Below are 57,671 nucleotides of genomic sequence, written 5' to 3'. Positions count from 1 at the left end.
CAACATGGTAAAAAAATAAAAACTCTACGTCCTCGTTATATTCAATTAGCCACGGAAATAGCCAACTTTGCAAAAGATAGTGCAAAACTGTTAGTTGAAAACGGATGGATGGAGCAGCCGCCAATAGCACCTAACTATGAAAACATAGCGAAATAAGGTTTGATTATGGATGTTAATTTACAAAAGAAAAGTAAAAAATTAGAGGCTGTTCTGTGGAGCATTGCACTTCCGGGGTTTTACCAACTATTACGTAAGCAATTTTTAAAAGGATTTTTGTTAGTTCTTTTAGAGTTTTTAATCAATGTAATGGGAAACTTTAATCGGATTATCATTCTTAGTTTTAATTTCCGAATTGAAGAAGCAATTCAAGCAACAAACTATCAATGGCTCTTATTTTATCCTTGTTTGTATTTTTTTGGAATATGGGATGCATATAAAGATGCTAGTGGTGAAGAAGGGAAGCCTTTTGCTTATCTTCCATTAGTGTTTTCAGCTTATTTTGTTACAGTAGGCGTCATCTTTTCTACTCGGATTACCATTTTCGGTCACCTGATTGGGCCGATGTGGTCGGGGTTTTTATTCCTACCAATTGGTTTAGGGATTGGGGCAATCATTAGATGGATTTTAATTAAAATATATACCAAAAACCGCTCTCTAGGTTCCTGACTTTCCCTGGATTGTCTGCAACCTGAGAGCAAACAGTTTGTGGTAACCTCCCGTTTAGATTAGAGAGAATTTCATTTTTTTGCTTCAAAACTTTGTGAGAGGATTAATCACACATTAGGACTCTCTTACAAAGTTCTATTTAAATTAATTGCATTGTTGTAATACAAGTATTATCGCCCTCGAAAGTAGAAATTTCCGATTCAGATGTTTTTCCTTCGTGTTCTATTTTTACTTGAAATGTTTCATCTCTTGGTAACCAAATATCAATAAACCCATTATCTAGGGATGTCATCGTTTTATCCACTACGACTTTACCCTCTTCATCTTCAATATATACATCAAATTCCTTGTTCACTAACTCTCCCTGACATCCCGTTAAACTGTGGATTTCACATGGATGTGTTGTCTCAACAAATGGTGCAATCGAAACAAAGAATTCATCCTTAGGAAGTGGGTAGGAAGTTTCTTTTTCTTGATTGTCCGTTACAATTAATTCATGTGATGTAATCGAGGCCGATACATCTTCAAAATCTCCCGTACTATACTCATGAACCAATTCCTTTGTTTCCTGTGAATCCATTTCTTCTTCTGCACTATCATTACAGCCAACTAATGCAAGAACGAATACCATACAAGCAATAGAAAATAACTTCTTCATCTAAATTCATCTCCTATTTTTCATTACTTTCGAGAATATTTTGCTACAGATAATCCCTGAAACCAATTGACATTCCAGGGATTAGTGAAATTACCTCTAGTAGTGATTCGGAATGTTAATTAAAATGTTAGAAGGATTAAGACGAAATAAGCTACCATAGCAATCAAACCAACAGGAAACGCAAATCGCGCATATTGTAAACTAGTAATTTTTAGTTTTCCTGCAGCGATGATATTTGGTATGTTTCCTGGAATGAGCATCCCACCACTAACAAGAAGTCCAAGTAATAATGCCTTAATTGTTGGATCACTCATTGCTGGACTTACTTCAGCCGCAGCTAGAGTAGCATTGTCAAGTACTGCAGAAATCATGTTAATCCAATAAAGTACAAGCGGATTCAGATCAAGCAGGAACCTTTCAATGAAAGGCTGGAATCCCGCGCCTAAAAACGTCAAGGCCATTACGAAAATGTAAATTTTTAAACTACGAATAATAATTTCCGCATAGGACTCTTTTTCACTTAGAGCATCATCTTCAGTATCCGTTTGTATTTCAGTATTATTTTTAGCTGGCTTGATTATGAGCGCGGCAAGTATTCCGAAAACAATAACACCTGGAATTACATAAATACCAAGTAAATTCAATAAATAGAGAAAGCCTTCATTTAAACTCGCCACGACAATTGTTGACAATGGTTCACCAATTGGAGTTAATGCAGCCCCCATTCCAATCGCATAACATGCTAATATAACAAGCCGAATTTCAGATTTGCGATCTAGTTTTAGAATACTAATGACCGATACGAGAATAACCGCGGCAACAATTGCTGTAATCAGACTTGAAAGTAATCCAAGAACAATGACAAGGAGTGCAATAAATAAACGATATGGCATAGCATTACTAATACCTACAATTCCCTTTTCGATTGGGGTTTTAAACCAACGGAATAGGAGCCCCGCGACTAGTACCGCTAGCGTGATATTTATTGGATGGACCAATGCCTCTTTAATCAGAGCCCAATCCATTACTTGGCTGACTAGTACAGATAATACCCCCATAATAAACAAGAATACTTCCAGGTTACGTTCTACCAACTTCGTAAAAGGAAGTAATAGAACTAACACCAAAATGATCGTTAATCCAATAATCATAAATATTTCTCCCCTCTCTTTTTGGCAGGTAGGAAGGCGCTTTCCTACCTGCGAATAATAATTAAAAATTTCTTAATTATTAGTGCATTATATTCCCACGTATCATTCTACTATTGTTAAAATAACCCTTGTAGAATACCATTCCTCCTTCATCGGAAAAACACAAAAGGAGCCTATCTACCAAAGGGCATAATTACCCCTTGGTGACAGACTCCTCCTAAAAAATTTTCATAATATTTAATTTTGATAATAGGCCTATTCATTTTTAGAATAACACACCATGAATTTCATGACAACAATTTTTTTTTAAAAAAATGACCCTTCTTAGAGAATTTATACCAGCTTCTGTCCACAATTCGAACAGAAGTTAGCTCCATTTGTCTTCTCTCCACAGTTTGGACAGAAGTTCGGAGCTTTCCCCGTTCCACTAGAAGGTGATTGTGGTGTTTGTTCTTGATTTGGCTGCTGATTTTGAGAAGGGGTTTGATTCATATTTTTCATCATTTCGTTAGCCATGTTCATCCCCATCATCATACCAGCCATATCACTTGCAGTACCGGATCCTTGAAGTTTTCCAGAAGCATGTGCATCTGTAACGGAAATTTGCTGATATTTCGAGACATCTCCCACCATTCCGTGGGAAGCATTTTTGTCGATCATATCCTGAACTTGTTTTGGGTAATTAAAGCTCCTTACACTAAAGTTGGTGATTGTCATTCCCATATCATGAATTTCCATATCCAAATCTTCTTTAATTCCTCTAGAAATTTCGATACTATTCATTTGTAGATTAAAGATATTCTTCCCTTCTTGGGTAATCCATTTCATCAGCAATTGATCTAATATCGATGTGATACGAATCTTCACATCATCGACAAGATACCGTTCTTTCACACCAGCGATATTATCAACTAGTGCCATATAGTCATCTACTTTAAATTCAAACGTTCCATTTGCTCTAATTGGTAGCCCGCCTGGAAGGGAAGGTGTTGGGATATTAATCGAATTTCTCGTACCCCATTTCACATTAAAAATCTTTGTGTTAACAAAAATCACCTCTACCCTTAGTCCACTATTAAAACCAAATTTAAATCCCTTTAACGTGGAGAGAAAAGGAATAATTTCCGATTCAATATGATAATCTCCTTCATCCTTAAAGACGCCCTCAACCTTTCCGTTATATAGAAAAATAGCATCTTGACCTGGTCGGATTATTAGTCTACTTCCTTTTTTAATTTCTTTATTACTCCACTTCCAAAAAATCATATCGTCGCGGAACTCATCCCATTCGATAACATCAGCAAATTGATTTCTAAAAAAAGACATGGCAAACTTCCTCTCATTCTATTATTTTTTACTAGTGCACGTTCAAAAAGGAGGATGAAAAGGACCGAGGTCGGCTAAAGTCGCAACGTCCTGGGACTCCGATTACTCGTCCCACCGTAAAGATTTGTTGCAACGCCGACACTAGCACGTCCTGTGCTTCGCAGTTCGAGGCGGCGTAGCTTTGAGGAACGGAACGTATGCAATTAATACGTGAGTAGCGGTGAGTCTTGCCAACGAAGAAATGCGAAGTGTCATTTTCACCGGACTTTTTGAACTTCCCTCACTAGAACTTCCCTCTACTACCACTATGCGAGTGCCCACCTCTAGTGACACCACCTCCGCCACTGCCTCTATTACTATTATTATTCTTAGGCTTTCTGCGTTTGGTGACGTTTTGGGTTAAATAAATATCTTTACGTTGTAGTACTTTAAAATCTCCTGTATATGTCCGCTCATTGACAGTTACTTTTCCACCAGAATTATACGCCATCGTTCCTACAATTAACGCTGCTAATCCTAATGCGACTATCATGTGAAACCAGGTTTGGAGTAGGAAACTCTCTGGATTAACACCAGGAATGTATTGCATATAGCGAGAACCCGTCTCAATGAATGTGGTAAATGCTTCTTCGTAATTTCCACTAGACAAGTCAGGCGTCATTTTTTCTCTAATTAAGTCCACTCGTTTATTATCTAAATATTTTTCACCTTTATAAAACCCGGCTATATAAACATCTCTTTTACTCATATCTAAAGCCAAAATTGCTGCATTACCATTTGGCTTGTCAAAACCAAAAGCCATTTCGTCATAAAAATCTTCTACAAATGAAAAAATATCCTTATTATCCGCATCTTTAGTTGTTACAATGATAAAATCTATTTCATGTTTTTTCCCATGTTGATTGGCTAAATTCTCTAACCTATCTATTTCATCATCCGTTAGTAGATCAGCATAGTCATAGACTCTCTGTTTGGATTCATCGGCGAATACAGGGGAAATAAAACTAAAAATAAGAAAAAGAGAAAGAATACTAGTTAGTAATAAGATCCGCTTATTCACCAAATCTCACCCCCAATAATAAAGGTGATGATCTTGGCCATCATAAAAGTAGCACCTGCAATACTACCAAACCATGCTGCTACCTTCCCCATACTTAATGGAGGTTTTCCAACAACCTTTCCATTCACACCATTCATGGCAAAAGTGTGTTCCTGTTTATCATAATCATAATAAACCATCCATACAGGAAGAAGGACATAAGATGCCTTTCTCTCTCGAGTGTCCACATGCTTTTCCCTATACTGTACGGAAGAGTAGCCACTTATCGTAGAACCGATATGTTTATCAATATATTCACTTACCTTTGACTTCACCCTTGGAAATAAATCTTTATTATCATAATTATACTTTTCAGCTAAATATCCTGCTAAATAGGGTGTTTTAAAGTCCTTTAAACTTCCATAATCATACGGTTCTAACTTATCCATTAAGTCGTCATTCATTTTCTCTGACGCATCAACTGGTACCTTATTAAAAGTTAAATCAATCTTGCGCCTAACATCATAGTACTTTGTTTCGGTATAAATATAGTCACCTCGTGTATAGGTTCTTACCTTCGTTGCCTTTGCTTTCACATCGGCAATACTATGTAAATCATAAAGCCAAAATGGGACATAAATTCCTGTTATTCCTTTAATTCGGTCAGCGCTCATAAAGCCTTTAGGAGTCAGTCTACCATTCTTACACCATTTCTTAAATGCATTCCTCGCTTCTTCCTTACTAATTTGGAATGGGATCACTTTATCCGGTGCAAGATTTCCAGAAACACGATCTGCTAAAACAACCCCAGCCCCACAAAAACTACATGTTGTTGCGGAAGTATCGGCATCGGTAATGACGGCCGCTCCGCAGTTATTACAGACATACTCTTTCGCTTCCTCATCAGAAAATCTTGTTGTAATAAATTCTTCGGAAAAATCCTCTATCAAATCCGTTCGTCCACAACTCCCACAAGTTAGTTTTCCAGACTCACTATCAAAAGCCATATCATCGCCACAATCGGGACATTTATAATGAATTAACACGACTCTCCCCCCCTTTAAATTACTTTACTTTCTTTTTTAACTCTTCCATTTCTTTATCTATATCCATACCTTTATCATATTGTGACACAAGCCTATCCATGTCAGCATCTAGTCCATTTCTTAACTCTTCTAGTGCTTCCGCCTCGGCTAAAGCCCTATTCGCCTTTTCCTCCAGTTGATCAAACGTAGTTAAACGAACGTTTGATGGAGATAGACCAGTCTCATTCCTTTGTTTTTTACTCTTTGCCATTGCTAGCTTCCCAACAATCGCATCACGTTGATTGGAAAGTTCCGCTACATCCTCGGAAAGTTTATCCTGCGCCAGCTTCATTTGTTCTACTTTAATGGAAGCTAGTTCATATTGCTTTTCATATTCATGGTATTTTGGCTTTAAGCTCAGCTTTTCTTCTAAAAATTGACGTGCTTTGTCTTCATCCCCGGCTTTTAATGATTTAGCTGCAAAACGTTCCATTTTGTTCATTTCCGTTTGACATTCGTGAAGATTCCTTTTTGCCCGATTCATCAAAACAACTGCAGCATCAGTCTGTCCTTTGATTTCTCTTTCATCACGTTCCATTTCTCTTATATATGCATTTATTTCCTTTTCCGGATCTTTGAGATTTTCCATTTTTACATTTATATGACTTGCTAAAATCGTACGTATTCGTTTTAAGATGCTCATGATTGTTTCCACCTTTCACTGATTTAATAGTACCTATTTATACGGGAGATTGGAAGAAAAGTTTCAAATGAGAAAACTGTGTTTCTCAGAAGACTTGGGGTGGAAATAACAAAAAACGCTTCAGAGCAAAGTACATACTTTGTTCCAAAACGCTTTTTTGAAAAAGGAATTTGTTCATTAGTTAGATAAACTTTCCCGCAAATTAGTTTGAACGTGCCGATTTGATTTTTTCTTTTGTAACATCCTTATAAATATATTATTGGACACGAGGGAAACGATGATAAAGACCGTACCAAGAATATCGAACATCGTTATTTGATTACCTTGAAATGCCGAAATGATGAGTGTTGTAACGGGAACAAAGTTAATGAACAACAACGAATTTAATGGTGATAGTATACTCACACCAATGTTCCAGCCAACTAGCGCAATGACACCAGGGTATATAATCATAAACAATAAATGTGGGCTTGCTGATATCACAGCTTCCCCCGATGGAAAGGATATATACCCAGATAACGTCGCCATTACGACAATAAGAGTCGCTGTGACCGTTCCAAGTAAACAGCTTAACGTGGAGTATCGTAAAGCAGACCAACCGCTAAATTCCTTTCCACCCATCGTGTAAACGACCCAACCAATTACTGCAATGAAAATAATTATGGATGGGACAAAATCACTTGTTACACCAAGAAAGGATCGAATATCCCCTTTCGTAATTACTAATACTGCACCAATAAATGACAGTAGCACACATAATAAAGTGAATCGATGGGGACTCTTTCTAGAGAGCATCCAAACAATCACAATGGATATCATCGGCATCAATGATTCCATAATGGATGCTACCATTATACCTGATTCACCTAATAAATCCTCCCCCCAAAAGATAAAAAGATTATAAACCGTAAACGCCATTGTGCCAAAAAACCATAATGGAAGACCTTTTCCTTCCAATCGAAAAGCCTTTTTTCCTTCTTTCCACCATAGTATTGGTACCAAAATAATCGTAACAGATACATAACGAATGATTGTAAAATAGAAAGGATCCATATATTGGAAAGCTCCATGTGCTACAGGAAACATTGCACCCCATGAAACTGCAGAAATAAAACACAAAAAAGCCCCTAACAACACACTATTTTTCAATTCCCCTTTGCTCCCTTCAACTAAATGATCTACTCTCATATTCTATGATTTTTGTTATCTTGTAAAATGAATAATAATAATGATTTCCATCATTAATCGTGATATCATACAATTAAAATACGAAAATAGGAAAGGGGCAAAATAGTGGAGTTTAAGGACTTAGAGATTTTTCAGAAAGTAGCCGAAAAAGGAACGATTACAGCGGCAGCCAAAGAGTTCAGCTATGTGCAATCGAATATTACGTCGAGGATTCATAAACTTGAAACGGAATTGAATACCCCTTTATTTAACCGACATCGGCGTGGGATGAGTCTAACACCAGAAGGAAAAAAGTTATTGAATTATTGTAACCAAATTTTATTGTTAACGAATGAAATGAAGAAAGCCGTTCAAAGTAAAAAGGAGCCGTCTGGAAAATTAGAAATCGGTACCGTCGAAACCGTCATTCATTTACCACAAATTTTATCAAACTATATAAAGAAATATAAAAATGTTGATTTATCGGTAGTTACCGGAGTTACAGAAACATTAGAAGAAAAAGTGTTAAATCATAAATTGGACGGAGCTTTCGTGACAGAATCCGAATTTCACCCCGATCTTATATCACATGAAGTATTTCAAGAGGAGCTTGTTTTAATTTCAGATAATCGTACATCTACGTTAGAAGATTTAAAAGCAGAACCGTTCTTATGCTTTAGTGAAGGCTGTGGATACCGAGCACGCTTAGAAGCCTGGTATAGAGACCAAAACATTACTCCAAAAAAGGTAATGGAATTCGGTACATTAGAAACCATCCTTCGTAGCGTTGTCGTAGGACTTGGCGTTACATTTGTTCCAAGGTCAGCAACCACCCATTATGAAAAAAATGGGCTCATCCGATGTCATACCCTCCCAGATCAATATAGTAAGATTAAAACAGTCTTTATAAGAAGGGCTGATACCTTCTTAACTTCAACAATCAAAACATTTATCGAAACGATTGAAACAAATAAACAAGCACCAATAACACCTATATAGAAGACCTCCATCAGTGGGGTTTTCCTTCAGGCCCCACAGTTAGTCGCAACTTATAAATATCCCAAACTAACCACAAATAAGTATTGGATTAGGTGCACTTTTAAAAAAAACATTGACTTATCTACTATATATACTTACAATTATACCAAGTAAACATATCAGGATTCTTATCAAGAGAGGCGGAGGGACTGACCCTATGAAGTCTCAGCAACCAGCAAATTTTTGTATGGTGCTAATTTCAGAAGAATACTTAGTATTCTAGAGATGAGTAAATATAGGTCGCCCGGAATGATGTCCATTTCTGCCCTCCTCTCATCTTCTTGAGACGAGGGCTTTTCCTATTCAGCAGTAAACCATTTCATTATGAATCTTAAACACGGGATATCAGTACTCGTGTTTAGGATATCGGTAAACACCACGGAGATATCAGTACTCGTGTGTAAGATATCAGTAAACACCATGGAGATGTCAGCACTCGTGAGCAAAATATCAGGATACTTCACGCAGTATCAGCGCCCGCGTGCAAGATTTCAGGATACAATATATCGGAGGGAATATAATTGAAACTTACAGAACTTTATTCATTTGAAAAGAGAAAGAATCTTCTGCAACAAACAGTGGAGCCTTTTAAAGAACGTGCAAGCAAACATGACAATGAAGCAAGTTTTCCATTCGAAAATATAGAGGATTTAAAGAAAATTGCTTATCACACACTTACGATTCCAAAAGAATACGAGGGACCCGGAATCACTTTAACGGAAATGTTAAAATACCAAGAAACAATCGCTAAAGCTGATGGTTCAACAGCACTGGCTATTGGCTGGCATATGGGACTTACGAAACATAATGGGGAAAATAATAGCTGGGAGAAAGAAAAATATACAGATTTTGCGGAGGATGTTATTACTAATGGCGCACTAATTAACCATGCGATTACGGAACCTGCAACTGGAAGTCCTCAACGTGGAGGCAAACCAGAAACAATTGCCGTAAAAAATGCTTCTGGATGGAAGATTAATGGCAGAAAGACATTTACAACCTTAGCACCTGCACTACATTATTTTGTAGTTGCTGCTTCCATTGAAGGTTCAGATAAAATTGGCCATTTTCTCATCAAACGTGACATTACAGGAGTAACCATCGACGAAACATGGGATTCCATCGCCATGCGTGGAACTGGTAGTCATGATCTTATTTTAGAAAATGTTCAAGTGAATGATGATGACTTAGTAGAATACCGTGAAGACTCCAATAATCAACCTGCATCGTGGATATTACATATACCGGCATGTTATTTGGGGATTGCTAAAGCAGCACAGGAAGAAGCGGTGAAATTCGCCACTACCTACTCTCCGAACAGTATTAAAGGAACTATTTCAGAATTACCGAACGTGAAGCAAAAATTAGGCGAAATAGAGCTTTATCTGTTAGAAGCAGAGAATTTTCTATACAGTATATCAAGAAAATGGGACGAAAGTGGTCAAGCAGTTCGCCAAAAGATGGCAATAGATATTAACGCAGCCAAAGTATCTGTTGTGGATAAGGCAATAAAAATAGTTGATTTAGCCATGAGGGTAGTTGGTGCACGAGGTTTATCTAAGAAAAGCCCTCTACAACGTTATTATCGCGATGTTCGAGCCGGTCTACATAATCCCCCGATGGATGATATGATCATGATGCAGCTTGCAAAGAAATCTATCACGGACTTTCAATTGTTTAAGAACAAAGTTACCACATATATATAATTTTGATGAGGTGGTATTAGGATGACGCTATACCACCTTTTAATAACGATACACATTTCCACACCTTAAAATATACCAGCCTTTAGACGTTTTACCGATTTCCATATTTATTCTTCAACCTTCCTGACATAAATCAGAAATTCCCTTTGTAACTAGGACTGGACCTATCACCTCAGTACCATCAAAATCATCTTCTAGCCATAACTTCCCTCTCTCTATCTCATTTACTAAAAAGGAACTATTGATGATATCTTCGTATTGTAAATCTGAAAAATTTGTTGATGGATTAGCTGAGCATGCTTTCCAACTTTTGATAAATCTATTACTTCTTCAAAATAATCTTGATAATCATCCTTGCTGTAATTTTTTTCATTCATCCATTTTGAAATTTTTTTCATGACACGGACCGCTTTTTTATTAGTCATTCCGGTTCCATTACTTTACGAATCAAAAAATAGTTCCGGGGCTGAGGAAAGTCCCCGTTTATAGAAGTCGATGGTTAGTGGCACTTATACAAATCTTTACAGCGTGCGATTAACCAGATCCCCATAATTGGGAATATTTTATTCTCACACTTTCCAAAAAATGGTTTTTCACTTGTGAAATAGTGAGTAAATTGGTATAATAGAGTTGTAGAAAGATAGTAATCCTTTTTAACATGCACTTAGATTATTTAGGGGGTTTTAAAATGAAAGCAGCAGTTTGGTATGGAAAAAAAGATATTCGTGTAGAAAATGTGGAACCGAAAGCACTCCAATCAGATGAAATTCAGGTTAGAGTTGCATGGGCAGGTATTTGCGGTAGCGATTTACATGAATATGAAGAAGGACCTGTATTCATCCCAACTGAAGAAAATGATCCTTTGACTGGTGAAAAAGCGCCATTAACAATGGGACATGAATTTGCTGGTGTTGTGGAAGCTGTAGGATCAGATGTTACCAATTATAAAAAAGGGGACCGTGTAGTGATCAATCCTACCTTAACCTTTGGCAACAAACCGGAAGATTTAGACCCGTATGATGGATTTAGCTTTATTGGATTGCATGGTGATGGGGGATTTGCTTCCTATGTAAATGTTCCAGAAAGTGCTGTCTATACCCTACCTAAAACCCTAACATTGCAAGATGGAGCACTTGTTGAACCGACAGCTGTTGCAGTGCAAGCGATTAAAGAAGGAGACATGCGGTTTGGTGACACGGTAGCCGTTTTTGGTGCTGGTCCAATCGGGTTGCTAACCATTATTGCCGCAAAAGCAGCTGGTGCAAGTAAGATTATTGCTTTAGACTTATCAGAAACTCGTTTGCAAAAAGCAAAAGAATTAGGGGCAACTCACATTATCAATTCTGGAGAAACAGATCCTGTACAAGCCATTAAAGCAATAGTGCCTGATGGCGTTGATGTTAGCTTTGAGGCTGCTGGGGTCGCACCAACTTTCAAACAAGCTATTGATGCAACCAAAGCACGTGGTACCATGGTCATCGTATCCATTTTTGCCCGTTCTATTGATTGGAATCCAATGCATTTAACCAATACAGGTGTGAAAGTAACATCATCTATCGCTTACACACCAACAAGTTTCCAACAAACAGTAGATTTAATGGGAACTGGACAATTGAAACCACAAGGAATTATTACAGATCAAATTCAATTAGATGACATTGTTGAAAAGGGATTTGAAGCATTAACAAATGATAAATCACAAGCTAAAATTCTAGTAGAATTAAGCGGTGAAAAATAAAGTATCCTAAAACAATTGGACTCATAACGTATAAACAACAAGATTCATCGTGTCGGCTGATACGATGAATCTTGTTGTTTTTTTAAATAAATTGTTAGAGAAAAATTTTATATTTTCCTGTGGACAGGCAACCTCGAAATGCGATTTGAGTTAGCGTTTTGATTTATACCTCTTTCCCAGTTTCCTTAAGTCGAATCTAATTCCCTGTATCTTTGTTAACCGATTATATATGCCTATTCCATTTCGGGGCACTTATCATAATCTGATATAGGAGACTAGAAAGGAGATAGTAAAATGAGTCCTAAGCTTACCAAATTTGTTGATTCACTTCCTATCCCTGAAACATTACAGCCTGTTAACAAGGATAAAAGCGGTGCTTATTATGAAGTAACCATGGAAGAGTTCAGTCAAAAACTACATCGAGACTTACCACCGACTCGTTTGTGGGGGTATAATGGCCAGTTTCCAGGACCTACATTCGAGGTTCAGCGAAATGATCCTATTCAAGTCAAATGGATCAACAATCTCCCACAAAAACATCTACTTCCCATTGATCAATCTATCTTTCATGAACTTGGAGGCAATTTACCGGAAGTCCGAACCGTAACTCATTTGCATGGTAGTGAAACCACTTCTGATAGTGATGGTTACCCGGAAGCGTGGTTCACAAATGGATTTGAAGAGGTGGGGCCTTTTTTTAAAAGGAAAGTCTATGAATACCCAAATCACCAACGGGCAGCTGCATTATGGTATCACGACCATGCGATGGGTATTACAAGACTAAATGTTTATGCAGGACTAGCGGGTATGTATATTATTCGAGACAGGAAAGAGCAATCCTTCTCATTACCCGCAGGAAAATACGAAATCCCACTCATCATTCAAGATCGTTCTTTTCAGAATGATGGTTCACTCTTTTACCCTATTCAACCCAATAACCCACCAGAAAATTTACCATCCCCCTCGATTACACCATTCTTTCTTGGTGATAAAATTGTTGTAAATGGAAAAGTATGGCCATATTTGGAGGTTGAGCCAAGAAAATATCGGCTACGTATCTTAAATGCTTCAAATACCCGTGCCTATCAATTGTACCTCGACTCTGAACAGCCTTTTTATCAAATCGGTACAGATGGAGGATTACTCTCAAAAACGATAGAAATTGAAAAGATATCCATAGAGCCTGCAGAACGTATTGATGTTATTATTGACTTTTCAAAATATAGGGGAGAAACAATCACTTTAAAGAATGATTTAGGTCCAAATGCTGATCCGGAAGACGAAACAGATGACATCATGCAATTTAGGGTACGTTTGCCTCTTTCAGAAGATGATCGACATCGTATTCCAAAGCATCTAGCATCTATCCCCTCCTTAAAAGGCAATAAAATTACGGCAATTAGAACATTAAAATTAAACGGAACAACAGATGAATGGGGAAGACCATTACTTCTCCTTAACAATAAAAGGTGGATAGACCCTGTGACAGAATTGCCACTATTAGGAACGACAGAAATTTGGTCTCTTATGAACATTACTAATTTCACCCATCCCATTCATATCCATTTAATTCAATTTCAAATTTTAGACCGCCGTCCTTTCGATCTCAATCTTTATCAGTCGAATGGGCAAATTGTTTATACAGGGGAAGCAAAACCACCAGAGCCAAATGAACGAGGTTGGAAAGATACCGTAGCAGCACATTCAGCAGAAATAACCCGTGTTATTATAAGATTCGCTCCATATACAGGGGATTATGTATGGCATTGTCACATTTTAGAGCACGAAGATTATGAGATGATGCGTCCATTTACGGTTATTGAATCAGATAAAAGTGATGAGAGGGACTAAACTTAGGTGACCTTGTTTAATAGTGGAAGTGGATTTAATGGTTGGTGATAAGTTGTCTGTATGAATGCTGATATTCCTTAAGTGAGTGCTGATATCTTGAGATGATTGCTGATATCTCGTAAGTGTGTGCTGATATCTTGAGATGATTACTGATATCCCGTAAGTGTGTGCTGATATCTTGAGATGATTACTGATATCTCGTAAGCGGGCTGCTGATATCTTGAGATGATTACTGATATCTCGTAAGCGGGTGCTGATATCTTGAGATGATTACTGATACCTCGTAAGCGGGTGCTGATATCTTGAGATGATTACTGATATCTCGTAAGCGGGTGCTGATATCTTGAGATGATTACTGATATACCGTATGCGAGCTGCTGATATCTCATAAGTGAATGCCGATAACTATGTACAGAAGGAACGATCATGAATCCAAACAAGATTCCCCGCATTAGTTGATGAAGCGGGGAATCTATTAAATACGAGGTATTTTAGTAGTTTCAATCCCAAAATATCATTAAAGCTTGGGGCTAGCTAAAAGTAAAAAGTTTTCCATAAATTGATTTAACTTATGAAATATTTACAATTAATTTTTCATTTCCTCTTTTAGCCATTCAATATCAAATTCCTTAGACCAATAACTTTTCACTTTCCAGTTCGCTCAGTTGGCAAACACCTTATAATTTAAGTTATAGTGAATGTACAATACTAAATAAATGAGGTCACAACAATGAAACTAATTGCGTCAGATTTAGATGGAACACTTTTAAACGAAAAAGGGGAAATTAGTGAAGATAATTTACAAGCAATTAAAAAGATTGAGGGAAAGGGGATTCAGTTTGTTGTAGCAACGGGAAGATCCTATGATGCGGCTAACAAACCATTTCAATCTACAGGACTATCATGCCCATTTATTTGTTTAAATGGAGCTAATACTTTTGATGTTAATGGGCAGTTAATACATGAAGTAACCATGGAATTTCCTGTTTGTCAGAAAATCATATCCGTTTGCCAAAAGGCTGATATGTATATTGAAGTATTTACAAATTATGGTATCTATTCGCTTAGTCGTGAGAATTTCATGGAAGTCATCACCCATGTTCTACAAACAGCTCATGCTGATTCCAAAAAAGAGGATATTCAACAACTCATTGAACAACGTTTTCAAGATGAAAATGTTCAATTTATTAATCATTTTGAGGAGTTACTTTCCAGCCAGGATATAAAGGTGTACAAAATTCTAAGCTTTGCTAATCAACAAGGAGAATTAAATGAAGCTTATGAGAAACTAAAAGATGAACCAGGAACGGTTATTACTTCTTCAGGCCCATTGAATCTTGAATTCAATCATCCAAAAGCGCAAAAAGGTACAGCTCTGAAGGATCTAGCAAATAAGTTGGGTATACAAATGAAGGACGTTATGGCTTTGGGAGATAATCTGAATGATAAAAGTATGCTTCTCCAAGCTGGACGTGGTGTAGCAATGGGAAATGCAGCTGAGGAAATCAAGGAACTATGTACATATACAACCAAAACAAATAATGATAATGGGTTTGCATTTGCGATTAACGAAATGCTTAAGGAGTATAACCTTTAAATTTTAAAAAGGATCTCTAGGCATTAAGTTCTTTTGAAAGACCACTTAGCCAATATCTTATGCTCTCCTTATACAAAAAGCATTGCCTCATATGAAGCAATGCTTTTTAAAATTTATGGATGATAATACAATGGTCCACCTGGTCCAAGTGGGATACCTAATAGCATCCAAATAATTAGCAAAATTGTCCAGCCTATTAGGAAAATCATAGAATATGGAATCATCGTAGAAATTAAGGTACCAATACCCATCTTCTTATCATATTTCTGTGCGAAAGCGATAATAATCGCAAAGTAAGTCATTAATGGTGAAATAATATTTGTAGAAGAGTCTGCAATGCGATACGCCATTTGTGTCAATTCTGGAGAATATCCAAGCTGCATCATAATTGGTACAAAGACCGGTGCCATCATAGCCCATTTTGCAGAAGCACTTCCAATAAACAAGTTAATAACTGCTGTAATTAGGATAAACAGTAATATTAACGGAATTCCAGTTAAATTAACACTACCTAGTAGTTCAGCACCATATACTCCCAATACTAATCCCATATTCGTTTCGTTAAAAAATGCTACAAACTGTCCAGCAGTAAATGCCAAAACAATAAACGTTCCCATAGATGCCATCGTGTCTGACATTTGGCTTGCAACATCTTTATCACTGCGAATAGATTTCGTAACAATTCCATATGTAAGACCAGGGATAAAGAATAAAATAGCGATAATCGGAACTAATGAACTCATAAATGGCGATTGAATAATTTGATCCATTGCATTGCCTTCTGTACCGCGCATCGGTGCGTTGGATGGTATTACAAGCAATGATGCAAGCACAATGCCGATAACTACCGCTATACTAGCCCAGACAAGACCTTTCTTCTCAATTGGTTGAAGGGCTTCCAATTCTTCTTTTTGATCGCCTTTATACGTACCAAGACGAGGTTCTACAATCCGTTCTGTTACCCAAGCACCAAGAAATGTTAATACAAATACCGAAACGGCAATAAACAGCCAGTTCATCGCTATGTTCATTGTTTCTGCATATCCAGGATCAATGATTGCAGCAGCCGCAATAGTCATTTCTCCTAGCATAGCATCCGTACCAGATAATAATAAGTTAGCACTAAATCCTCCAGACACCCCAGCAAACGCCGCTGCTAGTCCTGCGAGTGGGTGCCTGCCAAGTGCCGCAAAAATAAGCGCACCCAGTGGCGGTAATACGACATACCCTGCATCAGATGCCACACTAGACATAATACCAGCAAAAACTAATCCTAACGTAATGAATCTATTAGGTACAGACAACACAAAGCCTCGCAATAGTGCACTAATGAGTCCAGTACGCTCGGCCACTCCTATCCCCAACATCGTTAACAGTACAACGCCCAAAGGAGCAAATCCGATAAAGTTATCCGTCATACTTGAAAATATATATTCAATTCCTTCCGCGCTCAATAGATTTTTGATTTCAACTATTGTTCCTTCTTCACCAGGATGTTCAACACTAATTCCCAATGGTTGTAAAGCTGCTGATAGTAGAATAACGAAAAGTGCCAAAATTGCAAACAATGTTGCCGGATGTGGCAATTTATTTCCAACTAATTCAATTCTGTCTAAAGATCGTACAAATATTCCTTTTTTCCCTTTTGCCATAAAAATTAAATCCTCCAATATAATCTACAAAAATACTATTTTAATTTAAATTAAGATTACTAGCTATACTATAATAGTTATGCATATTCACTAGAAGTCCCTAAAAGTCTACCACAATATTAACTTACTCTAAGAGTATTATATTATAGAAAGAGAATGATATTACAGAAAATTCAAAATAAATAAATTCGCATGATTTCCCCTGCTTTTCATACAAAGGAAAGGATACCAGTTTATTTCCAATATTTCAAGCTCAAATTGTAGTAAGGAGATCATATATACTAATTTAAACTTGTTCTTCAAACTCATTAAGTCATTTGCACCCTTTAATAATTCGCTAATTTTTGATATAATTGTATTCATGAAAAGGCCTCTTTCAAATGTATTTGCCGGTCAGCATACATTTATGATAGAGCGCCTTTTCTTTTTTTTCTAGAATTTTGTTTCAAATCCCCGAGAACTATTTTACACATAGTACAATTATAACTATCAGTCTGGAAAATGTTAACGAACTCAAGACTCGTTTCATGAACATCTGTCCTCCAATTCATTAGTGTCTTGACTTCTCAATTGTACAATCACAAAAATTGACTCTAATAAAATATCTTTTATAGCATTTTCAAGGAAGAAAATATTTTATAAGCCTTCCCTGCTTGAACTAATTATTTTTCTTAGCAAATTAGTAAAAAACTGTTATAATAGATTAGTTGATTAAGAGGCCATTTATGTTTATACATAAAATGGCTTTTCTGTTTTACCAAAAGAAAGAGGGATTTTGATGAAAAAGGGAACTAGCATTCAGTGGCTTTTCTTTTTTGTAGGTCTTATGGTTATGGGAATTGGAGTTGCATTGGCGGTCAAAGGGCAACGTTTTGGTGTAGGTTCATGGGATGTGTTGCACATTGGTTTGTTCAAAAACTTCGGACTATCCATTGGACTTTGGTCTATTATTATGGGAGTTATCATTATTACTATTTCTTCCATTGGTTTACACGAGTTCCCGAAAATCGGAACCTTTATGAACATGATCTTTGTTGGTTTATTTATCGACTTTTTCAACTGGGTCATACCAAACCCACATACCTTTTCCATGCAGTTTGTTGATTTTATTCTTGGAATTGTGTTGTTAGCTATTGGTGCAGGCATTTATATTTCTGCTAATCTAGGTGCAGGCCCTCGGGATAGCTTAATGTTATTAATAGTGGGGAAATTTGGTTGTAGTATTATGGTTGCACGTACTGTCATGGAAGTAATCGTCGCGATAGTTGGATTTTTATTAGGTGGACCTTTCGGAATCGGTACCGTTATTATGGCTTTTGCACTTGGTCCAATTATTCAAGTATCGTTAGGGTATAGCCAAAGATTATTGGATAAATGCCTGAGCGACAAACATCATGGACACGTAGCTGCCCACTAACTAAACAAGAATTTCCTTATTAAAGCAGCTTCATTTCAATCGAATGAAGCTGCTTTTACTTTTTGGTAAGTTAAAAAAGGATGCTTCCGACAAGATAAATAGTTGTACGGAAACATCCTTCTATAATAAAGTTTTTTAAATTCATGTAATAATTATGTGTGTGTTCCCTGTCCATACTAGAGGAAACTTCCATATTTTTTGTATGGATAAAGGAGTTATTTTAGAAAGGCCATCCCATCCACTTTTTTGATAGGAGTAGTATTTTATTTCCATTTATTCTGGGGAACTTAAATTCGTAGCAGTTATAAGGGTGAACATGGAGGAGTTTAATAAGCAACCTTGAAAAACATCAACCAAAAAAGACGGTTACACTCTTTTCCTTTTGTGCTTCCTCTAAACAGTTTGATAGAAAATCCTGGATTTGCTTTAGATCCAAGGAATCACCCTTCGGCGAACTGGGAACATCATTACCGTATTGTTGTTTATAAGCATGCAAAGCTTTTTCGATTTGTTGCTTTGAAAAAGTAGTAACGGCGCCTGTCCCACTAACTCCTGCATGGTAATCAATGGAATCAAGTAAATCGTACAGTATTGTAGCATTAGAATTTCCCATGCTAAAACGTGCATAAGCAATTGCCTCTCCAGCTTTATTGTATCCTAAAATATCATGACCCATGAAAAGTCCTCCTTTTTAATTTTAAATCTAATAAACTAGAAACAATATACATAGCCTAGAGCGTCGTAACAAATGATTTTTTACATATCACCCCTTTCAAGTTTATTTTATGGAAAGGTTTTTGTTTGAAACAGAATGGATAAAAAAGGGGGTTCTCGGTGATAAATCAAGGTTGAATGAAGTAGTTCAAAAACAGAGGACATGAGGTTTTCAGGTTTGCTAGGTTATAAGTGGGTAAGAGCTAAAGGAAATTTTTGATGCCTCTCCTCCACTACACTTACATGGTTGCGGTTTAAGTGACTGACACCATAGCAATGACGTTTTAAATTTCCTTCTCTATCTATTGGCTATGATGTCTGCCAACTTCCTTTAATCTAATCAAAGTCCCATCTTTCTTTCATCTTTGAGATTTCTTCGACTCGTACATTCGACACATCAGCAATTAATTCTTCTGGTAATCCTTTTTGAAGCATCTTATAGATTACTTTTTCTATACCTTTTTCTATACCTTTTTCTATACCTTTTTCTATACCTTCCTCAATTCCTTCTTTCTTTCCTTTCTCATAATACGAGTTCGGAAGTCGTAGTACCCGATTAGCTTCTTCTCTAGGAAGTTTTGCAATTTCTTCGCTCATTTGCTCTTCCTCCTCACTGTTTAAATGTAAGTAAGTATTGAAAAAACCATATAAGAGATCCATTCTTGCCGGATTCAATTCCATTCTACTAATCATTCTTAAGAATTCTAATTTGACTTGAATGCGTTCATCTTTAGTATACCCCATTTTACTTAATAAAGCCGCAGCTATAGGATTGTTCATCTTAATAAACTTTCGCCAATCCATTTTAATTAAATGAATTTGAAGATAATTAAATTGGAAAACTTGGAAATGGAAGATTTCCGTAGTAAAAATGTCTGGTACATCTCTCTTGTCATCATAACTGAAAACGGCAATTGGAAGGATTGTTTTGCGGAATTTTTCATAGAGGCGGGAACTGTAGATAAACATTCGTTCATTGAATTCCTTTTGATAACTTGCCTGTGGCTCAATATGAATGAGGATTAGCTGTTCTTCCTCTTGTAATTTAACCTCAGCAAGTATATCTATTCTTCTTTTTTCACCTTTTAAAATATCTGTATAAACCTCCTGTTCTAGGAACTTTACAGTGGTAAAATCAATTTTCGGGAATAAATCGGGGAAAAATGCGTCGATGAACTCTTTAAAGAATGTTTGAATGAGCTCTTTAAATAAACGGTCATGATCCGTATAAGTTTGTTTGTCTTCTAATATAATAGACGAAGTGAACAATGACTTGCAACCTTTCTGAATATTCATTATTACCTAGGACTATTTTATCAGTAATGTACATGAAATACAATACTTATTGACAAACTTTATGCGTCAATTTTTTAAGAAAGACCAACCAGTCATCGTTTACAGGAGTGTTCTTTTTTAATAACATTATTTCTATCCGTATCTACCAAGTGAACGGTCTTATGCCTTTAAAACTTGGTAATAATAGTCATAAGTTTTAAAATAAAATTAAAAGTGTCCATGGTGAAAATAACTATTTTGGAGAGGAGAGATACGACATGTTCAACTGTGCCTGGTGTAATAAGAAAATTGGCGATAACGATCCATTAAGTGCCTTGGAAGTAAAATTTAATGAGGGGATGAAGATTTTTCCAATAAAGAAGGGGAAATCATTCCTGTTTACTTAAGAGAAATTGATAGAAGCGTCCCGATGATTGTTACCACAGCCGATTCCGAAGCTAAGAAAAATGGACAAGACGGGCTATTTGTTATCTGCAGTCATGAATGTGGAGAAAAACTAAAAAGCATTCTTGATAAAGAAATGAACGTTTTCAAGTGACCCTCTGCCCGAATGACATCAAAAGGGTACTAAAAAATATTAACTTCTTACATAAAATTCTTCTATACGAGGGTTTGAGGGGCATCCACATCATGCCGCCTATGAAATGAGAGTATGTAATATCGTTAAAAAGAGGTGCAAAAAGTGTGGTAAATCAACGTTTGGGATATTATTGGTTGTATATCTTCAATGGGAATTTACCGCTATTCATGAAATAGAATGGCGAAGCTATTAAAAAGTAGTTTCATTCTAGGTCGATTTAGAAGCATTGGAAATGTTATAATTATAGGACAATAGCTGAATAGGTTAACTCAAGGATGGTTGGCACACTCCCGAAAGGGGGTGATGCTAATGACAGTTGCAGAAGGATTAATGCTAATGATTAGTTTCGGAGCGTTAATAGTTGCAATTATGTCAGAAAAAAACAGTAAAAAATAAAACCTACCCTTGAGTTTCCGGCTCGTTAGAGGGTAGGTTTTATTCTCGTATACGTGTCGATCCCCTTGGGGGGGAACCTAGCTATTGTATAGACTGAAGGTGTTAGCGCACCTTTGGTCTTTTTTTAATGTATTCATTTTCTATTACCAGTATACCCTTTTTTGATAAAAAAGAAAACATGTTACATTATTAATTATCATGAAAATTACGCTTCTAATTATTGATGTTGATTTGAAATAAAGTTTGATCATTATTATAAAAAAGTGAATTACTTTAGTACGTTATCATAAGGCTTTGTTCAATTTTTTTTATAAAATATCAATAATTTCATTCTTAATTTCTTTGCTAATAAAAATGTTTTATCAGCAAAGTCTGTAAGCTTTTCTTCACTTAAAGAAAACAAAGTATAACCGTACATATACTCTTAAACATAATTAGAAATACCTTCTTCTTGTTCAGGTGAATTCTCTATCGCATCACATATATAAATTATATCTTCTCTTATCCGTTCATACAGTTCCTCCAAGATAAATTTCTTTGGTATTTCAATTTCATTTTTAGTTAACTCATTTATTAATTTCTTTTTATCTTTTAATATCATATTACTACTAGAATATTTTTTTCTTAAACTCGTATTCTTTATTTAACTTTTCAATAATTATTTCTTAATTTTGGTTGTATTCCTAAATCTACGGTCATTAAGAAAGTCCTGGAAAGCAAATTTTAAAAGCACAAAAAAGGCTACCCCCTTAATAGGAAGTAGCCTTCTCAATATTAACTATTTATACATGAAACAGCTTCACAAAAACGGTTGTAAAACAGGGTAGAAATAGACTAAACTATTCCTAAAGATGTAAGGCTTAAACCTACATCATGCCGCCCATCTTTGAGGGGATATTTTATAGCAACATACAACAGCAAAAGTGCGATATTGCAAGCTTTTTCCTATACTTAGATTCCATGACATTCAATGAAAAATAAAAATAAGTTAGCAAAAAGTTAGCAACGAGAAAATACAAAAATATTCTATTTTAGACTAGATTATTTTTATAATAGTACTGTAGTTTTAAAATTTAGTTTAATCGTTTATAAAAAAGTTGTACCATTTTACCTCTTTAAATTTTTATCTGAAGTGATTTTCCAATTACTCGGATAACAGATGAAAGAGAGGAGAGAAAAGAGTTCGATTTCTCCCCTTTCTTTTTTTGTGTAAGCCCTGATATTACTGGATTTACTCAATATAATTTCAATAAAAATTCAAAACTCATCCAATAGGATTTTTACCCAATCAAAATTAATATCAATCAGGCTGGTTCAATAAAGTGTCCAGTCTTTATTGTGTTCAATTAATGCTCAATTAACAAAAATGTACAATAAAGGATTTACTGAAAAGCAAATAAAATTAAAAGATGGTACTGTATTAAATTATGGTGAAGGACCGAGTAACGGCAAAACACCACTGCTATTAATTCATGGACAAGCTATGACATGGGAAGATTATGCAAAGGTATTACCCGAAATCTCAGAGTACTATCATGTTTATGCGGTTGATTGTCATGGTCATGGAGAGTCCGATTGGAATCCTGAAAAATATTCAGCTAAGGCAATGCAATAGATTTTGCTGAATTTATCGAAGAAGAAATAGGAGAGAAAACGGTTATATCTGGTCATTCTTCAGGCGGAATGATTGCAGCATGGATGGCGGCATATTTTCCAGAGCTAGTGCTAGGGACTGTAATTGAAGATTCCCCTTTATTCGCAACAGAACGAGATAGACGAGAGAAAACATATGTGTGGGTATATGGATTTCAAATGTATGAAGACTTTAAAAATCAGCAAGAAGTGAAAGATTATTTCACTTACTCTTTACGGAATAGTTACTGGAAAAAGTTATTTGGAAACATCCTTTGGAAAAAATTCTCGAAGGATGCTATCAACTATCGTAAAAAACAACCAAACAAGCCAGTACATTTAGTTTATTTGCCGCCACAAATTAATAGGATCTTTGAAACTGAAACATATCCATTTGGTCGCAAATTTGGAGAAACCTTTTACGATAATTCATGGTTTGACGATTATAATCAATCGGAAGTATTATCAAAAATCAAAAGTCCTACTATATTCATAAAAGCGAAAACAACTTTAGATGAAGGTTTATTAGTAGCAGCATTGTCAGATGAAGATGCAGATTGTGTTGTTGAATTATTGCATAATGGTAAAAGAGTAGATGTCGATACACTGGGACATGATATTCACTACGATAAGCCAAAAGAATTTACGGAAATTTTGGTTAGTTTTTTGAAAGATTTATAAATTTTAGGAGTAAGGGTAAATAAGTTTGATTGTATGACTGCTAAAAATATGTTTGGCCAAAATCCACAAATCTCTAATCCAATAGAAAATCAATTTGAATAACAATTAGGGTGGAAGTAGATAATCTAATAAGAATGAATTATCTACTTCCGAGTATTGTTTATTTATTACAGAGTGTTTTTAAATGATAACTGATTACTTCCTTCACCTTTTCTGGAGTATACACATCTGGTCTTAACAAGGTATGGAATGACAGCCCTTCAATCAATGCAGATAACCGACTGCTTTCTAAATCTGCATTAACTGATTCCGATAATATTCCTTTTAGAGTTAATATCTTGATCATTGAATTTGCTAAATCATATGTACCATCCGTCATTTCGTCTTTCTTCTCTTTTAATGCATCACTTGTTAGGGAACGGAGTGCAAAAATCCACCAAACACTCGTTTCAATTTTCTTTTCTTCGTCGATTGGTACAAGCTCCAGTAACACTTCCTCAACTGCCTGTAATGGATTTTTTGACCATTCTTTATGATCAGAACGCTTTTTTCCTTCTTCTATGTAGTATTCTATAATAAACAGCAGCATTTCATCTTTAGTTGAAAAATAATGTCTTAACGCACCAGGAGACATTCCTGCTTCAGCAGCGACTCTTCGTATTGATGCTTTCTCAATACCCTCTTTCTCAATAATCTTCCATGCAGCTTCAGCAATTAACTTTCGTTTCTTGTCATGATTAACAAATTTTGGCATGAATAAATATCACTTCCTTTTTTTAATACAATGTGTTATTATCTTTTTAGCACAGTGTGTTATTTTGATGATATCACACTTTATAAAGGGGGACTAATTATTTGATTGAAATCATTGAAACAATGATGCCTTCCTCATCAATAGATATATCCGTAGCCCTACTAATTATCTCTATTTGTGCATTAGTTGATATATTAAGTCCTGGTGTGCTAGCTATTACGGGCTATTTATTACTTACACAACCTAATCAGCTTTCTTCTCGTCTATTTGTATTTTTATTTGTTATTCAGTTAGGTTATTTCATGATTGGTATATTACTGTACTTTGGTGGGGACACACTATTGGGGTTGATTGAAAATTTATCAGAATTTGATTTTATCAATTGGTTTTATACTGTCACGGGAACACTTCTTGTTTTGGTTAGCTTCATAAAACCAAAAGAGGGCACAATAGAACGTCTTACGTCATGGATTCCAAGACAGACAACAATAAAGGGAATAATTATTTTGGGTATTATTGTGTTTCTTATTGAATTTGTAACGGCATTGCCTTATTTTTATTCGATTTTTTTATTAAATCATCTGTCAATTAATTCCTTTTCTTCTATATTTGTAATAATTGGGTACAATCTTGTAATGGTGCTTCCTTCTCTATTATTGTTAGGAATTAGTATTGTGTTTAAAGATAAACTGCAGAACTTTCTAAAGAATATAAAAACAAAATTAAATGAAGCACCAATTTCTTCACTATTAGTAGCAATAGGTGTAGTAGGTGCAGTATTTTTTAATATTGGTATTAGAGGTATCTTAAATTAAAAAAATGAACGAGGTGTTTAATATGAAAGAAGTTATTAGTGGAATTGGTTTACTTTTCGTAATCCAAGGAGTAGGAGGTTTAATCAATCATTTGACAAATGGTGGAAAAAGTTGGTTTTTAGTGAATTATATTGATGTGTTTCAAGGTTGGGAAATTGCGATAGATATTTTATTGATTGTTATTGGTGGGGTTATTGGTTTATTTTCTATGAAAAAATCTAGTTCATCTAGAAATGGTAAATAAAGAGTGAGATGATTTTCTCTCCCTTCACAGCTTTTCTTAATAAAATAACTTAAATTCATAGGTTAAAAAACCTTGTTTATCTTAGCGTTGTTGGCATCGAATGTAAGTCTAAAATGGAATAATGATGATCGATTGATACGAAAATTTATATGTACTATGAAGTGAGAATAATAAATCAACAAAAACATTTCAAGAGGGTTTAAAATTTTTCTAGGAGGATGGATAGAGGGAGCTTTCTATATCATAGCTCCCTTTCTATTAGTTGTAGCAATGAACATCTACGCACATATGACCAAAAATATAGAAGAAAAGACCTCTCAAAAGTTCAGTGAACTAACGAAAGGTCTTCTCTAAAAATTTTATTGTATGGCGTTTCAAAATTATGGATGTTAGCAAAAAGTTAGTATTATATGTTCTATCTATAGTTGAACGACAAATACAATTCAAAAATAAAATTAAGGTTTTACTATAATTAATTCGTTTGGATCAAGTCCGTCTCTCACATACAATTCTGGCGTATCCTCTTCTGGAATACCTTCAAGCATTAAAGCAGCTTTCCCTTGTTCGAATGCTCTTTTCACCGAGAGTCCAAATCCAATAGCAGAATAAAACTGAGCAGCAAAGACCCTGGCTGCTTCATCCCCAATGGTAGTCGTCATTCCAATGGCTGCATCCACATGTTGTACTACTTCTTGTGCTTGTCCATAAGAAAAACAGGTATTAAAAAACACTAATTTAATTTCATCTGATGTACTCATCATTGTTTGAACTATAGCCTCTTTAGAAACAAGTTTTGCATTACCTTGATTGTCTTGGAAGACGAGTTCATCGTCCTCAGATCCATGTCCACTAAAGTGAATAATTGCAGGATTTTCCTCATTAATTGCTTGTATTACGTCCAAAGCTCTAGTAGCCCACCGAGTATCGAATGATACAGAATCCCTATGTTCTGATTTTCTTATCATCTCTTGAATGGCTCTAGCCTCTTCATCCAATCTTAACTGTGGTGCATCTAATGGATTTGATGCCATAAATAGGACAGTAATTTCCTCTGGTAAATTTTTCAATTCTCCTAATACCCTATTTGTCTCTTCGTGCATTTCACCATGTCTATTCAGCATTCCACTAAACTCCTTCATACGTTTTTCGCTATCTGCTAGTCTTCTTTTTTCGGCATCATCTCTTTTCTTTTGCTCACGTTCAACTTCACGACCCAGCTTCTTTTCTGCAGCTACTACATCTCCCTCAATTCTTGCTATTTTTTTATCAATATCCGCAACCTTTTTATCTATATCTGCTAGTTTCTTTTCTTCACGTCCAATTTCTCTATATTTGGAATTTATGGTGGCAGTTGACTTTGTTCTTCCTATAGTTGCTTTAGCTGATGTAATTTTTTTCTTATGTGACGGTATTTTTCCTAATTCGGTGGCTTTAGAGTTCCTTAATCTGTTTAACTCATCCTTTTTTCTCTTGATTGTTCTTCTATACGTTTCAATGAGCGACAAAATGTCCGACCTCCCAAAATTTAATTTCATTATATTATACTTAATATTCTACACGTAAAATCTTATTGTTGCAAACATACGTTCCGTATATTATCACTAAAAAGACAGTCCCATTATTGATAGGAACTGCCTTCTGATGTTTATACTTACGTTGTCTTTTGCTGAGAGTAGTCCTCTTGGCTACTGCTTTTTTTCAATGAGTTGATTAACAATATCAAGTATCTTCTCATTGTTTGTTTGCCTTGTATAGGTAACACTGATTCCATTTCTATTGAGCTTATCACCTAGCTCTCCTAACCCCGCTTGTCCTTCATATTCATCGTTAATTCCTGATTCTTTAACCATGCCAAAGAGTTTATTTGCAGCTTCTATTTTATGATCCTCTGTACCTCTAAGATCTTGTTTTTTCTTAACACCTTTACTCTCAACAACAAGGTTAATTGTAGGTTTGCCTTCTTTATCCTTGATTACATACATAAAGTCTGGGCTATATGTACTTCCATCTATGAAAGGTATTTGCATGGTGCGTTTTGGTATTTTTCCATATACCTCAACGCTACTGATATTCTCAATTATGTTATTTTCTTCAATTTCAGAGTCAAATAAAATTGTGTCATACAAATAAGTTTCCAAGGGAGTTCCTTTTCTTTCTTTCACACCTAAATAAGCAGATGTTTTTACGAAATCCCTAGGGTGCCCATTTTCTTCTGTGAGTTCTGTAGGGTGAACAGTTGTGTTTGGTAATTTTCTGTACGAATATATTTTCAAAAGTTCATCATAGATTCGCTGCTTAAAATATATAGAGAAACTTCTAACTGTATCCTTTGTAAAGAAGGCCTTTTCTATCTTTTTCAATTTTGATGCTCTTACTATCCCTGCATGTATTAAAGGAATAGATAAATTTGTACTTTCAGCTATAGCTTTTAAAAACGTACCATAATTCAAGGTTTCACCATATGAACTATCAATTGAGTCTAGGGTTACATTAAATATTAACTCACCTTGCACCATTTCTGATGTTTCTCTCTTAGTTCGTCTAACCGTTTTATTTATCAAATCCTCCGTGATTACATCGGAAACAATGCTTATAAGTACATCATTATTGATTGTGTCAAAATGTAAATAGTATTTTTCATTTAACTGTTCCCAGAGTTCTTTTAACTTCCAATAGTTATCCTTGCGAATGGCAACCTCTTTATTTTTATCAATATTTCGATCACGAATTCTACTTTTATCGAGTTTATTAAATATTTCAGGATACTCCGTCATGAAATTTTGTAACTTTTCTGTTTTTATTTCTCTATCAAATGAAATATACCCTTTACTCATTAAATCTATAATAACTTCTTCATTACTTAATCCTTTGTTTGTTGCAATTTTTTCAATTTGTTCTGATGTGATTTCCTTTTGCTCAAATGATGTTTCACCATAAATTTCTTCTTCCAGTTTTTTGACAAAGTCTTTTTCAGTAAAGTCTACGATATAATTTAGCATAAAGGTTTCATTTTCAATACGATTTCCTGTCTCATCTACAGGTAGACGTAATCCACGTCCAATTTCCTGCAATTTACTGTTATCACTTCCACTAGATCGTAACTTCGCAATTGTAAAGATATTTGGGTTATCCCAACCTTCTTTTAACGTCCATTTAGAAAAGATGAAGCGTGTTGTATTTGCTTTGCCATCCTTATGTACTAAACTCAAGAGCTTTTCTTTATCGAAAAGAATTGTATTTACTTCTCTCTCAATTTCCTCTTCAGAAGAAAAGTTATCCTGTGAGAAATATCCTGCATGTGTTTCATTTATATTCGCAAGGGATTCCTCCAGATATTTTTGATATTCCGATTCAAAAATATTACATTTATCAATTTCTTCTTCTAATTTTTTGCTTAATTCTTCTTCAAAAATATTCTTTAGATAAGGTTCTTTCTTGTCATTATCTCGATAAGAATGAATATCATCAATAAAGAATAAAGCTAGAGTTTTAATTTTAAATTTCCGTTTGAAATTCTCACGCTCTGTTTCAAAATGCCTTTTTAAGGCTAATCGTATGGATTCCCTTACATAAGAAGTTGCAAATACATCCGCAAAAAATACGTCACCTGTGAACTTTTCTTCTCCATTACTTAAATTAACCTTAGTAGCTAAAATCCCGTCTATTGAAATTCCCGAAAGTTTTGGAGAGAGTAGACTTAACGAATCATGTGTTTTTAACTCTTTTGTAGTTTTAATTGTTTGACCTTGCTCATTTAATTCTGTTTTTTGAAAACGAACAAACTCGCCCTTTTTCATTGTTAGGATTTTAAATACCTCTTCCTCATTGTCTGGACTCTCGACATGCTCTTTTGCTACACCTTTAATTAAATTATTTTCAAATGCTTTATGAATATTTAAGTCATATATTAGGTTCTCATAATCTTTTAATTCAACTCTATTTTTCCCCCTACCAATAAATTTACTTGGAAAGGTAGCCCCAAAACGTATAATCATCTGAGGTTTTACCTGTTCTTCTATAAATTTAAACGTTGCGTTGTTACGACTAAAACGATGGGGTTCATCTATGATCATAATGGGTCTAGTAGCGGAAATTGCATCTATCGGCCTATAGTATCCTTCAATATGTGAATCGTAATCATCCCGTACCAAAACTCCATTTTTACTTTCCTTCAAGTGTTGCATATTAACTAACAACACTTCTATTGTATTTCTTTGAAGATTTGATGATGTTACAAAGTCACGAATACTGTTTGGTACATATTTCTTTGTACCTTTCTTTGCCTTGATACTTTCAACAGTTCTTAGCTTTATTTCTGTCTTATAATCACACTCATTTTTGAAATGATTAATATTACTTTGAAGCTGCATGAAATTTGCAGTTCCAGCCTTAATAGCTAATGATGGTACAGCAATAATGAACTTTTTAAAACCATACAACTTATTTAGTTCATAAATAGCTTTTGTATATACATATGTTTTACCTGTACCAGTTTCCATTTTTATATCAATATTCAAATAACCCGCTTCATTTTGATTAACACTCTGCATATTAGAAGGTAAATCTGACTGTACCCGCTTTATATTTTGATATAAATAAGGACTCTCGATGTCAATAATAGGGTTTTCAATGCTATTCATTGGTTTTTGTATACCGACATTTGAGAATATTGAACAAAGCCTCTCAATCGGAATTGTTTGATGTTCTAAATTTCTTTTTAGGATTAGTTCCAACTTTGTCCACCTCAATATCGCTTAATTAAAGATACTTCAATACTTTTCTCTTCATATCTCAACTGTTTTAAATTCGTCTCTAATTGTGTCAGTATACTAAAATCTGTGAAGTTATAACCATAAATAACTACACTAGTAGGATTGAAGTTCTTCTCTTCGACTATTTTAGATAATAAGCTATCAATATGTTTTTGCGATAGGCCTTTATCTACCAGATAAAGGTAATCATGCACATAATAACCAGTATATCCCCCTAAATTGACTTCCTCTACTGTAGGAGTTAGTCCATGACCATCTTGATTCATCCAAGTTGTCAATATTGTTCCTTTATCGAATTCAACTTCAAATTCAGATGCTAATAAGTTGGGATTAAAATCTTTAATTTGATCAATAGTGCTTTCTTCCAACATTTTCGCATAGTAATGTTTAAAACCATAGTCAATGGCTACATTTGTACTTTGTTTTATTGCTTGTGCGGCACGACTAATCCTTTCCCGTCCAATTTCATCAATTGTTTTATAACCGTGCTTCTCTGCTACCGATCCTTTTTTAACCGGCTCATCTATTTGTACTAGGATATATTTGTAGTTACCCTCATTGTTTGCATTTAATTGCATAACTGAATGAGCTGTTGTACCCGATCCAGAGAAGAAATCCAATACAATATTTTCTTCACTACTTTGAGTTGTAGCTTTTATTAACAATGCTGTTAAATCAACATCTTTAGGGTTGGTAAAGATATCCTTTGCTCCTAACAATGTTGTTAATTGTTTTGATGCAACCCTTCCATCTCTGTATTTAATGCTGGTCAAACTTTGATATTCCGTATCCTTTAGATAGGTTTTATTATTAGGAATAGTCTCATGTGTTTTACCAAAATGCACTAAATTATCCTTTATCCTTTGCTTCATTGTGCCTTCAGGGTATCTCCAACCACTAGCTGGTTCTTTACAAACTTTACCTGTTATTGGGTGTACTACATCATATCTATACTGACCGTAATTTGGTCCAGAAATATCAGATGGAAAGTAAACCCCTCTTTCATCCATCCAAGAATAATGTTTACTTGAATATATTGGGTTTGATTCTGGAAACTGTTTATACCATTCCAGTGCCTCGGTATGGATTGCATCCCAGTCATCACCATGTTTTTCCTTAAAGCTCTCGAATGCTTTATAGATTTCTTCTATACCCTCTTTTTTTTCAGTCCAATTACCAGAGTTCTTTTTCTTATCTTTAACATAAAACAAGATATATTCGTGCTGCATTGATATGTAATCTTGATCATTTTTACTACTATTTTTCCAAATTATTTCACCTGCAAAATTTTCTTCTCCAAAAATGTCATCACAGAGAAATTTCAATTGTGAATGTTCGTTTTCATCAATGGAAATAAAGATTACTCCATCTTCTTTTAATACTTCCCTTGCCAAATATAGACGTGGGTACATAAACGTAAGCCAAGCACTGTGAGAAGATGATTTTGAAGAAGTCATATTTAAAATACGATCAGCTTCTTGTTCTTCAATACCTAAAGCATCCTGAAGCTCGTCTTTTGTGAACTTGAAGCTATCACTATAAGCAAAGTCATCACCGCCCGTATTATAAGGAGGGTCAATATAACAACATGCTACTCGATTTGTATAGGATTTCCGCAAATGCTTTAAGACATCTAAATTATCTCCTGTAATGTAGATATTCTCCGAAGTATTATTTATGTTTTTTGAATTGTGCTCAACATTTGGCACCAAGACTGTTTCGGTATCTATTGAATCAGCAATATATTTGGCGTAATTTTTCCCTAAGAAGTTCATTTCATATCCTTCAGAAGTAAAATCTATATCTTGGTTAATCTCCTTTTTGAACTTTTCAATATCTAGAGTTTCCCCTGAAAAGCAATTTGGGAAGTGCTCCTTTAAAATTGCGATTTTGTTATCATTCAACTTTACATTCCCATTATTATCCAATGCATCTTTAATCATAGTTGTTACCTCCGGCTATATCGTGATTAATTATCCTTTATCCATTTCAATTTCTCTTTTAATAGAATAAATAGTGTTTCTAGATAAACCTGTTTTACGATGAATATCCATCACACTTACCTTTTCGTTTAAACATCTAACTACTTCATCATATAAAACTTTATCCTTTCCTGTCGCCCCTTTATGGTATCTTTTTTTTCCACCTCGAAACTTACCCTGTTTTTTTGCAATTTCTATTCCTTCTTTTTGAGCAGTTTTAATTCGAGATCTTTCTTCTTCCACCATCCACGATAATAATGAAAGCACTAGATCCGATACTAACTGTCCAACACCTTCGATTTCTTTATACTTTCGTGTGTCCAAAATTGGCATATTTAATACTACAATATCAATTTCCTCTCTAACAAGAGCTTCCCACTCATCCTTTATCTCCTGCTTATTTCTCCCAAATCTACTTAAATCATGAACGACTAATACATCACCAAATCGCATTTTCGAACGCATTTCTTTATATACTGGCCTTTCAAAATTTTTACCAGATTGCTTCTCTTCATATATCCGATCACAGCCATACTCTTCTAATTCTTTTAGCTGTCTTGACAAATTTTGTTTTTTGGAGCTAACCCTTGCATAGCCAAAAATCAAATTTCTCACCTCTATGTAATGAACAAGTCTGTTTGAACATCTCTATATACCTATAATACTACATTTCTATTTGTTAGGACAGAGTTTACTCTAATTGAACAAATTTAGGTAAGTAATTCCAGATTTTGAGTTAACCATATGTTAAAATAAACGTAGATTGTGAAGAAACCTACTTAAAGTAACGGGGCAGGATAGTTTAACTAAGGGGGAGAGCGATATGGTTAAAAAAAGTTTAATACCTGCTTTGATATTTTTTATCGTATTTACTGCTAAGAATCTAATTTTCGATAAAAAAATCGAATGGGCATTTAACATTACAATTTTTATTGTGGTATTTTTTATTTATATTTTATGGGAATGGTCAAAAAGACCATATAATTGGAATAAAAACAAATGATAATATGAAAAACAAAATTCTTAAACATATTCAACTAACGGGTGCTTTAACAAGGGTATTATTATGGTAAAGTTGTTTTGGGGTGAGGTTAAAAATGAGTAAGAAGAAATATTATTTTTTTATGGTTCCATCTATGCTCATCGGGCTATTTTTAATATTTTATCTACCAGAAAACCAAAGTTTCTATGTGTATTTGATACCAATTGTTTTTGGAATAATTTATTATGTTTGGGTAAAAGACAAATAGGTTAGTTCCTTTACTATCGGATTGCGAGGCTACTTTATTAAAGTAATTGGTGCAATTGTTTAACAAGGTGATCTGAATGAGGTCGCCTTTTTTATGATTAAATTTTCGATTTAAATGTTTGAATATTATGTTAGTATTTAATTAGAAGTTATTAAGCTAACGGGGCAGGATAATGGAGTAAGTAATATTACATCTATAATTGGAGGTAGGAAAAATGTATGATTATAAATTTGTTGATATTCAAGTAAGTGGATTTAGTGGTAACCCAAAAGAAGATTATGAAGAAGTCATAAAAAAACATGCACAAGAGGGGTGGCGATTACATACATTTCAACCATTACCCTTTGGTGCTGGTGGTCAAGCATTAAAATTACAGCTTATTTTTGAAAAGATAATTAAATAATTATTGTTCATTAGTTTGCTTATTTAATTTATCAGCACACTGTTTTGTACTAAAAATAACAGGTGTGATTGTTGTAGTTCGACAGTCGCTTATTGTTATAAAGTGGTAATTTTGAAGTGATTCGAGGGATTTTATATGGAATTAATCATTGGAATAGCTATTTTACTAATGGGTGCGTTTTTGAAAGAAGAAATTAACATATATGTTACGGTCTGATGGTAAGGGGGGATTATATTTGAAAAGTATACTAATGACAACGTTGTTTATCGTAATAGTAATTTATAATATTCGTAAAAACAGAGAAATTTTAAAGCAGTTCACAAAACTTCAGATTATTGTTGTAGGAAGTTCCTATCTTATTGCAATATTTTTAGCCTTTATTTTAATATACTATGGCGGAAATTGGGTGGCGGGTCAAATTTCAAATATAATCCTTAAATATGTAGTTTTTATTGTAATCGTTCTTATAGCGTTATATTTATGTGTAGGCATTTTAAACAAAGTATTGCAAAAGATTACGAATGGGCTTCTTCCAAGGAACTAAAAGAAGTTGCTTATTGAGGTAACGGGTGCTTTAACACAATAAGAAGATCATCCATACGGCGGTCTTTTTTACGAACGGGACAGGATAGTGAAAGATTGAAACATTTTTCGAAGTTAATCGTATTTAACTATAACAAATAAAAGGAAGTGAAACTAAATGAGTGTTGTTACAAATCAAGGAGATTCAATAAATGTAGTGTTTGTTTTTCAAAGAGATGAACAAGTTGAAGAAGTGACACTTAATTCAGCACAATTAACGGCATTATTAAATTCAAAACAGGTTTGGATTGAAAAATTTAGTAGTAACTTAAAAATAGAAAACACTGTCTGGTCTTATGCGAATAATAATGTTTCTATGCAAATTTATTTGAAATAATTGTTGCTAAACAAGGGAATGTCAAATATTACACTTGAACTATCGGTACTATAGCTTAAGAGTTATTCTATAAATAATGGGACTTTTAATTTTTAGGAGATATGTAGGAGATGTAGAAAGATGATAAAAATAATGTCACATATGCCGAAAGGATACGTATGCCCATTCTGCCAAGTCATTTCAGGTTTGGATGTACCCGATAAAGGAACAAAACAAGATGATGTGATATTCAAAAATGATTATGTAACAGCTTTTATAGCTAGTAAATGGTGGCCAAACAATAAAGGACACGTTCTCGTTGTTCCTAATCAGCACTTCGAAAACATTTATGAACTCCCGCCAGAATATGCAGCTGAAATTCATCGAGCAGCACAACTTACAGCTTTCGCGATGAAAGACACATATAGTTGTGATGGTATTACTACTCGTCAGCATAATGAACCAGCCGGTAGCCAGGATGTCTGGCATTATCATCTCCACGTTTACCCTAGATACAAGAAAGATTTATTCTATCTGACAAAAGGATTTCAAACAAATCCTGATAAACGAGTAATTTATGCTGAAAAGCTGAGGACGTGGATAGAAAACCACCTACATAAATAGTTGCGTCCATATTGTTCAATTAGAGTTTCACAAAAGATGCTTCTTCTGCAACGGGTGCGTTAATCAAAGAAGGATTAACCACCTTTTTTGTTGAATTCTAAAAGAGGCAGAGATTTGAAGACAATGAATAGACTTGTATCTAAGGGGGGATTAGTGTGAATAAGAATACAATAATACTCATTATTTTACCAATATCCATAATTATTCTCGGTATAGTTTTAAATTTCCCAGAGTTATTGATGGGAAGTCCTGCATCAATTAAGAATCTAATCGTTACGATTGTGTTCTTCACTGTTTGGATATTAATATTGGGAATTTGTTTTAAAGCAATGAATCGGAAAATAATGCTGTGTTATTCAGCATTTTGGATTTTCACGCTGATTATCGCTACCTTAACGTTTTATATTAGGATTAGCGAGATTACCCTTCCTGAAGTAATACCTCTTATAACATTATTCTTAACTCAATGGTATGGGACTAATTATTTTGTAGATAGCCAGTTAACAACCTCGATTTGGGTATCTTTCATATCTTTAACAATGTTTATAGTTACCATTATTTCAAGTATAAAATGGAAACAAGTTTGAATACGGATGCGTGTTTAAAACTATCAGTCAATAGAAGCTCGAAATTATTTCACTAAACGGGTGCATTTAATTTGTATTTGGCATTTAATTCATGTATGAAATGGCAGTATATTTTCTGTATATTAAAGGACATTAAATATACTGCCTATGTATAAAAAGGTGCATATTTAAGGTCCGTTGATCATGGAGCTTATTCAATTAAAGCACCCGTTAGTGGAAAAAGGAAAACTACTAAGCACTCATCTTTTTATTATTTATTACTAAGAAAATAAAGTAGCTCACTACCAAAATAATTAAATAGAAAAGTTCTGGAAATACAAAGGTAGTATCAGACAAACCTTCATCATACAAATTAAATAAATCAAAAAGGAAATTTGTTAGTAAGAATAGAAATATGGTAGCCCAACTTTGAACGATGGATTTTTGTTTTATTAATTTCTTCCGTTCGTCATCATTCGGTCCCACTATGAATTCCTTACTCCCAGTAAAAAACCCAATGATAATTATAAATACAAGGACTATTACAAACGAAATTAAAAATTTCATTCTTTAACCCCCTTCCCACCGAAAAATAGTTCATCCACTGTAACACCTAAATTTTTTGCCAAATCAAAAGCTAATTGTAGAGTAGGATCATATTTGTTGTTCTCAATAGCATTAATTGTTTGCCTACTCACATTACATAATTCCGCTAATTTTCCTTGAGACAGAGTTTTCTTTTCTCTATACTCCTTAATTCTATTTTCCATCAAAATGCCTCCACATTTACAATGTGTAAAAAACCTTTTACACCCTTATGATATAAAAAGACAAATGGAGTGTCAAGTACCTTTTACACTCCATTTGTCTTTTTTAACTTTTTTCTCATATTGCTTCTTGCACTATACTGCCCCGTTAACACAATATCCTCTACCTCAAGACTAACATAATATTCCAATAATAAAACTCAATTTCTTAAAATCACAAAAAAGGCGACCCTATTAGGATCACCCTGTTAAACTATCGCACCCATTACTTTAAGTACCTATATTCACAATATATTTTAGTCTATTTATAATGTTGTTCTTCTTTTTTCACTCGTTTCCTATAAAATAAAATAAAGATGATTGCAATTAAAAAACCCGTAGTATAAACGATATCTTTAACTAAACTGCTAAAAGAAAAGGCAATTGAAAGCATTGAAAATATAAACAACAGGCCCATCAAAATAAATAATCCTGTACTTAATTTTTTAGATGAATTACTCAATATTATCCCTCCTGTTTGACATGAAACACCTTAACTTTATTGAACAATTGCATCCATTAAAAAAATAAAGCTATTCTTTTCTCGTGCTATTTTTTTACAGCATCCACAAATTGTTTGGCTTGTATCATTGTCATATCTTTTTCTTTTCTTAAATACTTTACAGTTTTAACTTCACCGATAGTTTTCACCTTTTCACGTACTAAAGCAATAAAATCATCACTAAAATCACTTAAATCCATTGTAAAAAACCCCCATTTCCTATTTATTATTCATACGGATTTGCTAATAAAAAAGTTTCGCTACCGCTACTATTCTTCGCTAAAAATAGGGTGCAATCTTCTTCTTTCAGAAAAGCACCCGTTAATGAAATCGTAAAGATAAAATAATAATTTTTAGAAGTTTTTAATTCACTCGTTTGCATAATGCTTCACGGCTACAATGAATTTTTCTTCTTACACTAGAAACAGGAAGTTGCGTTATATCACTGATTTCCTCCACTGAAAAACCAACTATATGTTTTAAAACAATAGCTAAACGATCATTTACTGCTAACTGTAAAATTTCTTTCTGAATTGACTTTGTAGATTCAGTCATCTCTATCTCCGAATAACCATTTATCGTTCTCTCTCGTAACCAGTCCAAAACTAAGGCTACGGTAATACGAAACAGCTTCAATGAGACTTTCTCAAAGTTGTAATCTCTTACTTTCATATAAACCTCTATAAATGCAGTCTGAGCTATTTCCTCAGCTTTATTTTGCTTTCCAATCATATAAAAGCAAATTTGGTACACTTGATGTTTGTAATATTCTAAAATATCAGAGTAAAGTTGTCCTCCATAGTGTTTCTTTTCTAATTTCATGTGCCTGTTGCCCATTTCATTACCTCATTAGAGTACATTTTTTCTAAGAATCTTTTATAGTTTATAATCACTTTAAACAGAAATGAGTTTCCGCCATAGATTTAAATAAACCACTGCATAAGTTTAACCGTTCTGTTTTGGTTAATTATTTGATATCATGAGACTTCATTTTATCTAATTCCTGTTTCCTCTTTTTCTGAAGAGCTTTCCGTCCCTCGTACCATCCTCCGAAGAGAAAGGCAAGCCCGACTAAAAGTATCAACACATAAGCGAGTAAATTTTCGTTTTCATTAAATAATATCCAAGTACGCCAAATAACGAAGACTAATGGAATAAGTGCACCCCAGTAAACGCTATCTCTGGTTGATAAGAAGTGTTGCACACCAAGTATTCCAGCAATAATAAAAACATCGTAAAATCCGAATCCAAACATTAATCTTCACCTCTTTCTTTTTTATATTTTTCTATAATTAGTTTTGCTTCCTCTAAATTAATACGATCATCAATTGAAAGCTGTTTAATGAATTTTATAAATTCCTCATTATCCGCAGCGTCATTCAATTTTATTTTTTCAATTAACCTATCCAGCTTGATTCTCACCGTCGGATAAGAAACCTCATAAATTTTTGCAATTTCTTTCAAAGACCCTGAATTCATTACGAATTTTTTAATAAATTCCACATCTTCCTCGTCCAAGGATAAAATCCAAGCTGGTACGTTTTTAATATCCATTTATGCTCTCACTCCTTTATATTCAAGTTTAGTTTAACATAAACATTGATAAAGTAAAGTTATTTTTTAATATTATTAAACTTTTATTAAAAAATATGTTTAACTTTTATAAAAAAACGATGATTGAGTACAGGAATAAGTATGTCATTCATTGCAATATATTTTAATCAAAAAAAGTACGACCCTTATTAAAGGATCGCACCCGTTTGTTTAAGATTCATTCTTTTTTTCTCTATCTTCAAAGGCCGTTTCGAATATAGTAAGTAAGATTGCAACGATAAGACCAGCTTGCAAGGATAATGTAATACTATCCATAAACACATCAACTATAAAAAGGCATAACCAATTTGTTAAAACTTGTATAATAAATTGGACAAATAAAGCCACAAATTTATCTGTTGTTTTTCCTGTTAGAATCTCAGATATTGGTTTAGAAAATAATTCAATAATTGAAGTCAAAATAAAGAAACTGACAACAAAAATAACCAACGACCAAAAAGATGTATATTCAGCACCAATTAATTCAAAAATACCTGCCATACCGAACAAGTAAATCCCTATAACAAAACTTAGTATCAAAATTACGAAAAGAGTTATTCCCAAAATCTTTCCTACCTTTTGTTTCATATCCATATCACGAAATGAACCTTTATTATCTTCAGACACATAAATAGAACTCTCCTTAATCTAAATCAGCAAAAATACAACGAATGAACCTTTGTTATAGAAAAGCACCCGTTCACAAAATATATCTACTCTTTTCTCGGACTATTCCTTTACAGAATCCACAAGTTGTTTGGCGGCTATCATTGTCATACCTTTTTCTTTTCTCAAATACTTTACAGTTTTTACTTCGCCAATAGTTTTCACTTTTTCACGTAATAAAACTATAAAATCATCACTAAAATCACTTAAATTCATTGTAAAACCTCCAATTTCCCTGTTAAATATTCATACGAATTTACTACTAAAAAGTTTCGCTAACTGCTCCGATTGTCAACATAAATTAAACGTCACTGTTGCACTAACCTGCCCCGTTAGTTGAATAAACTTTGAAAAAATTAATGTATAAAAATACCTCAATATACAATAAATCCATGCTCTGATTATACATTAACTCTAATAATTATACTGCCGAAACCTACATTTATTAAATGCCATATACAGCATTTAATTGAATTAGAAAATCTTAGAAATAGAAACTTTGTTATAAAAAACCTCGTTATGCCCAAAATGCAGAATCCATTTTGATCAATCTTTTTTCAAAATGGATTCTTATGTTTACAATAATATACGAGTTTGCGAGATTTTTAATCGAACTTTAGTTATCTAACCCATAATTTCATATTCATCTAAAATATCCTTCAACTCAAACCAGTCATCATCATCAAAAAAATTGTCTGCTTTCAATAATTTCATCTTTAACTTTTCCGCAAAGAAAAATATTTTATCCGCTAATTCTTTTAGTTGTTTTTCTTCCAAAAAATAAAGCGTATAACCATACATATATTCATAAACATAATCGGAGATCCCTTCCTCTTGTTCAGGGGAGTTTTCTATTGATTCACATATATAAATGATGTCCTCTCTAATCCGTTCATAAATTTCCTCTAATACTAATTTTTTAGGTATTTCAATTTCATGTTTTGATAGTTCAATTATCAATTTCTCTTTATCTTTTAATGTCATATTGCTACTTGAATATTTTTTCCTCAAACTCAATAAATGGTCATATTTCTTATTCAACTTTTCAATAATAATTTCTTGATTTCGTTTTATATTATCTAAATCATTTGCTGAATAAACACCGACAGTAAATATATGTCTAACTAAGTTGTTTATATTTTTTCCAATGTAATTTATTTCTTTTGCCAACTCCCGATAATGACTTAAATCTAATTCAAGCTTGAAATGATTTTCTGCACTATCAATCAGGAAAGCTGAAACGGTATTATAACCATATTCTTCTGCTTTATTGATGATAAATTCCTTCTCTTCTTCTGTTAAGGAAATCTTTAAAGATGTTTTAATCCTAGCCAATAAAAAACACCCCATTATTTATATTTTATTTCGAGCGATAAGCGACATTTTCGAGCGTAGCGACACTGAAGGTTTTAGGATTTAATCCTAACAAGTCGAAAACTTGTTTTCGGGGAGTGTGACCACACTCCCGTAGCTTGCCTGCCTGCCTGCCTGCCTGCCTGCCTGTCGCATTTACAATATTTATTTTGACTAGAACGATGTCACAATACACCCTCATTTTAAAGTTATAATCAGCATTTTTCGACAAAAAAGAGCAGTTAGAAACTACTCTTTATTTTTATCTTTTACTTCAACTACAACTGGTTGAGTATACTCACTTAAAAAGTTAAAAAAATCTTTATAAAGCTCTTCTTTATTTTCCGATTGTTGCGTTATATATTCAAAAAACATCATTAAATCTGTCGGATCCATCATCAACTTTGTTCTTTTCTTAATTGGCTCTTCTCGACTCAATTTTCTTCCTCCTGCTGTTTATCCTGTTGTTTTATTCTTTCGCTGGTGATAAAGTTAAATCACCAAATTTATCCCTTGTTTCTGCTGTACTTGCAGTAAACTTATATTCCTCGTTTTCTTTCTTAATTTCATAGCTGTATGTTTTATCTTCTTCAGTCAAGATTATTGTATTTCCATCTAGCTCGTAATGCATTCCCAGAGTAAAAAACCCCATTTGAAATGATACGGTATCCTGGGCAAATTCAGCTGTATAACTTTCTCCATTCGTAGCAACAACGTTCCATTTTTTTGACTGTAAATCTTCGGATAAACTTTCACCAGAAACACCATTTCCACATGCAACTAAAATCAAAAGTGAAAAAATAACTAAAAGTATTTTTCTCATGCTTTTTCCCTCCCCTTTACTTGTTTTCTTAAATTATCAAATAAAAATTTTAAAACTACTAAGATAAAATAAACAGCACTTATACCAATCATTATTTTTGCTAAAATATCTAATGTCACCATGAATAGTAACTGGTTATCTATTACTTGATTTTCTACGAAGCTTTCAATAGAACCAACATTTTGATTAACAATTACTAGATAAAAAATATAAAAGAGAATTGTCGTGGTAACTGTCGCAAGAAACCCTATGATAAAACGCTTATTATTCTCTAACCAGGTAATCATTTAAATCACTCCTAGAACTGATTTAGCTAAAGTATGTGTACGAGTTAACATCAATGCGAGAACTCCCATTGAAACCAACATTAGTAATATGCCGTAAACCGTAGCTCCTTCATCAATAATTAAAACACTTACCTTTTCAATTAATCCTGCATATACCACTAAGCAGATAATCATAAAGAAACCTTGAAGCATTAGAGCAACTAATTGTTTTAGATAATTTTGTCCGATTGATCCAACCCAATCACGATTCATTAGTGTTGCAAAAGGCAGTGGCGAAATTGAAATATAAAGCATGATCGTAATCATTCGACTCCAGGCAACAAGGTAGATAATACCTGCTATAAAAAAGGCAAATACCATTGCTATTAATGCCACAATCAGCAAAGTAAGTGCTGTACCTATTTCACCTTCTTCCAAACCATCTGTAATACCTGTTTGAAATATATCTGTTACAGAAAGACTTCCTACTGATATTTGATTAATCATCCATTGACTTAAATCGAAAAATGCTAGAGTTAAATCAAAACTGTTTGAGATTAATAAAATAATCACTGCTGCTTTGAAAATAAGGAAGAACACTTGCCCTGTATCAAATTCATTCCCTCTGTTCCTTTCTGTTAAGAGAATATATATCTCGTAACAGAAAACATAAGTTAGTATTAAGCCTGCAACGGGCATTACAGCCGTTTCTGATATGAGGCGTAGGGCTTCGACAAGCGTAGGCGAAAACTGTTCAGGAGTTTCAACAATTCCTGACTGCACATTATCAATGCTTTTTTCAAAAATATTAGCTGTCGTTCCTAACAATGAATTAATTGCACTGACAAGCATATTGAAGAAAAATTCTTGTACTCTTTCGACAAGAGAATCCCACATTCTACATCAACCCCTTTTTAGTATCACTAGTATCACTAACAAAATAAAAAGGTCAATTCTCTGTATAATCACCAGAAAATTGACCTTATTGACATATCACGTATCTTTTGTATCTTTTGTATCTGTCCTAACATGCTCATCTTTTCCTCCTATAAATAACACTACCTCTTAGCTTAGCCCACATACCAGTATATTTTACGGCACCGACACTTTATGAAATCTCTCAAAATCACTATCTACACATAGTACACTATATCACATTTCCACATCTTCCCGAACTCCTAATATGGTATAATACATAAGTCTCTTGACTGAAAATGAATGATGATATTGGACGTATCGTTTCTTTCTATTTTCCAATTAAAGAGAGACTGTCTTATTGTCGCTTCCGTTGGGACAAAACTGTCACCAACGGACTTTTTTGAATATGCATTGGCTTCTACTCTCCTTAACCGAATATTAACTGTGTAAAATACCATTAGCGGCTTATTTATCAGATTTAAATTCCCTCCTTCTGTAATCAGAACCATTCATTACAATTACATTCGTTCTTTCCATCATTCTAGAAAAATTTCGTTCACTCACATGATTCTTTAGCTCTCTACTGTTAAGATTCGTTGTGTAAATGGTTGATTTTCCAGCACGATCATCAAGTATCTCAAACAATTTTGAATTAGACCATGCGGTTCGTTGCTCAGCTCCTATGTCATCGAGTACTAGCAAATCCACTCGTTGTATAACCTGTAATAACTCCGCCTCAGTTATACCTTCTTTATTGTATGTCTGTTTAATTTTAGTCAACAATTTAGGTAGTGATAAGAATAAGCATTCGTATCCTTGTTCCATCAATTTTTTAGTAATAGAGACAGAGAGATGGCTTTTTCCAGTTCCATAACTTCCAGTAAATAAGAGATTTTGTTTTTTATCAAAAGAATCAATATAGGATAAAACCTTTTGTTTAGCCTCATGTAACCCAGCATTAATAGATTCGAAGTTTTCAAGTGTTGCTCGTTTTAGTGATTCGTTTATTAAAGAATAATAGTCAAAGTTTAACCTTAATTATTCATACTTCCATGTGCCTAAGTAAACAAGGTTCAAATTCTATATTTTTTCAAATTATAAATATAGTTAAGCCCAAAATAACCATAAATTTGAGGAACGCAACTTTAAATACCAAAAAATGGCCATTTTTGGGCAGACTACCCCCTTGGGCTTACCATACTTTTAAAAAAATAGGTATTTGTATGTTTTATTCCAGTTTTAGTGCTTGAATTCGTTGAAGAACCTTCCAAAAGAACTTTTGGTACACAAAACTAGAGGACAATTTAAAGTAAAGGGAACGCCCAGATTTTACCAACTTACTAGCGACTTTAATAATTCTTGTGCGAATGGTATCGATTTGCATTGTCTTTTGTCCTTCTGGAAAGCAAAGTGTTCGAAGCCAGTTTGTTAGGTTATACGCTAACAAACTTAACATCATCTTTGCTTCATTTACTTGGAAGGAGTGGCTGTTCATTTTATCCAAATAAAAGCCATTTTTTGCTTCATCAATAAAGGTTTCCATCGTACCTCTTTTTTGGTAGGTATGAACGATATCCTTTGGTGTAAATGCATCGACCAGATTTGTGACGAAGAATGAATGAGTGAAAAATAGTTCTCCTGCTGGTCGAACGGATTGAATGATTATTCTTCTTGATTTAAACCATGATTTTGCTTGATAGTCAATTTCCTCATAATAGTGCTCTGACTTTGTTGCATCTGATGGCGCTGTTGCAGGGTGTAATTCATCTGCCATTCGCTGTAAAACAGCGTTAGACTTTAAACGAATGACATAATAAACAGATTCACGTTCACATAAGTCATACAAGGCTGGGACGGCAAAACCACTATCTGCACGTAAGAACGGTATTGTTTCTGGAAATTCTTCATTGTAATGTGTGATAAGGGGTTCTACAAAGTCCACAACACCATTGGAAGTATAGACATTTCCAGGGCGCAACTGTGCCTTTAAAAAGTCACGGGTTATCCCGTCAAATGCAACTAATGGATGAAATCCAACTGTACCATAATGGGTATTGTAAGCCGCAGACTCTTGTTTGCCATAGGTATCAGCATGAGTGGAATCTAGGTCAATAATGAGTGCCTTTGACTTTCTGAATTCATGAACCTTATCCAAGAGTGCTTGATTGGCTTGATTTAATTGTTCAATGGATTCTTTATCAAACCGTGTATAAAACCGTGATAAACTTGGTTGAGAAGCTAAAGCATCCGTTTCAATAACTTTTGTGAACACAGGGTCTTGAGTCAATTGATCCGCATCGTCATCTTCCGCATATCCAGCAATGATTTGGTAAATCTTTTGGCGGAGTAGTTCTTCATTCGAATGGTAATGGTATTTTCTTTCGTCATTTAAGTGAAGGTATTCAGCAATAGTCTTTAAGAATCCAATTTTCCTATCAAATTCTTTAAAGATGAATTCACCCGTATCGGAGGAAAGGGAACCTCCATCATTTGACAATTTAATTTGACGATTGAAATCTAGTGTTAATTGCGGTAAAGTAGCCATTATAAGAATCCTTTCTGTGGTTATTTTGTGGTGATTTAACTTTAACAGAAATGGATTCTTTTTTCATTTATTTGATGCATGACTAAATTAGCTGGATTCCTTGGTAGATATGCATTTTTAGGCGCTCAAGGATTTTTTATGAATAATTAAGGTTTAATTTTAATTTCCTTTGTTTTTGTAGAAAAGAAGCTTGTAAAGCTTGTTCTGCTAGTTCCAAATCTTCACACTTGCAACCATAATTAGCAATAACCCTTTCCCCTTTCATAGGTCCAATAGGGATAGTAAGTTCCTTCTGTTCTACTGATTGCTTACAACCTTCACAAGTGAATATTTTAATTGTTTTTTGTTCGGGACTTGCTATATACTTTTTAGCAAACTCCATTCCTTAATACCTCCTAATAACCGTAATTATAACCATCATCAGCAACTATTTCTTCATGTTCCTTTGACTTGAAAGACTTATTTTCATTAATTTCTATTTCTTTAAGTGTTAAAAGCGACTCTTTTTCCCAATTACGTAGAATTCCTTCTACATACTTTAGTTTTCGAATATCTCTTTCACATGCTATATTTAATGCTTTTAGAATGATCTTATCCGATTCCTTAAATGGAAAAATATCTAACCACAATAACAATTGTTTTTTTAATCGGTTATTTTCTACTCCAAATCCATTTTCATTACAAAATTGAATTAAATGATTAATATGTTCTTGTTCTATATTTATATCTATCTTTTTTTCTATCTCTATATCTTTCTCTATATCTGGTGGACAAATGTCCTCCCTTTGTCCACCCAATAGTTTATGTTCTTGTTGCCGTTGTTTTTGTGCCATTCTTTGTTGCTGTTTCTTAAATGCACCAATACTTTGTGAACCTATCATTTCTTCTACCTGCTTCATGTATATTTCACCGTTTTCTAATATTTCCACTAAGCCAATCTTAGTTAATAATTTCATAGCAACAAGAACTGTGTCTGGATTAGTTTTTGTAAGTTCAGCTAATTTATTATGATCATAAGGAATGAGCATTTGACCAACTTTCCTAATTAGTATTCCATTAGTTCGAAGAGATTTTAAACATAATTTTAAATAGAATAAGGAATACTCTTTGCCATTTGGTTGCTCCTCTAACCAATCAATCGCATCTTCTTCAAAAAAGTCCTCTTTTAATTGCAGCCAGTAAAACCTTCTATTTTTCTCATATTTCGCCAATCTACTAATCTCCTTCTATAATCCCTTCTGCAAGTGCTTACATTTTGATGGAATTAATCTGATTAATATTTTCATAGGATCAACCCTTTCTTTTGTAACGTATAATGTCTCCACCATTATTTCTAACTGCCACGTAATATTTATCCATATACTTTTCTACTTCTTTACGATTAAATAACCATTTTGACCCTAAACGAATACTTGGAAACTCTTCATCGTACAATAAATGTTCGACAATCGTATTCCAGGACATGTTTAAATAAGCGGATAGTTGTTTTGAATTCATAAAGAATACGTCAGCTTCTAACTCTTCCAGCTTTTCTTCCACTTTTTCAAGATAAAGATCCTTCAATTGTTCTTCATCGATTTCTAGATGTATCATTTGTATCTACTCCTTTTTATATTTTTTCACATTTGTGAATATAATTGTAAACAACTGTATTTTACAACAATATCAAATTCAATGCAAATTAAATTTACATAAAAATTCACATTTGCAAACTTTTTGTAAGCTATGTTATTATTAATTTATAAATTCATAAAAGAGGTAAAACAAATGACTAAAAATGATTTTCTAGAACATGAACTAAAACTAAAAAAAAACATGGAACAAAAAATTAAAAATAAATTTTTTGGAGAAGAACTTAAACGTATAAGAAAGTCGAAAAAAATGACTATTAATGAATTAAGTGAAAAATCTTCTGTTTCATCTTCTTATATCTCACAGATTGAAAATGGAAAAAGGGACACTCCTACACCAGAATTAATTAAAAAATTAGCTCATGGTTTATCAACTGACTATTATCACATGATGAGAATAGCTGGATATTTGAACCCCGATAAGGATAACTTTATTACCCTAGAACAACTAATAAAGAAAGTTCCGAATGAAGAAAAGATAAATGACATGATCGAACACGACAAGAAAATTGAGAATGAGTATGAAAAGAAAGTCAATTCTACGGTGCATTCCAAATTCGATAAATTCCTTTATGAAAGACGACAAATTAATTATCATGGTCTGACTCTAGAAGAATTAGACAATCACTTTAGATCTTTTCTAGAATCCAATGCACATGCAGGTCATTATTTAAAGTATCTTCGAATTTTTAATGCCATTAACCAAAAGGAGATGGCTAATTTATTACAAATTAAAGAAGAAACTTACATTTCTTTAGAAGCAACGTTAAGAGAAGATTCACCTTATTTAGTAAAAAATAGTGAAGATATTGGAAAAATACTAAATGTATCTAACTTCTTGGATTGGTACAATTTCATCAGAAGACAAAAAGAGTTAAGTTATAACAATTACGGGACGAAAAGAAAAGAGAGCATATATACAGAAATCTCCCTAAATGTAAAGAAAGTGGAAAAGAAAATAAACAAATCTGGGCATGAGTATTACGTGGAATATTCTGATGAAGAATTAAAAAGAAAACTTTTTGACTTAGATCACCTAATAAATCAGAATGAGCACAAGGTACTTTATAAAGATAGAGTTCTAACAGAAGAGGATATAGAAAAAATAAAAACCATGTTGGATGTCATTTTTGACTAATATGTCTTAATGAAAGGAGGTGAAAAGGGATGGCTTACATTCATAAACGTGGCTCCAAATGGGCTTATATTGTTAATATTGCAAGAGATTCCAATGGAAAACGTAGACAGATTACCAAATCAGGGTTTAAAACTAAAAAAGAAGCTCAACTTGCTGCGAATAAAGTGGAAAATGAAATTGCTAATGGTACACGTTTATTCGAATCGAATATCACGTTTAGAGAGCTGACTGATGAATGGTTTGAACATTATGCATCACAGGTTAAGATTAGCAGTGTCAGAGCTAGAAAATACGCAATTAAACATCTGTTGGATATTTGGGGAGCTACGGCTATCAAGAGAATTACAAAACATATGTATCAAACGGAACTTGATAAGCTTAGCAGGAAATTCAGCAGAAATTATATTGAAAGTATCCATAGTACAGCAAATATGATTTTTAAATATGCGATTCGAAAAGATTTGCTCCATAGTAGCCCTTCTTCTGCTTTTATCATGCCCAAAAAGCAAGTTACAGTAGAAGAAATTGAACAAGAAAATATACAGGAAAAATTTCTTGAGTTACATGAACTAAAGGAATTTCTTACTTTAGCAAAAAAGCACGGGCTAAGTATGGATTATTTAATGTTTACAACATTAGCATATACGGGTTTGCGATTAGGTGAATTATTAGCCTTGAAGTGGTCAGATTTGAATTTTAATGAATATACAATTCGTATTTCCAAAACTTATTACAACCCGAATAATAAAAAAGATGGATTTCAATTGCTAACTCCTAAGACAGACAAGTCCATTCGTACAATTATGATTGATAAAGACTTAGTAAACCTATTTAGAATACACCGCAAAGAACAAATGGAACTAAAAATGAAAAATAGAATGGTATATAAAGATCAGAATTTCATCTTTGCAGAGAATACAGGTTATCCAAGAGTAATGAAGATGGTTGCAATCCGGTTACAACGTCTTATGAAGCTTATGAATACAGATAAACACATTACCCCTCATGGATTTAGACACACGCACACTTCTCTACTTATTGAAGCTGGTGCAGGTATAAAAGAAATCCAAGAACGGTTAGGACATTCAGATATTAATACAACGATGAATATCTACGCACATATGACCAAAAATATAGAAGAAAAGACCTCTCAAAAGTTCAGTGAACTAACGAAAGGTCTTCTCTAAAAATTTTATTGCATGGCGTATCAAAATTACGGAAGTTAGCAAAAAGTTAGCATTTCGCCACTAACCAACCCTCAAACCCTTTAATATCAAGGGATTCGGGCGGTTATTACATCATGCCGCCCATTCCACCCATTCCGCCCATATCAGGCATTCCGCCGCCAGCGTTTTCTTCTGGAATGTCCGCTACTACCGCTTCAGTAGTTAAGAACATTGCAGCTACAGATGCAGCGTTTTGTAGTGCTGAACGAGTAACTTTAGCAGGGTCTACGATACCAGCTTCAACCATGTTAACCCATTCGTTTGTTGCAGCATTGAATCCAATACCAAGTTTTTCGCCTTTTAGACGTTCTACAACAACAGATCCTTCTAAACCAGCGTTTTCAGCGATTTGACGTACAGGTTCTTCAATCGCACGAAGTACAATGCTTACACCAGTAGCTTCGTCACCTTCAAGGTTTAATTCAGCAACTTTATTGTAGATGTTAAGGAATGCAGTACCACCACCAGCTACAATACCTTCTTCTACTGCAGCACGAGTAGAGTTTAATGCATCTTCAATACGTAGTTTACGTTCTTTCAATTCTGTTTCCGTTGCAGCACCAACTTTAACTACTGCTACACCGCCAGAAAGTTTAGCAAGACGCTCTTGTAATTTTTCTTTATCAAATTCAGAAGTAGTTTCTTCTGCTTGCGCACGGATTTGAGCAACACGGCCAGAGATAGCTTCTGGGTTACCAGAACCTTCTACGATTGTTGTATTTTCTTTAGAAACAACAACTTTAGCAGCACGTCCTAATTGTTCAATGCCAGCGCTCTTAAGATCTAAACCAAGATCTTCTGTAATTACTTCCCCACCAGTTAAGATAGCGATGTCTTCTAGCATTGCTTTACGACGGTCACCAAATCCTGGAGCTTTAACAGCTACAGCATTAAATGTTCCGCGAAGTTTGTTTACTACTAATGTAGCAAGAGCTTCCCCTTCAACATCTTCAGCAATCATAAGTAATGGTTTACCTTGTTGAACTACTTGTTCTAACACTGGTAAAACTTCTTGAATGTTAGAGATTTTCTTATCTGTAATTAAGATGTATGGATCTTCTAGAACAGCTTCCATTTTATCTTGGTCTGTAACCATGTATGGAGAAGCATATCCACGGTCAAATTGCATACCTTCTACAACATCTAATTCAGTAGAGAAACCTTTAGATTCTTCGATGGTGATAACTCCATCGTTACCAACACGTTCCATCGCTTCTGCAATTAATTGACCTACTTCATCATCAGCTGAAGAAATAGCCGCAACTTGTGCAATCTCTTCTTTGCTATTAACAGAAGAAGAAATATTGTGTAATTCTTCTACAGCAGTTGCTACTGCTTTTTCAATACCACGACGAATTCCTACTGGGTTTGCACCAGAAGTTACGTTTTTAAGACCTTCACGAATCATTGCTTGTGCTAGAACGGTTGCAGTTGTTGTACCGTCACCAGCAACATCATTTGTTTTAGATGCTACTTCAGATACTAGCTGAGCACCCATGTTTTCGAATGCATCTTCTAATTCGATTTCTTTAGCAATTGTAACACCATCATTTGTAATTAGAGGTGAACCGAATTTTTTATCAAGAACAACGTTACGACCTTTTGGCCCTAAAGTTACTTTTACAGCATTAGCTAATGTGTCTACACCACGTAGCATTGCGCGACGTCCGTCTTCATTAAACTTAATTTCTTTAGCCATGAAACATCCTCCTTAAATTGATCTAAGTATTTTTTATAAAATCTTAACTTATTCGACGATAGCTAAGATATCACTTTCGCGTAAAATTAAGTATTCAGCACCTTCGTATTTCACTTCTGTACCAGCAAATTTAGAGAAGATAATTTGGTTACCTTCAGCTACTTCAAGAGCTACTCTTTCACCGTTATCTAAAACACGACCAGTACCAACCGCTACAACTTTACCTTCTTGCGGTTTTTCTTTCGCTGAGTCTGGAAGTACGATACCGCTTGCAGTTTTTTCTTCTTGTTCAACAAGCTCGATAATAACACGATCTCCTAGTGGTTTAATCATGTACATTAGCCTCCTTGACTATTCCATTTTTTATTTTACATTTATTTATTAGCACTCACCATTAACGAGTGCTAATCACAATTAATATAATAATGAATTCCTAAAAAAAATGCAAGCATTGTTCATTAAAAAATTATATATTTTTATAAACAGAAGCACCTCTTACTATAGTAAACAAAATACCTATGTTAAAATAACAACTATGTGAAGAAACATGTAAATTTTTCTCTATAAAAATGAACTTTCTCATTATACCTATTAAAGGTCGTTCATATACTTATACTAACACCATCGCTATACTTAATTAAAAGGAGTCGTTTTATATTGCCTAAAAGATATTGGTATATCATTTTGACGTATATTATTACACAATTATCAAGCTTCCCCGCTGCACTAATTGCCCTAAATTACTTTCCGAATTCCTATACGGAAATAGTGATTTATTGGAGTATTATCAGTTTCTGTTTAGCATTACTTATTACACTCTTGCTTCTTAAAACAGATATGAAAATGCCACTTCACCGGGAAGCTTCCACAACTAGTAATATCATTTTGTGGTCGGTCATCGGTTATTTCTTGGCATATTTTGTACAAGTGCTTGCATCGTTAATTGAAATGAAAGTTTTAGGTATTTCAACAGGGTCTAGCAATACACAGAATATTATGGATATTTCTAGAACCATTCCCTTGTTTATGATTATACCTGCCATTATTGCTCCAATTCTAGAAGAAGTTATTTTTAGAAAAATTATTTTTGGAAGTTTATACAAAAGGCTGAACTTTTTTATCTCAGCGCTTCTTTCTGCTTTTATTTTCGGAGTAATTCATGGAGAGTTTCAACATATACTTATCTATTCATCCATGGGGTTTGTGTTTGCCTATTTATATGTAAAAACAAAGCGAATTTTAACACCAATCATTGTTCATGCTGCTTTAAATACAACGACCGTCATTGCCCAATATTCCTTAACACCCGAGGAAATTCAACGGCAGCTTGACCAATTGCAAATGATTTTTCTAGGATAATAAAGAAGGAGTAGCGAATCCGCTACTCCTTCTACTCTTTCTCTAATGGATAATGTTTTAAGAAATATACAAGTGATTGTAATTCAACCGCTAAATCAATATGATGAACACGAACATGACTTGGAACCGTGATTCTTGCAGGAGTGAAATTTAAAATTCCATTCACACCTAGATTAACTAATTTCTCCGCAATTTCCTCGGCTTCTGAAGCGGGTACTGTCAAAATTACAACACGAATATTTTCTAACTCTTCCTCTAAATCGCTTACATGAAAGATAGGTACACCGTCAATATCTTTTCCAACCTTCGATGAATCTGCATCAAATGCCTTTGTAATACGTATATTATTATTTTTCAAGAAACTATATTTTAAAAACGCTGTACCTAAGTTACCCGCACCTATCAATGCTACTTCTGTTACTTCATGTTGATCTAATGTACTTCGAAAAAAGCCCAACAAGTATTCTACGTTATATCCATAACCTTTTTTACCTAGAGCTCCAAAGTAAGAAAAGTCTCTACGGATTGTTGCAGAATCAACCTTTACCGCTTCACTCAGTTCTTTTGAGGAGACGCGTCTTTTTCCCTGCTGATTCAAATTATTTAGAAAACGATAATACAATGGCAGGCGTTTTGCAGTAGCTTGTGGTATTTTGTTTTGATCCATTGCTTTTCCTCTCTTCAATTCATAATCATCTATTCTATAGTCTCTTTCATTTTAGCAGAATTACAACAAAAAGTCGTGATGTTTTTCACAAATTAATTATGTTGCTTCTATATTTGTAGGTAAGGTAGAATGAAAGATATTGAGGTGAAATCACAATGATACTGATGCAACTGAATGGACTATCGAAATCCTTTGGTGCAGAAGAAATTCTGTCCAATATTAAAATAGAAATTAAAGATAAGGAACGTATCGCCATTGTCGGAAGAAATGGTGCTGGAAAGTCGACGCTATTGAAAATAATGGCTGGCGAACTTTCCTATGATGAAGGTGAGTTAATTAAACCTAAAGATGTAACGATTGGCTATCTTTCCCAGCATATGGCTTTAGAATCTGGAAAAACCATATGGGATGAAATGCTTGAAGTTTTTAACCCATTATTAGAACAGGAAAAACAGTTAAGATTAGTAGAAAAGAAGATGGAACAAGTAACAGATTTTACTAGTGAAGCTTATAACAATTTATTGAAAGAATATGATCGGTTACAAGTTGATTTTCAAACAAACGGTGGATACACATATGAATCTGACATTAAAGCCGTATTAAACGGATTAAACTTCCAAGATTATGACTATGATACACTAATCACCGATCTAAGTGGTGGTCAAAAGACAAGGCTAGCATTAGGTAAATTACTACTCTTAAAACCACAATTACTTATACTAGATGAGCCAACCAACCATTTAGATATTGACACTCTTTCATGGCTAGAAGTTTATTTAAATAGTTATCCCGGAGCCGTAGTCATTGTATCCCATGACCGCTATTTCTTGGATAAAACCGTCTCCATTGTTTATGAAATTTCTCGACATAAAACGAAGAAATATTATGGTTCCTATAGTAAATATCTGGATCAAAAAAGCCAGGAATATGAGCAAGCTTTAAAAGCATTTGAAAAGCAACAAACTGAAATCAAAAAAATGGAGGATTTTATCCAGCGAAATATTGTACGAGCATCCACAACGAAACGGGCCCAAAGTAGAAGAAAACAACTTGAAAAGATGGAACGAATAGACAGACCTCTTGGTGATGAATCATCAGCTTCTTTTTCCTTCCAAATCACAAAAAGAAGTGGGAATGATGTACTTAAAATTAAAAATCTCGCTTTTCGTTATGACGGAGAAAATGAGAATTTATTTTCCAATATTAATTTGGATGTCAATCGCGGGGAGAGAATTGCAGTTGTTGGTCCAAATGGGGTTGGTAAAACAACTTTGCTCAAAATCATTTTAGGCAAATTAAAAAAATCCTCTGGTGATATCCAAATCGGAACAGGCGTACAAATTGGGTACTATGATCAGGAACAAGCGGAATTGTCCTCAACCAAAACCGTTTTAAATGAGCTGTGGGATGAATACCCAACGATTAATGAAAAAGACATCCGAACGGTTCTAGGAAACTTCTTATTTAGTGGGGACGATGTGTTAAAACCAGTACAAGCATTAAGTGGAGGAGAAAAAGCACGCCTCGCCCTTGCTAAGCTTATGATGCAAAAAGCTAATCTCCTTATTCTTGATGAACCAACTAACCACTTAGATATCGACAGCAAAGAAGTTCTAGAAGCTGCGTTAACTGATTTTCCGGGAACCATTATTTTTGTTTCGCATGACCGCTATTTTATTAATAAAATAACGGATCAAGTTGCTGAAATGAACCGTGACGGGATTTCTGTCTATCTTGGTGATTACGACTACTATTTAGAAAAGAAAGCTGAAGAAGCTGAACACAAGCGATTAGAACAGGAAAAACAACCGATTCAGAACACAGAAGATAAAAAGCGGAATTTTAAATTAGATAAGCAGCAGCAAAGTTTATTGCGAAAAAAACAAAGAAGAATTACAGAATTAGAGGAACTCATCGACTCATTAGAACTAAAAATATCCGAAATAGAGGAAAAAATGGCGGAACCAGAAATCTTCCAAGACCACGAAAAATCCTTTGAATTAAACGAAAAAATGATAGCATTAAAAAATAACGTTGAAGAATATATGGAAGAATGGACGACATTACAAGAAGAAATATAAAAAGACGGTGGTATGTAATAAAGATACCACCGTCTTTTTATTTAGCTCCAACACTATTTTTATTAAGTAAGAAAATATATAAATTTAGCTTATTTAGATCTTGTCTTAAGAAACGGGCGCTTCCGCCTTTGCTTATTTGAACAAATAATCATTTTGAATCGTTTGTTCCACAGATATTCGATAGATCACAGACAGTCCTATCATTGTGGATAAAACCGAACTTCCTCCATAACTTATTAACAACAATGGAATACCGGTAATCGGCATAATCCCTAATGTCATTCCAATATTTTGAAAGACATGAATGAGAATTAAACTAAGGATTCCAAAGCTGTAATAAGAACCAAATGAAGAATGCTTGTTTATATTTAAACCTAACGTAACCAACTTATACAAAAGAATAAAGTATAGGAAAATAACAAGTGCACTACCAATAAATCCAAAGCTTTCCCCTATCACAGAAAAAATAAAGTCCGTCTGCGCTTCGGAATAATAAACTTCTATACCATTCAGTCCTTTACCCATTAACTGTCCTGAACCCAAGGCCATATGAGCACGATCAAAATGCCAATTTGCATCACTACTCGTTTGCGTAGGATCAAACCAGGTAAGAATACGGTTTACTTGATATTGTTGAATTCCTATCACTTCTTGTGCAATATCCGGGAATTTTATAATAAACCAGAGCAATGACCCGCCGGCTGCAGCTCCTGCGCCAATTAAACTCAAAATAATTTTCCAACTAATACCGGAAAGGATAATCATCATACCTAATATGAACAAGTACACCATTGCTGTCCCGAAGTCTGGTTGCTCCATAATCAAAAAAACAGGAATAGCGGTAACGACAATTAACTTTAACAGTAACATAAAATCCGTTTTTAAATTACTAGCTTCATATTTTTCTTTATGATGACTAGTGACTCGTGCAAGATATAAAATCGTCGTGATTTTCACGAATTCTCCGGGTTGTAAAGATAGCCCTGGTAGCGTGAACCAAGCTTTTGCTCCATTTACAGGCTTAGCTATGGAATCTGGACTTATTAATAATAAAGCCAGAATAGCAACTCCACCAATATAAATATATAGACTTGCTTTATAAATCTGTTCTAAATCAAAATACTGTACTGCTGCTACTATTAATGCACCGATTGTAAACCAAACAACTTGTTTAAGAACAAAATTTTCTCCACCATACTGTTCAAGTTGTTGTGCATTATAAATTGCTAATAAACTAACACAGACAAATAGGATAAATAACATAATTAAATCTGTCTGCATATAATAAGATTGTTTCTTATTCATTTAACAATCACCAAATTTCTAATCTAAATCGAATTATAGTACAAGTTACTAGACGAAAATGACAGTAAAAAGATTTCACTCCCATTACGTTTGTGGATAACTACCTTTCAAAGGATGACAATTCACTTATCCACAAGAGGAAATCTCAAAATTCCCTGTAATATCTAATTGTGAACATGTTTATACACATTATCCACAAAATCAACCGATGTTACCCACAAAGGTTATTCACACACAAAGTGCTTTTATACTAAGTTTTACACAACTTTTCCACAATATTGTTGATAACTCGTTTTATTTTAATAACAAGGAAGCATTAGCGTTTAAATCGAGACCTGCGCGTTTTCCATTCCAGTAATTAATCGTTCCAGCTGCTGCAATCATTGCTGCATTATCCGTACATAACGATAATGGAGGAACATATAAAGGGATATCCGTTTCGGAAAAAGCATTCGCCAAAGCTGTTCTTAACCCTTTATTTGCTGCAACGCCTCCTGCAACAATTACCTGTTTTACCTTGTATTCCTTTGCTGCTCTTAACGTCTTCTTGGTAAGTACTTCTACTACACTTGCCTGAAAACTAGCAGCGATATCTTCGTCTTTTAACATTTCACCACGTTGTTTGGCATTGTGGATTTTGTTAATAACTGCTGATTTCAATCCACTAAAACTAAAATCATAACTTCCATCTTCCAACCAAGCACGTGGAAAATCAATTGTCTCTTTTCCTTCATGTGCTAATCGATCAATGT

Annotated in this window: 65 protein-coding genes and 1 riboswitch (2 of these 66 only partly in view); of the genes, 24 read left to right on the top strand and 41 right to left on the bottom strand. The window is 34.1% G+C overall.

All coding sequences use genetic code 11. From position 1 onward, the window contains the following. Together MHI02_RS03965 and MHI02_RS03960 are read left to right on the top strand one after the other, a co-directional pair. Window positions 1–156, top strand: partial view of a hypothetical protein gene (locus MHI02_RS03965; RefSeq protein ID WP_204797950.1) — the 3' portion only. It extends 78 nt beyond the left edge of the window; 156 of the gene's 234 nt are visible here — the last part of the coding sequence; its start codon lies off the left edge, out of view; its stop codon occupies window positions 154–156. Window positions 157–165: 9 nt separating this feature from the next. After that, a complete protein-coding gene (locus MHI02_RS03960) occupies window positions 166–666 on the top strand; it encodes a hypothetical protein (protein ID WP_047185530.1) in 501 nt (166 codons plus the stop codon). A 139-nt stretch (window positions 667–805) separates the two neighbouring features. On the opposite strand, the gene MHI02_RS03955 is transcribed toward MHI02_RS03960, so the two are convergent. From MHI02_RS03955 to MHI02_RS03925, 7 genes are all read right to left on the bottom strand, one after another. Further along, window positions 806–1,324 carry a CueP family metal-binding protein gene (locus tag MHI02_RS03955; RefSeq protein WP_047185531.1) on the bottom strand — a complete coding sequence of 173 codons (519 nt, stop codon included), beginning with the start codon at window positions 1,322–1,324 and terminating at the stop codon, window positions 806–808. A gap of 119 nt (window positions 1,325–1,443) precedes the next feature. Next, complete coding sequence (locus tag MHI02_RS03950) at window positions 1,444–2,475, bottom strand: DUF1646 family protein (RefSeq protein ID WP_047185532.1); 1,032 nt, start codon at window positions 2,473–2,475, stop codon at window positions 1,444–1,446. A 333-nt stretch (window positions 2,476–2,808) separates the two neighbouring features. Further along, window positions 2,809–3,801: an SPFH domain-containing protein gene (locus MHI02_RS03945; RefSeq protein ID WP_047185533.1), complete on the bottom strand. Its 993-nt coding sequence runs from the start codon at window positions 3,799–3,801 to the stop codon at window positions 2,809–2,811. A 283-nt stretch (window positions 3,802–4,084) separates the two neighbouring features. Next, window positions 4,085–4,861 (bottom strand): TPM domain-containing protein, encoded by a 777-nt coding sequence (locus MHI02_RS03940; protein ID WP_341165667.1) that lies wholly within the window; start codon window positions 4,859–4,861, stop codon window positions 4,085–4,087. After that, window positions 4,858–5,886: a TFIIB-type zinc ribbon-containing protein gene (locus MHI02_RS03935; protein WP_216884307.1), complete on the bottom strand. Its 1,029-nt coding sequence runs from the start codon at window positions 5,884–5,886 to the stop codon at window positions 4,858–4,860. The genes MHI02_RS03940 and MHI02_RS03935 overlap by 4 nt, the downstream gene beginning before the upstream one ends. 19 nt (window positions 5,887–5,905) lie before the next feature. After that, the gene (locus tag MHI02_RS03930) at window positions 5,906–6,568 is read right to left on the bottom strand and encodes a PspA/IM30 family protein (RefSeq protein ID WP_145523816.1); all 663 of its coding nucleotides are present in this window, start codon (window positions 6,566–6,568) and stop codon (window positions 5,906–5,908) included. Between the two features lie 177 nt (window positions 6,569–6,745). Then, window positions 6,746–7,717 carry a DMT family transporter gene (locus MHI02_RS03925; protein WP_341165666.1) on the bottom strand — a complete coding sequence of 324 codons (972 nt, stop codon included), beginning with the start codon at window positions 7,715–7,717 and terminating at the stop codon, window positions 6,746–6,748. Between the two features lie 144 nt (window positions 7,718–7,861). Between MHI02_RS03925 and MHI02_RS03920 the strand changes: the two genes are divergently transcribed. Both MHI02_RS03920 and MHI02_RS03915 read left to right on the top strand, forming a co-directional pair. Continuing rightward, window positions 7,862–8,734 (top strand): LysR family transcriptional regulator, encoded by an 873-nt coding sequence (locus MHI02_RS03920; RefSeq protein ID WP_341165665.1) that lies wholly within the window; start codon window positions 7,862–7,864, stop codon window positions 8,732–8,734. Between the two features lie 164 nt (window positions 8,735–8,898). Continuing rightward, a riboswitch (SAM riboswitch) is annotated at window positions 8,899–9,005 on the top strand. Between the two features lie 289 nt (window positions 9,006–9,294). Beyond that, window positions 9,295–10,479 (top strand): acyl-CoA dehydrogenase family protein, encoded by a 1,185-nt coding sequence (locus MHI02_RS03915; RefSeq protein ID WP_257455663.1) that lies wholly within the window; start codon window positions 9,295–9,297, stop codon window positions 10,477–10,479. A gap of 227 nt (window positions 10,480–10,706) precedes the next feature. Here MHI02_RS03915 and MHI02_RS03910 read toward each other — a convergent pair whose 3' ends face one another. Then, the gene (locus tag MHI02_RS03910) at window positions 10,707–10,877 is read right to left on the bottom strand and encodes a hypothetical protein (protein WP_204797954.1); all 171 of its coding nucleotides are present in this window, start codon (window positions 10,875–10,877) and stop codon (window positions 10,707–10,709) included. A gap of 290 nt (window positions 10,878–11,167) precedes the next feature. Here MHI02_RS03910 and MHI02_RS03905 point away from each other — a divergent pair, with 290 nt between their 5' ends. From MHI02_RS03905 to MHI02_RS03895, 3 genes are all read left to right on the top strand, one after another. Beyond that, window positions 11,168–12,217: a 2,3-butanediol dehydrogenase gene (locus MHI02_RS03905; RefSeq protein WP_341165664.1), complete on the top strand. Its 1,050-nt coding sequence runs from the start codon at window positions 11,168–11,170 to the stop codon at window positions 12,215–12,217. Window positions 12,218–12,511: 294 nt separating this feature from the next. Then, complete coding sequence (locus tag MHI02_RS03900) at window positions 12,512–14,068, top strand: multicopper oxidase family protein (protein ID WP_216884327.1); 1,557 nt, start codon at window positions 12,512–12,514, stop codon at window positions 14,066–14,068. A gap of 730 nt (window positions 14,069–14,798) precedes the next feature. Continuing rightward, window positions 14,799–15,665 (top strand): Cof-type HAD-IIB family hydrolase, encoded by an 867-nt coding sequence (locus MHI02_RS03895; RefSeq protein ID WP_047185542.1) that lies wholly within the window; start codon window positions 14,799–14,801, stop codon window positions 15,663–15,665. Between the two features lie 113 nt (window positions 15,666–15,778). On the opposite strand, the gene MHI02_RS03890 is transcribed toward MHI02_RS03895, so the two are convergent. Both MHI02_RS03890 and MHI02_RS03885 read right to left on the bottom strand, forming a co-directional pair. Further along, the gene (locus MHI02_RS03890) at window positions 15,779–17,317 is read right to left on the bottom strand and encodes an AbgT family transporter (RefSeq protein ID WP_047185543.1); all 1,539 of its coding nucleotides are present in this window, start codon (window positions 17,315–17,317) and stop codon (window positions 15,779–15,781) included. Between the two features lie 162 nt (window positions 17,318–17,479). Beyond that, on the bottom strand, window positions 17,480–17,680 hold the full coding sequence (locus tag MHI02_RS03885) for a hypothetical protein (protein ID WP_047185544.1): 201 nt from the start codon (window positions 17,678–17,680) through the stop codon (window positions 17,480–17,482). A 415-nt stretch (window positions 17,681–18,095) separates the two neighbouring features. On the opposite strand from MHI02_RS03885, the gene MHI02_RS03880 reads away from it, so the two are divergent. Further along, complete coding sequence (locus tag MHI02_RS03880) at window positions 18,096–18,734, top strand: YczE/YyaS/YitT family protein (protein WP_047185545.1); 639 nt, start codon at window positions 18,096–18,098, stop codon at window positions 18,732–18,734. A gap of 349 nt (window positions 18,735–19,083) precedes the next feature. Here the strand turns inward: MHI02_RS03880 and MHI02_RS03875 are convergent, their stop codons facing one another. Both MHI02_RS03875 and MHI02_RS03870 read right to left on the bottom strand, forming a co-directional pair. Further along, window positions 19,084–19,410 (bottom strand): hypothetical protein, encoded by a 327-nt coding sequence (locus tag MHI02_RS03875; protein WP_047185546.1) that lies wholly within the window; start codon window positions 19,408–19,410, stop codon window positions 19,084–19,086. A gap of 374 nt (window positions 19,411–19,784) precedes the next feature. Beyond that, complete coding sequence (locus MHI02_RS03870) at window positions 19,785–20,744, bottom strand: PD-(D/E)XK nuclease family transposase (protein WP_341165663.1); 960 nt, start codon at window positions 20,742–20,744, stop codon at window positions 19,785–19,787. Window positions 20,745–21,627: 883 nt separating this feature from the next. On the opposite strand from MHI02_RS03870, the gene MHI02_RS03865 reads away from it, so the two are divergent. The 3 genes from MHI02_RS03865 (at window position 21,628) to MHI02_RS03855 (ending at window position 24,033) form a co-directional block, all read left to right on the top strand. Next, window positions 21,628–21,720: a putative holin-like toxin gene (locus MHI02_RS03865; protein ID WP_222115735.1), complete on the top strand. Its 93-nt coding sequence runs from the start codon at window positions 21,628–21,630 to the stop codon at window positions 21,718–21,720. Window positions 21,721–23,056: 1,336 nt separating this feature from the next. After that, window positions 23,057–23,335 carry an alpha/beta fold hydrolase gene (locus tag MHI02_RS03860; RefSeq protein ID WP_260052621.1) on the top strand — a complete coding sequence of 93 codons (279 nt, stop codon included), beginning with the start codon at window positions 23,057–23,059 and terminating at the stop codon, window positions 23,333–23,335. A gap of 68 nt (window positions 23,336–23,403) precedes the next feature. Next, window positions 23,404–24,033: an alpha/beta fold hydrolase gene (locus tag MHI02_RS03855; RefSeq protein ID WP_341165662.1), complete on the top strand. Its 630-nt coding sequence runs from the start codon at window positions 23,404–23,406 to the stop codon at window positions 24,031–24,033. 160 nt (window positions 24,034–24,193) lie between these two features. On the opposite strand, the gene MHI02_RS03850 is transcribed toward MHI02_RS03855, so the two are convergent. Continuing rightward, window positions 24,194–24,787 carry a TetR/AcrR family transcriptional regulator gene (locus MHI02_RS03850; RefSeq protein ID WP_260052620.1) on the bottom strand — a complete coding sequence of 198 codons (594 nt, stop codon included), beginning with the start codon at window positions 24,785–24,787 and terminating at the stop codon, window positions 24,194–24,196. 101 nt (window positions 24,788–24,888) lie between these two features. On the opposite strand from MHI02_RS03850, the gene MHI02_RS03845 reads away from it, so the two are divergent. Beyond that, window positions 24,889–25,602 carry a GAP family protein gene (locus MHI02_RS03845; RefSeq protein WP_216884058.1) on the top strand — a complete coding sequence of 238 codons (714 nt, stop codon included), beginning with the start codon at window positions 24,889–24,891 and terminating at the stop codon, window positions 25,600–25,602. Between the two features lie 22 nt (window positions 25,603–25,624). Further along, a complete protein-coding gene (locus MHI02_RS03840) occupies window positions 25,625–25,846 on the top strand; it encodes a hypothetical protein (RefSeq protein WP_216884059.1) in 222 nt (73 codons plus the stop codon). Between the two features lie 455 nt (window positions 25,847–26,301). Here MHI02_RS03840 and MHI02_RS03835 read toward each other — a convergent pair whose 3' ends face one another. From MHI02_RS03835 to MHI02_RS03820, 4 genes are all read right to left on the bottom strand, one after another. After that, window positions 26,302–27,351, bottom strand: coding sequence for a CHAT domain-containing protein (locus MHI02_RS03835; protein ID WP_341165661.1), 1,050 nt, complete (start codon window positions 27,349–27,351; stop codon window positions 26,302–26,304). Between the two features lie 180 nt (window positions 27,352–27,531). Then, complete coding sequence (locus MHI02_RS03830; RefSeq protein ID WP_341165660.1) at window positions 27,532–30,579, bottom strand: type III restriction-modification system endonuclease; 3,048 nt, start codon at window positions 30,577–30,579, stop codon at window positions 27,532–27,534. Window positions 30,580–30,590: 11 nt separating this feature from the next. Next, window positions 30,591–32,561: a site-specific DNA-methyltransferase gene (locus MHI02_RS03825; protein ID WP_341165659.1), complete on the bottom strand. Its 1,971-nt coding sequence runs from the start codon at window positions 32,559–32,561 to the stop codon at window positions 30,591–30,593. A 30-nt stretch (window positions 32,562–32,591) separates the two neighbouring features. Further along, a complete protein-coding gene (locus MHI02_RS03820) occupies window positions 32,592–33,206 on the bottom strand; it encodes a recombinase family protein (RefSeq protein ID WP_341165658.1) in 615 nt (204 codons plus the stop codon). 217 nt (window positions 33,207–33,423) lie between these two features. Between MHI02_RS03820 and MHI02_RS03815 the strand changes: the two genes are divergently transcribed. The 7 genes from MHI02_RS03815 to MHI02_RS03785 all read left to right on the top strand — a co-directional run bounded on the left by MHI02_RS03815 (window position 33,424) and on the right by MHI02_RS03785 (window position 36,362). Beyond that, window positions 33,424–33,603 (top strand): hypothetical protein, encoded by a 180-nt coding sequence (locus MHI02_RS03815; RefSeq protein ID WP_341165657.1) that lies wholly within the window; start codon window positions 33,424–33,426, stop codon window positions 33,601–33,603. A gap of 94 nt (window positions 33,604–33,697) precedes the next feature. After that, on the top strand, window positions 33,698–33,850 hold the full coding sequence (locus tag MHI02_RS03810) for a hypothetical protein (RefSeq protein ID WP_341165656.1): 153 nt from the start codon (window positions 33,698–33,700) through the stop codon (window positions 33,848–33,850). A gap of 214 nt (window positions 33,851–34,064) precedes the next feature. Next, window positions 34,065–34,253 carry a DUF4177 domain-containing protein gene (locus MHI02_RS03805; protein ID WP_341165655.1) on the top strand — a complete coding sequence of 63 codons (189 nt, stop codon included), beginning with the start codon at window positions 34,065–34,067 and terminating at the stop codon, window positions 34,251–34,253. Between the two features lie 235 nt (window positions 34,254–34,488). Next, complete coding sequence (locus MHI02_RS03800) at window positions 34,489–34,797, top strand: hypothetical protein (protein WP_173662408.1); 309 nt, start codon at window positions 34,489–34,491, stop codon at window positions 34,795–34,797. A gap of 156 nt (window positions 34,798–34,953) precedes the next feature. Beyond that, a complete protein-coding gene (locus MHI02_RS03795; RefSeq protein ID WP_206271139.1) occupies window positions 34,954–35,172 on the top strand; it encodes a hypothetical protein in 219 nt (72 codons plus the stop codon). Window positions 35,173–35,292: 120 nt separating this feature from the next. Next, window positions 35,293–35,775, top strand: coding sequence for an HIT family protein (locus MHI02_RS03790; RefSeq protein ID WP_339217104.1), 483 nt, complete (start codon window positions 35,293–35,295; stop codon window positions 35,773–35,775). Between the two features lie 155 nt (window positions 35,776–35,930). Beyond that, window positions 35,931–36,362, top strand: coding sequence for a hypothetical protein (locus MHI02_RS03785; protein WP_341165654.1), 432 nt, complete (start codon window positions 35,931–35,933; stop codon window positions 36,360–36,362). A 231-nt stretch (window positions 36,363–36,593) separates the two neighbouring features. On the opposite strand, the gene MHI02_RS03780 is transcribed toward MHI02_RS03785, so the two are convergent. From MHI02_RS03780 to MHI02_RS03690, 19 genes are all read right to left on the bottom strand, one after another. Further along, the gene (locus tag MHI02_RS03780) at window positions 36,594–36,908 is read right to left on the bottom strand and encodes a hypothetical protein (RefSeq protein ID WP_341165653.1); all 315 of its coding nucleotides are present in this window, start codon (window positions 36,906–36,908) and stop codon (window positions 36,594–36,596) included. After that, the gene (locus MHI02_RS03775; RefSeq protein WP_341165652.1) at window positions 36,905–37,111 is read right to left on the bottom strand and encodes a helix-turn-helix transcriptional regulator; all 207 of its coding nucleotides are present in this window, start codon (window positions 37,109–37,111) and stop codon (window positions 36,905–36,907) included. The genes MHI02_RS03780 and MHI02_RS03775 overlap by 4 nt, the downstream gene beginning before the upstream one ends. Window positions 37,112–37,409: 298 nt before the next feature. Beyond that, entirely contained in the window at window positions 37,410–37,610 is a 201-nt protein-coding gene (locus MHI02_RS03770) for a hypothetical protein (protein WP_341165651.1), read from the bottom strand. A gap of 86 nt (window positions 37,611–37,696) precedes the next feature. Beyond that, window positions 37,697–37,849, bottom strand: a complete 153-nt coding sequence (locus MHI02_RS03765; RefSeq protein WP_341165650.1) for a hypothetical protein — start codon at window positions 37,847–37,849, stop codon at window positions 37,697–37,699. 163 nt (window positions 37,850–38,012) lie between these two features. Next, window positions 38,013–38,486, bottom strand: a complete 474-nt coding sequence (locus tag MHI02_RS03760) for a sigma factor-like helix-turn-helix DNA-binding protein (protein ID WP_341165649.1) — start codon at window positions 38,484–38,486, stop codon at window positions 38,013–38,015. A 130-nt stretch (window positions 38,487–38,616) separates the two neighbouring features. Continuing rightward, window positions 38,617–38,904 carry a hypothetical protein gene (locus tag MHI02_RS03755; RefSeq protein WP_341165648.1) on the bottom strand — a complete coding sequence of 96 codons (288 nt, stop codon included), beginning with the start codon at window positions 38,902–38,904 and terminating at the stop codon, window positions 38,617–38,619. After that, window positions 38,904–39,203 carry a DUF2089 family protein gene (locus MHI02_RS03750; protein ID WP_341165647.1) on the bottom strand — a complete coding sequence of 100 codons (300 nt, stop codon included), beginning with the start codon at window positions 39,201–39,203 and terminating at the stop codon, window positions 38,904–38,906. Before MHI02_RS03750 ends, MHI02_RS03755 begins: the two co-directional genes overlap by 1 nt. Window positions 39,204–39,413: 210 nt before the next feature. Then, complete coding sequence (locus tag MHI02_RS03745; RefSeq protein WP_341165646.1) at window positions 39,414–39,869, bottom strand: YrvL family regulatory protein; 456 nt, start codon at window positions 39,867–39,869, stop codon at window positions 39,414–39,416. Between the two features lie 102 nt (window positions 39,870–39,971). Then, complete coding sequence (locus MHI02_RS03740) at window positions 39,972–40,124, bottom strand: hypothetical protein (protein ID WP_341165645.1); 153 nt, start codon at window positions 40,122–40,124, stop codon at window positions 39,972–39,974. Window positions 40,125–40,532: 408 nt separating this feature from the next. Next, window positions 40,533–41,243 carry a plasmid mobilization protein gene (locus tag MHI02_RS03735; protein WP_341165644.1) on the bottom strand — a complete coding sequence of 237 codons (711 nt, stop codon included), beginning with the start codon at window positions 41,241–41,243 and terminating at the stop codon, window positions 40,533–40,535. Window positions 41,244–41,510: 267 nt separating this feature from the next. Further along, window positions 41,511–41,699, bottom strand: a complete 189-nt coding sequence (locus MHI02_RS03730) for a hypothetical protein (RefSeq protein WP_057994670.1) — start codon at window positions 41,697–41,699, stop codon at window positions 41,511–41,513. 31 nt (window positions 41,700–41,730) lie between these two features. Further along, a complete protein-coding gene (locus tag MHI02_RS03725; RefSeq protein WP_216884067.1) occupies window positions 41,731–42,084 on the bottom strand; it encodes a hypothetical protein in 354 nt (117 codons plus the stop codon). Then, window positions 42,081–42,371, bottom strand: a complete 291-nt coding sequence (locus MHI02_RS03720) for a hypothetical protein (RefSeq protein WP_216884068.1) — start codon at window positions 42,369–42,371, stop codon at window positions 42,081–42,083. Before MHI02_RS03720 ends, MHI02_RS03725 begins: the two co-directional genes overlap by 4 nt. Further along, window positions 42,372–43,247 (bottom strand): VirB6/TrbL-like conjugal transfer protein, CD1112 family, encoded by an 876-nt coding sequence (locus MHI02_RS03715; protein WP_341165643.1) that lies wholly within the window; start codon window positions 43,245–43,247, stop codon window positions 42,372–42,374. Between the two features lie 486 nt (window positions 43,248–43,733). Beyond that, complete coding sequence (locus tag MHI02_RS03710) at window positions 43,734–44,276, bottom strand: ATP-binding protein (RefSeq protein ID WP_341166097.1); 543 nt, start codon at window positions 44,274–44,276, stop codon at window positions 43,734–43,736. 220 nt (window positions 44,277–44,496) lie between these two features. Then, a complete protein-coding gene (locus tag MHI02_RS03705) occupies window positions 44,497–45,813 on the bottom strand; it encodes an IS1380 family transposase (RefSeq protein WP_047186544.1) in 1,317 nt (438 codons plus the stop codon). 136 nt (window positions 45,814–45,949) lie between these two features. Continuing rightward, on the bottom strand, window positions 45,950–46,195 hold the full coding sequence (locus MHI02_RS03700; protein WP_341165642.1) for a hypothetical protein: 246 nt from the start codon (window positions 46,193–46,195) through the stop codon (window positions 45,950–45,952). A 13-nt stretch (window positions 46,196–46,208) separates the two neighbouring features. Further along, a complete protein-coding gene (locus MHI02_RS03695) occupies window positions 46,209–47,024 on the bottom strand; it encodes a phage replisome organizer N-terminal domain-containing protein (protein ID WP_216884071.1) in 816 nt (271 codons plus the stop codon). Between the two features lie 79 nt (window positions 47,025–47,103). Next, on the bottom strand, window positions 47,104–47,406 hold the full coding sequence (locus MHI02_RS03690; protein WP_057994667.1) for a helix-turn-helix domain-containing protein: 303 nt from the start codon (window positions 47,404–47,406) through the stop codon (window positions 47,104–47,106). A 174-nt stretch (window positions 47,407–47,580) separates the two neighbouring features. Between MHI02_RS03690 and MHI02_RS03685 the strand changes: the two genes are divergently transcribed. Continuing rightward, complete coding sequence (locus MHI02_RS03685; protein ID WP_216884072.1) at window positions 47,581–48,582, top strand: helix-turn-helix domain-containing protein; 1,002 nt, start codon at window positions 47,581–47,583, stop codon at window positions 48,580–48,582. Window positions 48,583–48,611: 29 nt separating this feature from the next. Continuing rightward, window positions 48,612–49,769: a site-specific integrase gene (locus MHI02_RS03680; protein WP_341165641.1), complete on the top strand. Its 1,158-nt coding sequence runs from the start codon at window positions 48,612–48,614 to the stop codon at window positions 49,767–49,769. A 106-nt stretch (window positions 49,770–49,875) separates the two neighbouring features. Here MHI02_RS03680 and groL read toward each other — a convergent pair whose 3' ends face one another. Continuing rightward, window positions 49,876–51,507: a chaperonin GroEL gene (gene groL / locus MHI02_RS03675; RefSeq protein ID WP_341165640.1), complete on the bottom strand. Its 1,632-nt coding sequence runs from the start codon at window positions 51,505–51,507 to the stop codon at window positions 49,876–49,878. 48 nt (window positions 51,508–51,555) lie between these two features. After that, window positions 51,556–51,840, bottom strand: coding sequence for a co-chaperone GroES (gene groES, locus MHI02_RS03670; protein WP_341165639.1), 285 nt, complete (start codon window positions 51,838–51,840; stop codon window positions 51,556–51,558). 324 nt (window positions 51,841–52,164) lie between these two features. Between groES and MHI02_RS03665 the strand changes: the two genes are divergently transcribed. Next, window positions 52,165–52,866 carry a CPBP family intramembrane glutamic endopeptidase gene (locus tag MHI02_RS03665; RefSeq protein WP_060668709.1) on the top strand — a complete coding sequence of 234 codons (702 nt, stop codon included), beginning with the start codon at window positions 52,165–52,167 and terminating at the stop codon, window positions 52,864–52,866. 31 nt (window positions 52,867–52,897) lie between these two features. Here the strand turns inward: MHI02_RS03665 and MHI02_RS03660 are convergent, their stop codons facing one another. Continuing rightward, entirely contained in the window at window positions 52,898–53,533 is a 636-nt protein-coding gene (locus tag MHI02_RS03660) for a redox-sensing transcriptional repressor Rex (protein ID WP_047185551.1), read from the bottom strand. Between the two features lie 155 nt (window positions 53,534–53,688). Here MHI02_RS03660 and MHI02_RS03655 point away from each other — a divergent pair, with 155 nt between their 5' ends. Further along, on the top strand, window positions 53,689–55,614 hold the full coding sequence (locus MHI02_RS03655; RefSeq protein WP_145524115.1) for an ABC-F family ATP-binding cassette domain-containing protein: 1,926 nt from the start codon (window positions 53,689–53,691) through the stop codon (window positions 55,612–55,614). Window positions 55,615–55,746: 132 nt separating this feature from the next. Here the strand turns inward: MHI02_RS03655 and MHI02_RS03650 are convergent, their stop codons facing one another. Further along, entirely contained in the window at window positions 55,747–56,919 is a 1,173-nt protein-coding gene (locus MHI02_RS03650) for an FtsW/RodA/SpoVE family cell cycle protein (RefSeq protein ID WP_060668711.1), read from the bottom strand. Between the two features lie 294 nt (window positions 56,920–57,213). Further along, a protein-coding gene (tsaD, locus tag MHI02_RS03645; protein ID WP_060668712.1) for a tRNA (adenosine(37)-N6)-threonylcarbamoyltransferase complex transferase subunit TsaD crosses the window boundary here: on the bottom strand, window positions 57,214–57,671 show its 3' portion. Its footprint extends 553 nt past the window's final position; only the last 458 of its 1,011 coding nucleotides appear in the window; the start codon falls outside the window, past its right edge; the stop codon is at window positions 57,214–57,216.

Origin of the sequence: Oceanobacillus sp. FSL K6-0118 (assembly GCF_038006665.1) — a bacterium.
GTDB lineage: Bacteria > Bacillota > Bacilli > Bacillales > Amphibacillaceae > Oceanobacillus > Oceanobacillus caeni.
The sequence above is the reverse complement of the archived record's forward strand: the minus strand, read 5'-3'. Positions and strand labels throughout refer to the sequence as shown.

Excerpts from the sequence above, each read along its gene's own strand:
- MHI02_RS03960 (WP_047185530.1), top strand. The coding sequence starts at position 166 with ATGGATGTTAATTTACAAAAGAAAAGTAAAAAATTAGAGGCTGTTCTG.
- MHI02_RS03955 (WP_047185531.1), bottom strand. The coding sequence starts at position 1,324 with ATGAAGAAGTTATTTTCTATTGCTTGTATGGTATTCGTTCTTGCATTA.
- MHI02_RS03950 (WP_047185532.1), bottom strand. The coding sequence starts at position 2,475 with ATGATTATTGGATTAACGATCATTTTGGTGTTAGTTCTATTACTTCCT.
- MHI02_RS03945 (WP_047185533.1), bottom strand. The coding sequence starts at position 3,801 with ATGTCTTTTTTTAGAAATCAATTTGCTGATGTTATCGAATGGGATGAG.
- MHI02_RS03930 (WP_145523816.1), bottom strand. The coding sequence starts at position 6,568 with ATGAGCATCTTAAAACGAATACGTACGATTTTAGCAAGTCATATAAAT.
- MHI02_RS03910 (WP_204797954.1), bottom strand. The coding sequence starts at position 10,877 with ATGAAAAAAATTTCAAAATGGATGAATGAAAAAAATTACAGCAAGGAT.
- MHI02_RS03905 (WP_341165664.1), top strand. The coding sequence starts at position 11,168 with ATGAAAGCAGCAGTTTGGTATGGAAAAAAAGATATTCGTGTAGAAAAT.
- MHI02_RS03900 (WP_216884327.1), top strand. The coding sequence starts at position 12,512 with ATGAGTCCTAAGCTTACCAAATTTGTTGATTCACTTCCTATCCCTGAA.
- MHI02_RS03895 (WP_047185542.1), top strand. The coding sequence starts at position 14,799 with ATGAAACTAATTGCGTCAGATTTAGATGGAACACTTTTAAACGAAAAA.
- MHI02_RS03890 (WP_047185543.1), bottom strand. The coding sequence starts at position 17,317 with ATGGCAAAAGGGAAAAAAGGAATATTTGTACGATCTTTAGACAGAATT.
- MHI02_RS03885 (WP_047185544.1), bottom strand. The coding sequence starts at position 17,680 with ATGAATACAATTATATCAAAAATTAGCGAATTATTAAAGGGTGCAAAT.
- MHI02_RS03880 (WP_047185545.1), top strand. The coding sequence starts at position 18,096 with ATGAAAAAGGGAACTAGCATTCAGTGGCTTTTCTTTTTTGTAGGTCTT.
- MHI02_RS03875 (WP_047185546.1), bottom strand. The coding sequence starts at position 19,410 with ATGGGTCATGATATTTTAGGATACAATAAAGCTGGAGAGGCAATTGCT.
- MHI02_RS03870 (WP_341165663.1), bottom strand. The coding sequence starts at position 20,744 with ATGAATATTCAGAAAGGTTGCAAGTCATTGTTCACTTCGTCTATTATA.
- MHI02_RS03865 (WP_222115735.1), top strand. The coding sequence starts at position 21,628 with ATGCTAATGACAGTTGCAGAAGGATTAATGCTAATGATTAGTTTCGGA.
- MHI02_RS03855 (WP_341165662.1), top strand. The coding sequence starts at position 23,404 with ATGATTGCAGCATGGATGGCGGCATATTTTCCAGAGCTAGTGCTAGGG.
- MHI02_RS03850 (WP_260052620.1), bottom strand. The coding sequence starts at position 24,787 with ATGCCAAAATTTGTTAATCATGACAAGAAACGAAAGTTAATTGCTGAA.
- MHI02_RS03840 (WP_216884059.1), top strand. The coding sequence starts at position 25,625 with ATGAAAGAAGTTATTAGTGGAATTGGTTTACTTTTCGTAATCCAAGGA.
- MHI02_RS03825 (WP_341165659.1), bottom strand. The coding sequence starts at position 32,561 with ATGATTAAAGATGCATTGGATAATAATGGGAATGTAAAGTTGAATGAT.
- MHI02_RS03815 (WP_341165657.1), top strand. The coding sequence starts at position 33,424 with ATGGTTAAAAAAAGTTTAATACCTGCTTTGATATTTTTTATCGTATTT.
- MHI02_RS03810 (WP_341165656.1), top strand. The coding sequence starts at position 33,698 with ATGAGTAAGAAGAAATATTATTTTTTTATGGTTCCATCTATGCTCATC.
- MHI02_RS03805 (WP_341165655.1), top strand. The coding sequence starts at position 34,065 with ATGTATGATTATAAATTTGTTGATATTCAAGTAAGTGGATTTAGTGGT.
- MHI02_RS03795 (WP_206271139.1), top strand. The coding sequence starts at position 34,954 with ATGAGTGTTGTTACAAATCAAGGAGATTCAATAAATGTAGTGTTTGTT.
- MHI02_RS03790 (WP_339217104.1), top strand. The coding sequence starts at position 35,293 with ATGATAAAAATAATGTCACATATGCCGAAAGGATACGTATGCCCATTC.
- MHI02_RS03780 (WP_341165653.1), bottom strand. The coding sequence starts at position 36,908 with ATGAAATTTTTAATTTCGTTTGTAATAGTCCTTGTATTTATAATTATC.
- MHI02_RS03775 (WP_341165652.1), bottom strand. The coding sequence starts at position 37,111 with ATGGAAAATAGAATTAAGGAGTATAGAGAAAAGAAAACTCTGTCTCAA.
- MHI02_RS03765 (WP_341165650.1), bottom strand. The coding sequence starts at position 37,849 with ATGGATTTAAGTGATTTTAGTGATGATTTTATTGCTTTAGTACGTGAA.
- MHI02_RS03760 (WP_341165649.1), bottom strand. The coding sequence starts at position 38,486 with ATGGGCAACAGGCACATGAAATTAGAAAAGAAACACTATGGAGGACAA.
- MHI02_RS03755 (WP_341165648.1), bottom strand. The coding sequence starts at position 38,904 with ATGTTTGGATTCGGATTTTACGATGTTTTTATTATTGCTGGAATACTT.
- MHI02_RS03750 (WP_341165647.1), bottom strand. The coding sequence starts at position 39,203 with ATGGATATTAAAAACGTACCAGCTTGGATTTTATCCTTGGACGAGGAA.
- MHI02_RS03740 (WP_341165645.1), bottom strand. The coding sequence starts at position 40,124 with ATGAATTTAAGTGATTTTAGTGATGATTTTATAGTTTTATTACGTGAA.
- MHI02_RS03725 (WP_216884067.1), bottom strand. The coding sequence starts at position 42,084 with ATGAGAAAAATACTTTTAGTTATTTTTTCACTTTTGATTTTAGTTGCA.
- MHI02_RS03720 (WP_216884068.1), bottom strand. The coding sequence starts at position 42,371 with ATGATTACCTGGTTAGAGAATAATAAGCGTTTTATCATAGGGTTTCTT.
- MHI02_RS03715 (WP_341165643.1), bottom strand. The coding sequence starts at position 43,247 with ATGTGGGATTCTCTTGTCGAAAGAGTACAAGAATTTTTCTTCAATATG.
- MHI02_RS03705 (WP_047186544.1), bottom strand. The coding sequence starts at position 45,813 with ATGGCTACTTTACCGCAATTAACACTAGATTTCAATCGTCAAATTAAA.
- MHI02_RS03700 (WP_341165642.1), bottom strand. The coding sequence starts at position 46,195 with ATGGAGTTTGCTAAAAAGTATATAGCAAGTCCCGAACAAAAAACAATT.
- MHI02_RS03690 (WP_057994667.1), bottom strand. The coding sequence starts at position 47,406 with ATGATACATCTAGAAATCGATGAAGAACAATTGAAGGATCTTTATCTT.
- MHI02_RS03685 (WP_216884072.1), top strand. The coding sequence starts at position 47,581 with ATGACTAAAAATGATTTTCTAGAACATGAACTAAAACTAAAAAAAAAC.
- MHI02_RS03680 (WP_341165641.1), top strand. The coding sequence starts at position 48,612 with ATGGCTTACATTCATAAACGTGGCTCCAAATGGGCTTATATTGTTAAT.
- groL (WP_341165640.1), bottom strand. The coding sequence starts at position 51,507 with ATGGCTAAAGAAATTAAGTTTAATGAAGACGGACGTCGCGCAATGCTA.
- groES (WP_341165639.1), bottom strand. The coding sequence starts at position 51,840 with ATGATTAAACCACTAGGAGATCGTGTTATTATCGAGCTTGTTGAACAA.
- MHI02_RS03660 (WP_047185551.1), bottom strand. The coding sequence starts at position 53,533 with ATGGATCAAAACAAAATACCACAAGCTACTGCAAAACGCCTGCCATTG.
- MHI02_RS03655 (WP_145524115.1), top strand. The coding sequence starts at position 53,689 with ATGATACTGATGCAACTGAATGGACTATCGAAATCCTTTGGTGCAGAA.
- MHI02_RS03650 (WP_060668711.1), bottom strand. The coding sequence starts at position 56,919 with ATGAATAAGAAACAATCTTATTATATGCAGACAGATTTAATTATGTTA.